Here is a 57,671-nt window from a genome sequence, read left to right on the forward strand (position 1 = left end):
GTTATTATAGGACCGTAAGCTCCTAAATAATCTATGTATTTATTCCCGTCCACGTCGTAAAAGTATGCTCCCTCTCCTTTTTCCATAAATATAGGCGTTCCGCCGCCCACACCTTTAAAAGAGCGTGAAGGACTATTAACTCCTCCAACAATATGTTCACACGCTTCTTTATATAATGCTTCTGAATGAGTTTTTTCCAATTTAAGCTCCTCCTTTGAAAAATCCTTTTTCATTGTACCATTTAAGCATAATTTTGATGGTAGATAAAAGATATATTCAGTTTATTTGTTAAATAGATAAAATGAAGGTACGCTTATATATACATAATAATATAGAAAGGATGAAAAAAATGTCTGTAACAATTGGAAACAAAGCACCTGATTTTACTCTGCAGGCCAGTAATGGGGAGGAAGTTAGTCTTTCTGATTATAGAGGTCAAAACATTGTGCTTTATTTTTATCCAAAAGACATGACTCCTGGCTGCACTACTGAAGCTTGTGACTTTCGGGATTATGTTGAAGAATTTGAGGGGACAAATACAGTTATTCTTGGTGTAAGCCCTGACCCAATCAAAAAACATCAAAAATTTATTGATAAACACGGGTTACCGTTTTTACTGCTTGCTGATGAAGATAAAAAAGTGGCAGCAGCATATGATGTATGGCAGTTAAAGAAAAATTTCGGGAAAGAATACATGGGAATCGTACGATCTACTTTTATTATTGATAAAGGTGGAAAGCTGGTTAAGGAATGGAGGAAAGTCAAAGTAAAGGATCATGTGAAAGAAGCGCTGAATTACATCAAAGAAAATTTATAAAAAAGGGGCAGACTTATAGTGTCCATACTTTCTACTTCAATGCTGACAGCTGATTTACGAAAGGAATTAGAAACTAATTTTACAAAGGAAAGCTTTAAGTTTTGCTCAAGTATAGACGAAGCAAAACCTTACTTAAAAGACGCAGAAATTTTAATTACACTCGGTGAGGATTTAACCGCACAAGACATTGAAGAAGCAAAAACGTTAAAATGGATAATGATTATATCGGCTGGGATGGATTTAATGCCTTTTGAGGCTATTCATGACAAAGGAATTTTAGTAACGAACGCTAAAGGAATTCATAAAAAACCAATGGCTGAATATACCATGTCTATGATCCTTCAGTATGCTAGAAAATCGGATGTTTTAAAAGAACAGGAAAGAATGAAACATTGGAATCGAAAAGTGGAGATGACAGAAATTAATCAGCAATCGATTGGAGTTTTGGGAGCCGGAGCAATCGGACAAGAGATAGCCAGGCTATCAAAAGCTTTCGGCCTCCAAACAATCGGTTTAAATAAGAATGGATTACAGGTTGATTATATTGATAAAACTGTGACGAAAAATAATTTAGACTTTCTACTAAAAAAAGTTGATTACGTCGTTTCTGTCCTTCCTGCTACTCGAGAAACACACCATTTTATTAGCCAAAAGGCATTTAAAACAATGAAAAAAGACGCTGTTTTTATAAATATAGGCAGGGGACAAACACTTAATGAAGAAGCACTTATAAATGCCTTACATAATGGTGAAATTGCTCATGCCATATTAGATGTGTTTGACCAGGAACCATTACCAGAAGATCATCCGTTTTGGGAGATGGATAACGTAACCGTCACTCCTCACATTTCAGGCATTTCAAGTTATTACCTTCCGCGTGCAATGGATATTTTTAAGCAAAATTTAAAGATTTATCGGAAAGGAGACAATCGTTTTATAAATCAGATAGACGTAAAACGCGGCTATTAATATGGGGAAATAAATGCTGTGCAAAAATGCAAAAAAACATGAGGGGGAATCTAAAATGAAGTTAATGGTCTGTATCGTCAACGATTTTTATACGACAGAAGTCGAAAAGCAAATGCAGAAAAAAGGATATCAAATGACGGAGCTATCAAGCAGCGGCGGTTTTTTAAAAAAAGGTAACACCACTTTCTTATTTGGTGTTCATAGTGAGAAAATTGAACAATTAAAGCAAGATTTAAAAGAAGTCTGCATATCATATGAAAAGAAGAAGCGTAAACGATCTGAAACCTCAAACCGGTATACTTCTTTTATCTTAGCTGCTGAAGATGCTATGCTGTTTGCTAAATCATCTTCATAACATTTTAATGGAAACGCCTTTATTGACAACGCTCATTCTAATCAGATAAAATAAATTATAAGAATTATAATGTAAGAATTGTTTTATAAGGAAAGAGAGGTGCATGACGATGGCGAACGAACAATTTCAAGAAGCAGTTGATGCTTTAAAGAAAACAAAGGTTCGCATGACCCCGCAACGTCATGCCATTTTGGAATTTTTATTTGATTCGATGAGCCATCCGACGGCAGATGAAATATATAAGGCCCTCGAAGGGAAATTCCCAAATATGAGCGTTGCAACAGTTTATAATAATCTTCGTGTATTTAAAGAAGTCGGGATTGTAAAAGAACTAACTTATGGAGATTCTTCCAGTCGTTTCGATTGTGTGACGACAGACCACTATCATGTGATTTGTTCTGATTGCGGTAAAATTGTCGACTTTCATTATCCTGGATTAGACGAAGTGGAAACTCTTGCAGAACATGTAACAGGTTTTCAAGTGAACAACCATCGAATGGAAGTGTACGGAAGTTGCCCGGAGTGTAAAAATATTTCAAAGCATTAATTCTAAAATCATCTAACAATATAGAAAAGGCTGTCTCTAAAAATTGTTTTGGAGACAGCCTTTTCTATATTGTTAAAAAGTATAGGGTTTTATCAGTAATCAATAAGGACTCAACGTACAGGATGTATTGTTTGTAGGTCCTTTCCTTTAGGCGAGAAGCCGAGTTTCTAATGTTCTTTAATTTTGCGATTATATTTTTGGTCAAATTCTTTCCCTTCAAGATTCTTATCCATTGTTAACGGTTCATCACAGTACATACAAGCGTCCACTCGTCCTAGTATTTTTGTCACTTTGCCGCAATTAGGACACTCAACTTTCACAGTGTTCGTTGAAATCATGCCAATCCAGAAATATACCGCACTGCTTGAAAGTACAAAAATAAATCCAAGCAGCATAGTTATAGTCATGATTACAGGAGAAGAACGAAAAAAGATGCCAACATACATAACGAAAATTCCAATGAATACCAAAGACAATGCAAATGTTCTTATTCGATTTATTTTGTTGGTTGCTTTTGCAGTCATTTATTACCCTCCTGACTCAAAAGTATAGCAAAAAACTTCTATTTACGCACCATACACTTCGATCAAGAAATGATTTAAAAGAAAAAGGGTTTTTAATAGGTTTGTCGAACATATTTTCCATAAATAGCTATAATAATTTTATTATTCTGTACGCGGCAAAGGCGAGAAATCGATAGAAATGAAAGGGGAGAAAGGAATGGAAGGGCTTTTACGCCATTTGTACCAAGAGCGTGCTAGTGATCCATTAACCAAAGGTGTTTTATTAGTCGAAAAAGTATTTGGCCAAGAACCTTTTACTGATTTTTTTGACGCTGTTATTATAATTATCTGCGAAGAAACGAGTGCTGCGAAAGTTAAACATTATAATTGTTCTGGGATAGAAGCGGCGTTACACGTTGTCACAGAAGATGAACTATTTTACTGGATTCTATCTGGTACGAATAGAAAAATGATAGACTGGCTTTTTAGAGGTAAAATCCTTTTTAATAAAAATGAATATATCACTAATTTGAAATTACGTTTGAGTGAGTTTCCGGCAGAAGATCGTCTGCGAAAAACCGGAAATGAGTTTGCAAAATTAATTCGAAGGTTTGAAGATGGAAAAGCTTTATTTCATCTTCATCATTACTTAGACGCGTTTAATCATATATTACATGCACTTCATCACTTAGCAAGGTTGTCTATTATTGAAGAAGGTTTATATCCAGAAGTCACTCTATGGAGACAAGTAAGAGAAGTAGATCCAGAAACTTATAAACTTTACCATGAACTAATTGTAGGTGACGAAGGAATAGAAAAAAGACTTGAACTTTTAATGATTGCAATAGAATTTGCTATACGTTCAAAAATACATATTGGAAAAGCTCATCTTGCTTCGATCATGGAAAAAAAGAATGATGGAAAGAATGATGGCTGGAGCTATACTGAGTTGGCAAAGTCCCCTGAAGTAAATGACTATGTCATTGACCTTGAAATTTTACTTCAGTATTTAGTGGAAAATGGCCAGGTCAAAAAAGTAAAAGAACCGTCAAAGACATCAGGCGTATTTCATTATAAATATGTTTTATAAAAATTTATTATAAAAAATTAGAATAAAGTGTTGACTGTTTTCTATTTAGGTGATAAATTATTCATTGTCGCTATTCACACAGAGGCAATACACATCAAATTAAAACGTTTTAACAAAATGTTTAAAAAAAGTTATTGACACGATTTGAGAGAGATGTTAAATTATAAAAGTCGCCAATTGAGGCGGACAAAGTTGTCCTTTGAAAATTGAATGAAAGTCAAGCGTCTGTTAATTTCTTTAATTGTTATGTAAGATACAGCTTGTATCAGACGAACCAATTTATTGGAGAGTTTGATCCTGGCTCAGGACGAACGCTGGCGGCGTGCCTAATACATGCAAGTCGAGCGCGGGAAGCAGGCAGATCCCTTCGGGGTGACGCATGTGGAACGAGCGGCGGACGGGTGAGTAACACGTGGGCAACCTGCCTTGCAGACTGGGATAACCCCGGGAAACCGGGGCTAATACCGGATGATCAGCCAAATCGCATGATTTGATTGTAAAAGTAGGGACTTGTTCCTTACACTGCAAGATGGGCCCGCGGCGCATTAGCTAGTTGGTGAGGTAAGAGCTTACCAAGGCAACGATGCGTAGCCGACCTGAGAGGGTGATCGGCCACACTGGGACTGAGACACGGCCCAGACTCCTACGGGAGGCAGCAGTAGGGAATCATCCGCAATGGGCGAAAGCCTGACGGTGCAACGCCGCGTGAGTGAAGAAGGTTTTCGGATCGTAAAGCTCTGTTATCTGGGAAGAACAAGTACCGGTCGAATAGGCCGGTACCTTGACGGTACCCGATCAGAAAGCCCCGGCTAACTACGTGCCAGCAGCCGCGGTAATACGTAGGGGGCAAGCGTTGTCCGGAATTATTGGGCGTAAAGGGCGCGCAGGCGGTTTCCTAAGTCTGATGTGAAAGCCCACGGCTCAACCGTGGAGGGTCATTGGAAACTGGGGAACTTGAGTACAGGAGAGGAGAGCGGAATTCCACGTGTAGCGGTGAAATGCGTAGAGATGTGGAGGAACACCAGTGGCGAAGGCGGCTCTCTGGCCTGTAACTGACGCTGAGGCGCGAAAGCGTGGGGAGCGAACAGGATTAGATACCCTGGTAGTCCACGCCGTAAACGTTGAGTGCTAGGTGTTAGGGGTTTCGACGCCCTTAGTGCCGCAGCAAACGCATTAAGCACTCCGCCTGGGGAGTACGACCGCAAGGTTGAAACTCAAAGGAATTGACGGGGGCCCGCACAAGCGGTGGAGCATGTGGTTTAATTCGACGCAACGCGAAGAACCTTACCAGGTCTTGACATCTTCTGCCACTTCCAGAGATGGAAGGTTCCCCTTCGGGGGACAGAATGACAGGTGGTGCATGGTTGTCGTCAGCTCGTGTCGTGAGATGTTGGGTTAAGTCCCGCAACGAGCGCAACCCTTAACCTTAGTTGCCAGCATTCAGTTGGGCACTCTAGGGTGACTGCCGGTGACAAACCGGAGGAAGGTGGGGATGACGTCAAATCATCATGCCCCTTATGACCTGGGCTACACACGTGCTACAATGGATGGTACAGAGGGACGCGAAGCCGCGAGGTGAAGCGAATCTCAAAAAGCCATTCTCAGTTCGGATTGCAGGCTGCAACTCGCCTGCATGAAGCCGGAATCGCTAGTAATCGCGGATCAGCATGCCGCGGTGAATACGTTCCCGGGCCTTGTACACACCGCCCGTCACACCACGAGAGCTTGCAACACCCGAAGTCGGTGAGGTAACCCTATGGGAGCCAGCCGCCGAAGGTGGGGCAGGTGATTGGGGTGAAGTCGTAACAAGGTATCCCTACCGGAAGGTGGGGATGGATCACCTCCTTTCTACGGAGTATTTTCCGAGTCGAGCTCCGCTGGATCTCATGATCCAGGGAGCGGACGCTGTGACTTTCATTCAATTTTGAGAGGAGAACTCTCAATGAATGATCTTCGGCTAAGTACGTCACGTCCTGTGACAACGCCGAAGGCAGGACATCCTGTCCGTTGTTCCTTGAAAACTGGATAACGAATGCAAGAGCCAAAGAATACACCGGAGTTTCATCAAGGTGGTCAGTACATGACCATGATTGTGAGACTTTCGAGGCGTGTTTTAGAATGATACAACTACCTTTGTAAGGTTAAGCTAGAAAGGGCGCACGGTGAATGCCTTGGCACTAGGAGCCGAAGAAGGACGCGACGAACGGCGAAACGCCCCGTGGAGCTGTAAGTAAGCTTTGATCCGGGGATATCCGAATGGGGAAACCCACCATCCATAATGGGATGGTATCCGCACCTGAATCTATAGGGTGTGAGAAGGCAGACCCGGGGAACTGAAACATCTTAGTACCCGGAGGAAGAGAAAGCAAATGCGATTTCCTGAGTAGCGGCGAGCGAAACGGAATCAGCCCAAACCAGGGTGCTTGCACCCTGGGGTTGTAGGACACTCCATCGGAGTTACCAAGAAACAGCGTAGGCGAAGCGGCCTGGAACGGCCCGCGAGACACGGTAAGAGCCCGGTAGTCGAAACGCTGTTTCCTCCGGAGTGGATCCTGAGTACGGCGGGGCACGGGAAACCCCGCCGGAATCCGGGAGGACCATCTCCCAAGGCTAAATACTCCCTAGTGACCGATAGCGAACCAGTACCGTGAGGGAAAGGTGAAAAGCACCCCGGAAGGGGAGTGAAAGAGATCCTGAAACCGTGTGCCTACAAGTAGTCGAAGCCCGTTTATGGGTGACGGCGTGCCTTTTGTATAATGAACCGGCGAGTTGCGATCGTATGCAAGGTTAAGCGGAAGACGCGGAGCCGAAGCGAAAGCGAGTCTGAACAGGGCGTACAGTATGCGGTCGCAGACCCGAAACCGTGTGATCTACCCATGTCCAGGGTGAAGGCAGGGTAACACCTGCTGGAGGCCCGAACCCACGCAAGTTGAAAATTGCGGGGATGAGGTGTGGGTAGTGGTGAAATGCCAATCGAACTCGGAGATAGCTGGTTCTCCCCGAAATAGCTTTAGGGCTAGCCTCGGATAAAAGAGTCCTGGAGGTAGAGCACTGATTGGACTAGGGGTCCCTACAGGATTACCGAATTCAGTCAAACTCCGAATGCCAGCGACTTGTTATCCGGGAGTCAGACTGCGAGTGCTAAGATCCGTAGTCGAGAGGGAAACAGCCCAGACCACCAGCTAAGGTCCCTAAGTATACGTTAAGTGGAAAAGGATGTGGAGTTGCTTAGACAACTAGGATGTTGGCTTAGAAGCAGCCATCATTGAAAGAGTGCGTAATAGCTCACTAGTCGAGTGACTCTGCGCCGAAAATGTACCGGGGCTAAACGTATCACCGAAGCTGTGGATGCACACCATCGGGTGTGCGTGGTAGGGGAGCGTTCAAAGGGCGGAGAAGCCGGATCGTGAGGACCGGTGGAGCGCTTTGAAGTGAGAATGCCGGTATGAGTAACGAAAAGAAGGGTGAGAATCCCTTCCGTCGAAAACCCAAGGTTTCCTGAGGAAGGTTCGTCCGCTCAGGGTTAGTCGGGCCCTAAGCCGAGGCCGAAAGGCGTAGGCGATGGAAAACAGGTTGAAATTCCTGTACCACCTCCTTCCCGTTTGAGTGACGGGGGGACGCAGGAAGGTAGGGTAAGCGCGCTGCTGGAATAGCGCGTCCAAACCGTAAGGCCGATGAACAGGCAAATCCGTTCATCATTAGGCGAAGCGGTGATGGCGAGGGAAATAATAGTACCGAAGTTCCTGATCCTACACTGCCAAGAAAAGCCTCTAGCAAGGGAAGAGGTGCCCGTACCGCAAACCGACACAGGTAGGTGGGATGAGAATTCTAAGACGCTCGGGAGAACTCTCGTTAAGGAACTCGGCAAAATGACCCCGTAACTTCGGGAGAAGGGGTGCTCTCTAGGGTGAATAGCCTTGGAGAGCCGCAGTGAATAGGCCCAAGCGACTGTTTATCAAAAACACAGGTCTCTGCGAAGCCGCAAGGCGAAGTATAGGGGCTGACACCTGCCCGGTGCTGGAAGGTTAAGAGGAGGGGTTATCCCTTTTGGGAGAAGCTCCGAATTGAAGCCCCAGTAAACGGCGGCCGTAACTATAACGGTCCTAAGGTAGCGAAATTCCTTGTCGGGTAAGTTCCGACCCGCACGAAAGGTGCAACGACTTGGGCACTGTCTCAACGAGAGACCCGGTGAAATTATAATACCTGTGAAGATGCAGGTTACCCGCGACAGGACGGAAAGACCCCATGGAGCTTTACTGCAGCTTGATATTGGATTTTGGTACAGCTTGTACAGGATAGGTAGGAGCCTTGGAAACCGGACCGCCAGGTTCGGTGAAGGCGTCGGTGGGATACTACCCTCGCTGTACGGAAATTCTAACCTCGGACCGTAACCCGGTCCAGGGACAGTGTCAGGTAGGCAGTTTGACTGGGGCGGTCGCCTCCCAAACAGTAACGGAGGCGCCCAAAGGTTCCCTCAGAATGGTTGGAAATCATTCGCAGAGTGCAAAGGCAAAAGGGAGCTTGACTGCGAGACCTACAAGTCGAGCAGGGACGAAAGTCGGGCTTAGTGATCCGGCGGTACCGTATGGAAGGGCCGTCGCTCAACGGATAAAAGCTACCCTGGGGATAACAGGCTTATCTCCCCCAAGAGTCCACATCGACGGGGAGGTTTGGCACCTCGATGTCGGCTCGTCGCATCCTGGGGCTGAAGTAGGTCCCAAGGGTTGGGCTGTTCGCCCATTAAAGCGGCACGCGAGCTGGGTTCAGAACGTCGTGAGACAGTTCGGTCCCTATCCGTCGCGGGCGCAGGAAATTTGAGAGGAGCTGTCCTTAGTACGAGAGGACCGGGATGGACACACCGCTGGTGTACCAGTTGTTCCGCCAGGAGCATGGCTGGGTAGCTACGTGTGGACGGGATAAGTGCTGAAAGCATCTAAGCATGAAGCCCCCCTCAAGATGAGATTTCCCATAGCGCCAAGCTAGTAAGACCCCTTGCAGATGACAAGGTTGATAGGTCTGAGGTGGAAGCGTGGTGACACGTGGAGCTGACAGATACTAATCGGTCGAGGGCTTATCCAAAACAAAGGTAAGCGCCTCGTAGAGCGGCTCATGTATTTCGTTGTGCAGTTTTGAGGGAGCAATTCCCTATCAAGAAAAGGATCGTTGAGATGTTGTCTCCTATGACGATGATCAAACGATTCCATCCAAAGTCTGGTGGCGATAGCGAAGAGGTTCCACCCGTTCCCATGCCGAACACGGAAGTTAAGCTCTTCAGCGCCGATGATAATGAAGGGGCAACCCTTTGTGAAAGTAGGACGCTGCCAGGCAGAAATTTTAAAATAAAAAATACTAGACATTCAACTGAAATCATGGTATATTTATTTAATGTGAGTGAATAAATCATTAAAACATTCCACAGTAGCTCAGTGGTAGAGCTATCGGCTGTTAACCGATCGGTCGCAGGTTCGAATCCTGCCTGTGGAGCCACCCGGAGAGCTGTCCGAGTTGGCCGAAGGAGCACGATTGGAAATCGTGTAGGCGGTGTAGAACCGTCTCGAGGGTTCGAATCCCTCGCTCTCCGCCATAACATATACATAATGAAGAAAGGCCCGTTGGTCAAGTGGTTAAGACACCGCCCTTTCACGGCGGTAACAGGGGTTCGAATCCCCTACGGGTCACCATATACATCGGAGGATTAGCTCAGCTGGGAGAGCACCTGCCTTACAAGCAGGGGGTCGGCAGTTCGATCCTGTCATCCTCCACCACTTAAAATCGGAATATCGCGGGGTAGAGCAGTCTGGTAGCTCGTCGGGCTCATAACCCGGAGGTCGAAGGTTCAAATCCTTCCCCCGCAACCAATTTAATCTAACAGCAATAACTATGTCCTAATATAATGAGAACAGCTGACAAAGAGATTCACCTTTGATCTAATCATCTTTTTGAATAATAATCAAGAAGGTCGAGGAAGCAAAGGAGAGAAGGAAGGAGCGTACAAAAGTACGTAACTGACTGAACGACAGCAGCTGACGAAGAGATTCGCAGATTATTATTCAAAAATGGGCCTGTGGTGTAGCGGTTAACATGCCTGCCTGTCACGCAGGAGATCGCGGGTTCGATTCCCGTCAGGCCCGCCATATAACACACAAAATTTATTGGCTCGATAGCTCAGTCGGTAGAGCAGTGGACTGAAAATCCTCGTGTCGGCGGTTCGATTCCGTCTCGAGCCACCATGCCGGTCTAGCTCAATTGGTAGAGCAACTGACTTGTAATCAGTAGGTTGGGGGTTCAAGTCCTCTGGCCGGCACCATTGGAGGGGTAGCGAAGTTGGCCAAACGCGGCAGACTGTAAATCTGCTCCCTCTGGGTTCGGCGGTTCGAATCCGTCCCCCTCCACCATTTTTAGGGGTATAGTTCAATGGTAGAACAGCGGTCTCCAAAACCGCCAATGTGGGTTCGATTCCTACTACCCCTGCCATTAAAAAATGGCGGTTGTGGCGAAGTGGTTAACGCACCGGATTGTGGCTCCGGCACTCGTGGGTTCAATCCCCACCAATCGCCCCATCTACAATAATGGGCTATAGCCAAGCGGTAAGGCAACGGATTTTGATTCCGTGATGCGCTGGTTCGAATCCAGCTAGCCCAGCCAAAGAGTGCGGAAGTAGTTCAGTGGTAGAACACCACCTTGCCAAGGTGGGGGTCGCGGGTTCGAATCCCGTCTTCCGCTCCAATTATCACTTAATGTGCATGTTCTTCATATGGTATAATATGCACATGGCGGCATAGCCAAGTGGTAAGGCACGGGTCTGCAAAACCCTTATTCCCCGGTTCGAATCCGGGTGCCGCCTCCACACATTTAAATAGTTAACTGCCGGGGTGGTGGAATTGGCAGACACACAGGACTTAAAATCCTGCGGTTGGTGTACAACCGTGCCGGTTCGAGTCCGGCCCTCGGCACCATTTTTGGCGGTGTGGCGGAATTGGCAGACGCGCACGACTCAAAATCGTGTTCCTTTTGGAGTGTCGGTTCGACCCCGACCACCGCTACCAAGTTTAACTCTAACAGCAAGGCTTCTACGGTATACGTAGGAGTTTTTTTTTTGGCTCTATTATATTTGTTGGGGCATGAAAAAAATTTAGACATAAAAAAATACGCAAGCTCCAAAATCCTTTACACTTGAATTGTCCAAGAAACAAGAAAAAGATTGGAGTTGCGTGTAGATGCATTTTAACATGAAGTGGCCTGGATTAGAAGACGTAGTGGTTACCAAAACGGAAGAGAGAGGGGAGGCATTTTATCTCCACGTGGAGATACCTCGTAAATCCCATCGGTGTCCAGCATGCGGGGAAAGAACAAGCCGAGTCCATGATTACCGTATCCAAAAAATCCAGCACCTTAAAGTATTTGAACGAACGTCTTATTTATTTTTCGAAGGCGTCGTTATGTGTGCTCCTGCGGCAAACGCTTTGCGGAACGCAATCCTATCGTCCAGCGGTATCAACGCCACTCCAGGGAATGGAATCAAGCCCTTGGTCTGCGTGTCATTCAAGGAAAAAATTTCAAAGATACGGCAGGTCAATTACGTATATCCTCTGCTACCGTGATTCGGTGTTTTGATTCGATGTCGGCCCCAACGTTAAAGGAAGTGAAGAGCCTGCCGCCGGTGATTGCGATCGATGAATATAAAGGGGATACGAATGAAGGGAAGTATCAAGTAGTCATTGCGGATGGAGACACCAGAGCTCCTCTCGATATTCTTCCTAATAGATCCGTTGAAAAGAAGGACTATGGGTAACTGACGCTTGGGCGGACGGTGCAGACGGTATGGCCGGAGCATTAGACGAGGCTGCGTTAGAGTCGACGACCTTTGGCGACAATTTTAGCGAAGTTATGAACGGAGCTAGTATCGCGCTGCAACCGTTAGGCGAGCTGCTTTACGAACTCGCTTCCGAGCATATGGGCGACCTAAAAGAGGGCACGGCGGACCTATCCGATTACATTCGGGAAAACTTGCCGGAATGGAAAGAGAAATTCCAGGACTTTGCGGAAACAGCCGCAGTGAAAATATCAGAGGTAATCGATAAGGCGAAAGAGTTTGCTGGCGCTATTCGAGACAATTGGCCGCAAATACGGGATACGGCGATACGAGTAGGCGCTGCCTTTATTATATTGCGAGGGGCATTATTAGCCCTGCAAGTCGTAAATACCGTAGCCGCAGCGTTTAGAACGTTTAGGGCGGTGCTTCTCGCAGTACGAGGCACACAAATTGGACTCAACCTCGCTATGATGGCGAATCCTATCGGACTTATTATTGGACTAATCGCGGACTAATTGCGATAGGTATTCTGCTTTGGCAAAACTGGGATACGGTCAAAGAAAAGGCCGGCGAATTATGGAGCTGGTTAAAGGCAGAAGTGGGACGATATATGGGGTAAAATGAAAGAAATATGGGACAGCGTCAAAGAGAAAATAGGAGACGCAATGGATAACGCCAAGACCGCAGTATCCGATTTCTTTTCGCCGTTGCTCGAATTCATTGACAACGCAAAATCGAAATGGGATGACTTCAAGGAAGCGTTATCTAACTTCTCTTTACCGAAAGCAGTCGGAAAAGTGGCCGAAATCGGAGGTAACGTGTGGAACGCGGTAACTGGCGGAGGATCGCATTACCACGGCTTAGAATTCGTTCCCTATGACGGTTATCAGGCGACCTTGCACAAGAATGAGCAGGTATTATCTGCGGAAGAGGCGAAGGCAAGTCCGGCGGCGGTTCAATCAACGTAACCATCAGCGGAAACACGTTCGGAGACGTACGTTCGCGTCCGGACATTAAACGCATAGGTGACGAGCTGGCGAATAGAATCGAAGAGTCACTCGGTCGCGGCTCAAAACGTAAATTTAACGGACTCTGACTTAATCGGCGGGCTTAACGGCCTTGCCGCCTTTTTTTGTATACGAGGAGGTGACGTAGTCGCTGCAAAGTTAGGGCATTTTTTCCCTCGGAAACTTCAGCTATGATGTTTCATTTCAGTGATGAAAATATTTGTGATAACCCCTACAGCTACTACTACTAAAACGTATGATGGCCAATTAAAGATATAGAAACATACTATTATGAGTATGCACATTAATAGAAGCCCTATGTAACGTTTACCTATTTCTTTCATAGCAGTTTTGCTCTCTCCTCTCATTATCTCTTCTTTTCTCCATTTAATTCCTATTGTAACGAAAAATCAATTCAATGTACAAAATTCAAAGAATTCATTAATAATAGATAATGGTAATTTATTACTGACTTTACCAAACAGTGTTTCCATCGTGGGCAAAACCCTCTACACTGAGAAGTATCATTTACCACAAAGGAGAAGAGTCTATGCGACGTCTAGTAGTGAAGATGTTGGTAGCAGTGTTAGCAATCGTAACCATAAGTACAGTCACTCTTGATCGTGCTTCCGCTCAAGAGGAAGTGTTTTGGGCTCACCCATCAACCACAGATGACTATGGAGGGACAACTTTTTCAACAACAACCACTATCTCAAGAGATCAACTAATAGATATTAATAATTACTTTAACACCCGAGATACGAATAAATCAGTCCAATACGGTATCGCAACCACATTAATTTCGACCCCCCTATCATATCATGTATCGATACCGGCCGGGTTGGCTGTGTCACTCCTCACGGGATATTCTGAATCTCAAGGGGATATTGTAAATGATCATTTAATCAATCATGTGAAAAGTAATTACACCGTGACCATTGATTATCGATACAAACAAGTAGGATCCAGCGACGGATATTATTATATTGATTCTATTAGCATCTATTAAATCGGCAATTCTGACGCAATTATCTTTTAACGAGCGCGTAGTTGTCCGGTTCGTTGCAAATTTGCGCAAATAGTTCAGAAACGCTTGTATTATCGTAGCTCTTCGCCTATAATGAACGCATAGGAAGGCGGTAGTATGCTGCTATTCCGTTAAATATGCGCACAAATGGGCGGTATGCATAGCAATAGCCTTACCGAAGGGTTTGTAAGCGACTCAAAATCGTGTTCCTTTTGGAGTGTCGGTTCGACCCCGACCACCGCTACCATACTTAGCGAAATAAACGTTAATATAATGATAGTTTGAAGCGATTTTCCTACTAGGAAATCGCTTTTTCACGTTTTAAAATGAAATGCAGTCGTAAGCATTCATGTGGCTCTATTATATTACACCTTCTCCCTTAAAATTAAATTATCACACACCTTAACGCTCACTAATTTACAAAACATAAGCTAATATTTTTTCTTAGAGCTTTAACAAACAATATAAGGATCTTAATATTCAGAAAAGTAATTGAATTTATAAACATTTTGCTATATCATTACTATAAATTATTACAAATGATCATCAATGATAAAAACGGCCTGTCTCTTCAAAGAGTTTTCTTATTACCTTGATAAGCTGATCACACTATACACTACAAGACTTCTATACTTTGGGTGAGGATACTGTCATATTAAGAAAAGCAATAATGTGATATGGAGTGGAGTTTGAGACAGTTTACCTTTTAACTTCATTAGATTTATACTCTAAAATATTTGAGGGTTTAGGTTAAAAAGAACTACTTACTCAACAAAGTGTGGTCTCTCCATTTTTTATTCGCATATTTTTTAAATGACGGGAGATAGAGGGATGAAAAAGTGGATCCTCATTGTCTCAGGAAGTTTAGTTGTGATCTTTTTTACGATTATACTTTGTGGAGGACATTATCTTTACAGCGAAAGCGTGAAGCGAGGAGTAGAAGTGGAGTTATATAGAGGTGCGGAAACAGTATCGGAACCTGCTGCTGGTGAGAGTACTTTTCAGGATACAGATTGGCTGAATAACCAGAATATGCAAACACTTACGATTAACACTTTTGATAATTTGATATTAAAAGCTGATTTTATTGAAAATACGTCTAACACCGGAAGGGTTGTCTTACTTGCTCATGGTTATAGAAAACAGAAAGAGAGCATTCAAGATATTGCAGGACTGTATCATAGCTTGGGCTATGAAATATTAATGCCTGACGCTCGCGGTCATGGTGAAAGCGAAGGTGATTATATTGGATACGGGTGGCATGACCGTCTTGATTTTCAACAGTGGATAGAACTTTTAATGGAAAAACACGAGGCAAAAGAAATACTTTTACACGGAGAATCTATGGGTGCATCTCTTGTTCTAATGTTAAGTGGGGAAGACCTTCCTGATGAAGTGAAAGGTATCATTGCAGACAGCGGTTACACGACTGTAAAGGAAGAACTTACACATCAATTAAAACATCTTTATGGCCTGCCTTCCTTTCCACTGCTTGATGTGGCTAGTTTCATTACACAGTTCAGGCACGGATACACATTTAAGGAGGCATCCTCTATTGAGCAAGTACAAAAAAATACACGCCCCTTATTCATAATACACGGGGAAGATGATGAACTCGTTCCAACAGAAATGGCTTTACGTATTTATGAAGCTGCCAGCGGTGACAAAGAGCTATGGATTGTACCTGATACTGGTCACATAAAAGCTTATCATACCGAACCGCAGGAATTTAAAGAGCGGCTGAAGGAATTTATTACTGCTGCTGTAGAGGAATAGTCATGTCATTTGGAAAATGAGATTGTTCTTTAAGCGTTAGAAAGAAATAGGATTGTCTTCAACTCCAAAGGGTGGAAGCTTTTTTCTTTACTTATGATTTATTCCCTCAACAAAGTTAAACTTTCCTAAAGTCAAAAATAGTAAAAAAACACTTCTATATTGAAAAGCTAAAGACTGCTCGATACCTTCGTACTTCATATTTACTGATGTATTTTTGTTCGATTATGTATGTAGTGAATATTCAAAACGTGCTATTTAACTCTTAAAGAAAAAGATATAAACTGGAAAAAAACTAAAAATGTAAACGCTGTAAATGGAGGAAGGGAATCAAATGGGGTATCGTTGTCTATATAATTGGTCTTATAATTTTTTCATTGCTATTGCATTTTATCATTAGAAACGCGATTAATCACTCAGAATTAAATCAAACCTTAAAAGAGATCGTGAGCTGTTAAAAGAAAAGCACAACCGTTAAATTAAAAAAACCGACTTCTCCAATGTAAACGAGTCGGTTTTTTTATACTGATTTAAGTTATTTTTGCTTCTTGTTCTGTTTTGCATAAAATATACGTATCTGCTTCTCCGCTATGAAGTTGAGTGAACATTTTTGAAGCTGCTTGCAATAGTTCCCTTGCTTCTCTTTCGTTCATAGAAGACTTTAAATAAAAAATTTGTACAGCATTAATAGTGTTCGTATCTGTTTTTGTACGTAAAGAATCGACAATAGGACTGCCAAATACTCCATCGTTATCTAACGTACAAATCTTCCCATTCATATTATTCTTTCTTCCATTTAACCCTTCGAAGGAATCACCTTCTTTTCCAATACAAATTTTGATATAATCACTTAAGGTATCAAAGTTATAGATTCCTATTGGTATTTCGTATTGCAAGGAAAAAAAGTTATTCAAATCGGCTGCTGAATGTATAAACGGAAGAGTTTTCCCTTTTTCTATCCTTCGAAATAATGCTTCTTGGGAAGGACGGTAACGATTTGGATCTATTCCTGCTGTTTTAAACGTATCGTGCCACTCACGAACGCCTGGATAATCTAACACAGATTGCTGCTTTAGATCTGTACGGATTTTTTCCTGAAAAAATTCTAATCTGCCTTTCAGCATTTTAGGAGATTCATCTACAACTATGTTTTTATAAGTAATAATACCCAACTTGCATGATGGTAACATCGTCAATAAATCTTCAGATAAAATTAGCTGCATTATGCTCACCCTTTACGTTCTCTTGTTATTTGCAGTGTACCATAATTTTATAAGAAATGAGAAAGGAGGGGAATCATGACAGGGGCCCAGCTCAAAGAGAAGATTATGGCATATAGTAAAGATATCGGTATCGATAAGATTGGTTTTGCGTCAGCTGATCCATTTTTGTCATTAAAAGATCGGCTGCATGAACAACAACGATTAAATTATCAATCCGGTTTTGAAGAAAAAGACATTGAAAAAAGAGTTACACCTGCCAAATTACTTCCAGAAGCAAAGACAATAGTTGCTATCGCACTAGCTTATCCTTCAAAGATGAAGAATCCGCCAAAAAGTACAAAGGGAGATAGACGCGGAGTTTTTTGCAGAGCATCCTGGGGGGAAGATTATCACCGAGTACTAAAGGACCGACTCCAAAAATTAGAGGAATACATGTTGGAGCTTGTTCCTGGGGCCAGATGTCAATCAATGGTAGATACAGGGGAATTATCTGATCGTGCTGTTGCTGAAAGGGCTGGTATAGGATGGAGCGGTAAAAATTGTGCCATTATCACTCCAGAGTTTGGTTCTTATGTATACCTAGGGGAAATGGTCACGACTATTTCGCTTCCTCCTGATAACCCAATTACAGAACAGTGCGGTACGTGCAATAAATGTGTGGATGCTTGTCCAACTGGAGCTTTGGTTCAGGGAGGGCAATTAGACTCTAATAAATGTATTGCTTATCTAACACAAACGAAAGATTTTTTACCAGAAAGATACCGAAAAAAGCTAGGTAACCGATTATACGGTTGTGATACATGCCAGCAAGTATGTCCTGAAAATAAAGGAATGGACTTTCATCACCAAGAAGAGTTTGAACCTGATCCAGATACTGTAAAACCGAAATTACTCCCGCTTTTAGAATTAAGTAACAAAGAGTTCAAACAAAAGTATGGACGTCTTGCAGGGTCATGGCGTGGTAAAAAACCGATTCAGCGTAATGCTATTATTGCACTTGGCCACTTTAAAGCTGAAGAGTCGATCGAGACATTAGATCAATTGCTAAACAATGATCCAAGACCTGTAATACGAGGCACTGCAGCTTGGTCACTTGGTCAGATTAATACGAAAAGAACAATAACTTTATTAGAAAAAGCGAAGGGATACGAGACAGAGGGTGAAGTTTTGAAAGAAATTGAGAATGCTCTTAATCAAATAGCGGAAGATCAAATGTTATCCTCTAAATAAAATACAACACGTTTATGGCCATCCACTTTTATAAACTCTCATATCACCACAATGACCTTTTTATGTTGACTTAGGGGAGAAAGGAAAGGTGTTTATGCCGGGAGGAAAGTTTATTTACTATGCTAATTACAGCAGTGCAATCGGCCCATTAACATTAGCTGCAACAGATAACGGAATTTGCTCTTTACAGTTCGGTGAAACAAAAAACATGCTGCCCATTATTAATGCTTGGATACGAAAACAAAATATATGTGGAAAACTCATAGAAGATAAAGCAGCATTAAATGAGGCAATGGTTCAATTGGAAGAGTATTTTACTCATAAAAGGAAAATCTTTGATCTCCATCTAGATTTATATGGCACCCCTTTTCAAAAATTAGTCTGGGAAGCTCTACAGCATATACCGTATGGCGAGACCCGGTCATATAAACAAATAGCAGCAGATATTGGGGCTCCAAAAGCTGTTCGAGCCATTGGTTCGGCTAATAATAAAAATCCACTTCCTATTTTTCTTCCTTGTCATCGGGTTATAGGCAGCAACGGAAACATGGTCGGTTATGGCGGGGGTTTGGACAAAAAAATGTATTTGTTGCAAGTTGAAGGGGCATTAGAAAAAATCTCTTCATAGGGAACTATATGATTGTAATGCGTTGTACTTCTATTCAAAGAGGTGCAGCGTTTTTATTTTTGAAACTTGTACTTAATAAGGATTCTTATTAATAGGATAAAAACAAAGCGGTGTCTAAGGAAAGGAAGGGTGTTTTATGAGAAGAAATTGGGACAAAGCCCTATATTCTCATATACAAGAATGGATAAACTTTCAATTAGGAAACGTACAGACTAGACCCAAAAAACTCGCACCACAAGAGATTGAAATGCTTTATCGCTTTAGACAATCATTACAAACAAGAGGGGCTGCCCTGCTTAAAATGAATGCTTCCGTTCACCCTTACAGGGTTCAAAAGAGTGGTAAACAAGAAAATATAACATATCAGCTTTTCTACACCAGACTATATAAGATTGGCGAGAAGTATCACTTAGAAGAACATTTGCTAAAACGGTTTGCCAAAACACATGATGGTAATATTATTATAGATCAATTGATCCATGAAGAATCTCCAGTCGAACCGGAATGGAACACGACAAATGAAGAAGAAGAAGATAAAAGATCATTTGAGTACGATCGCCGGGCAGCTGTACAATATGCGGAACGTTGGTGGAATGATTATAATCCCGAGTATAAAAAATTCACCAATAATTGTACGAATTTTATTTCGCAATGTTTGCGTGCTGGAAAGGCACCTATGCGCGGGATGCCTAATAGAGGGAGGGGATGGTGGTATGGGAAAAGTAATTGGAGTTATAGCTGGGCTGTTGCTCATTCATTCCGCTGGTATTTGAGCGGATCCACCAGTGGCTTGACAGCTGTAGAAGCAGAGGATATAAAAGATTTAGGACTTGGTGATGTTATCTGCTATGATTTCAATGGGGATGGAAATTGGCAGCACAGTACAATAGTGACAGGATTTGATGGCAATAATGAACCACTGGTTAATGCTCAAACAGAAAACAGCAGAGCAAGGTATTGGAAATATGAAGATTCCACTGCTTGGACACCAAATATAAAATATAAATTTTTTCGTATCGGATAATAAATAATACAAATAACTTAAAATAAAGATTATGGTATAATTACGTGTGATGTTATGAAATAAGACGAGGTGCAGAAATGAGTATTCATGTTGTATTATATCAGCCAGAGATTCCTGCAAATACAGGAAATATTGCTAGAACTTGTGCAGGTACAGGCACACATTTACACTTAATTAGACCGCTTGGCTTTTCTACAGATGATAAAATGTTAAAACGAGCGGGCTGTGATTACTGGCCAAACGTAGAGATTCATTATTATGATTCCCTAGATGAACTCTTTGAGTGCTACATTAAAGGTGAATTTTATTTTATTGAAACTCTTGGGAGAAAACCATATAGTACGTTTTCTTTTGAAGATCCGAAAACGGATTATTTTTTTGTTTTCGGTAAAGAAACGAGTGGCCTGCCAGAAAATATTACATCTAAAAATGTGGATAGATGTCTGCGTATCCCTCAAAATAATCATATACGCTCCCTAAATTTATCTAATACTGCTGCGATTCTTGTATATGAAGCATTACGACAGCAAAATTTCCCAGCGTTGTATTAAGAAAAGTCTTTAGCATTAAAAAGATTGGCCAAAAACGTCTATTCCTGTACAATATCGAACGGACTCAGATTCACGATTCTGCCAAGTACAGGATGTTTCAGTATTTCTGTTCCCGCAGGTCGTAAGTGCATGTGGAAGACGATCTCCGCTCGTGCAGGGGCATTTACAACCGGAGTAAAAGGGATGACAGAGGGGCAGGCAGCCTATTACTATCTGTTTGAATAAACAAAAAGAGCCCTATGTAAGGCTCTTTTTGATGGAAAGATTAATACTTATGAGGTTTATCTTCAAAACCTGCAGTAAGGATGGATACGAGAAAAGCAACACATACTCCAAGGAGCAACACTAGTTTCATTATGTAAAGCCTCCTTTAACGCTTGTCTTCATAAATATATTATACCCTATTTCCCAAGTGCTGTGAATCCTTGGATAACAATATCATTTGGAGGTTCATCTGTTACATTGGTATAATAGATAATGTAACGTATTTAATTTTTAAAGTATGCTATTTTTTTACTTATTATACGGGAGGTGTTCTGTAAATGTATGTAGTAATGAACGAGCTTCACGTACCAAATGAAGCAAAAGAAGCAATGAAAGGTCGTTTTGGCAAAAGTGCTGACAATATGAAAGCCGTTCCGGGATGTTTGGATTTTATGTTTTTAGAACAAGATGAGGAAAACGGAAAACAAGTTGTTTTTACGAAGTGGGAATCAAAGCAGCATTATGAAGATTGGCTTCATAGTGATGCTTTTAAAAAGGCTCACCAGGAAAAAAGAGAGTCCAAAGATAAAGGCCCTGCTTCTGGAAGTGAATTAAAGGCCTTTGAAGTAATACATCATTTATAAAAGGATAAAGCGGAGGGGGACAGCCTTCCGCTGTCTTTTCTTCATGGTAATACCATTGGGAGATCAGGAATTGTAATGAAAAATACATATTTAACAAGTCATTTTCCTTTGTTTTCAATCTTGCTGTTCAGTATTTCACTATCTATCTACATGGAAAATATAATTATTGAATGGCTTTCAGATATTGGTTTATATACCGGGATGCTGGAATTTTTCTCTGAAACCGGTATAAAATTAACGCTGCTGTTTTTATTAACTTTATTTTATTTTATGGTATTTGCTGCGTTAAAGTTAATTGCCGATACTATGATGGAGTTGTCTTTATTGTTTTTTTCTAAAGATGAAGAAGGAAATGAACTTCGTAAAATTCGTGGCGGAACATGGATTTACTTAATAGCGAGTTGTTGTTCTCTTTTATTTATAACCTTTCCCGCTGGAATAGGGGCTAGCTTTTTACTGGCAACCGTTATTTACTTCATTTATTTTGTGTATAATGTATCAGAATCCATGTCTGGTACAGGATTGTTTGGAATGATTTTTTTCCATATTAGTTTTTGGTGTGTTTTTGTGCTGGCTGTAATTTATGCAGCTATAAGGCTTTATAATAGTATTATTAATAGTCTTCTTATATAAAGAAGCGGTCAAGAGCGGCCGCTTCTTTGTTATTGAGGAAGCTGTGATACTATGTCTTTCCACAAGCCTAAATGAGGGCGTGAGGACTGTAAATGCTGCAAAGTTGCAGGGGTATCTTGTCCAATCCATACTCCTGTAGTAAAACGATCGTTATAACCAACAAACCACAAATCAAACGTATTATTGGTAGTACCTGTTTTACCCCCGATGTTATCTCCTGATATGTTTGCATATTGGCCTGTTCCATCGGTGACTGCTTTTTGCAGCATCGTTCTAAGTTTGTCATTTGTTTCTTTCTCCCAAATGGGTTCAGAGTTGTTTTTCCATTCATATAAAATATTTCCATTATTATCTTTAACCTGTTTAATGCCTCTAGCTTTAGTGAAATGGCCATCATTAGAAAAAACAGTGTAGGCCCTTGTTAACTCTAAAGGACTCATTCCATGAGAAAATCCACCTATTGCAGCTGGATGTGAATAATCTTCAGGTTGAATTTGGGAAAAACCAAATTTTTCTAGGTAAGAAAAAGCTGTAGGAATACCTACTTGGTCAAACAGTCTAACAGCAGCGGTGTTGTAAGATTGAGCGAAAGCATTTTTTATTGTCGTACTGCCGTAATAACCACCTTCTGCGTTAGAAGGGCAGTATCCGTTGCGGCAGAACTGGTCTGTACTTATATGTGCTTTCAAGCTTGTTTTGGTTTGATCCATATAAGGGCCGAATACGAGGAGCGGTTTAATTGTGGAACCAGGCTGGCGAAACGCTTGAAAAGCACGGTTGAAATCGTATTTTTGATAGTCTTTGCCTCCGCTCATAGCTGCTATGCTGTTTTTGGCATGATCAATAATTACAGCTGCTCCTTGTACGTTCCATCGTTTTAATTTGTCATTGAGATTAGCTGCAGCCTGTTCTTGAATAACGGGATCCATAGATGTTACTATGTGTACACCTGACTGAAGGATTTCATTTACTCTCTTGTTTAATTCCTTTTGAATAGTTCCTTTTTTCTTCTCATCAGCTGTCTCCATTTTTTGTTGATACCCTTCTTTAGATGCTATCAGTTGTTTTAATTCGTGTTCAATATAGTGCGCATAATCAGAATAATACTCTGATGGTTCAGTAAAATTGATTTCTACATCCTGCAATAAAGCTTTTTCCCTATCTTTTTCTGTAATCGCTTCTGCTTCCACCATTTTATTTAGAATCCATTGCTGCCGCAAATGAGTGTTTTCTTTATTAGTTAAAGGATCATAATGACTGGGGTTTGCTGGTACAGCGGCTAGAAATGATAGCTCAGCAAGGGTCAGTTCCTTACTTGATTTGCCGAAATATGTTTGACTTGCTGTTTCAAACCCGTAAATACTGTTATGAAAATAAATCGTATTAATGTAAAGCTCTAGAATATCATTCTTTGAATACTCTTTTTCAAGCTGGTAGGAGTAAAGCACTTCACTGAGTTTACGATTGTACGTTTGTTCATGAGAAAGATATATGTTTCTGACAACCTGCTGTGTTAAGGTACTCGCTCCTTCTTCTATATTATTAGACTTAGCATTTACAATAAGCGCCCGAACAATGGACGATATATCCACCCCTTTATGTTCGTAGAACTGTTGATCTTCGGTAGATAAAAAGGCTTGGATGACAAGTTCTGGAATGTCCTCGTAATCAATATATTTACGGTTTTCTTCCAATTTAAGTGTAGAAAAACGTTCACCGTTTTTATCATAAATATAACTATTCTGCGGAATTTTGATGCTGTCTATGTGTACTTCGTTTTCTAGCACTGTTTCTACACTCTTAACATTATTTGCTTGATGCATCGTGCTGCTAAGTAAGATTATAAAAACTATCATTAAAAACATTATAAATACGTATCCAGTTGATGTTTTCATATGGTTTCACACTTTCAAGCACAAATTTTACTTTTCTAACTTTAATATCGGCAAAAGAGCAGGGTTATGTTCTCTTTTTTTTTTGCATAGATATGGAGTAATGAACAAGGTATTTAGGAAGCAGCCCAATCTGCTTTCTTCGCATTTTACTCTGTTTTTACGAAGAAAGGGAGGCTCTTAAATTGAGTATTATTGATAAAATACGTCAGTCTCGAGAAGAAGAAGAAAACTTAAAGTGGCGTGGAACTTTTAGGGAATATTTAGAGTTAGTGAAAGAAAATCCTCATATTGCTCAGACTGCTCATTCAAGGGTATATAATATGATAAAGGATGCAGGTGTAACAGAAAGAGACAGCACAAAAATGTACGAGTTTTTTGGAAAAGAAATTTACGGTTTAGAGGATTCCTTAGAAAAATTAGTAGAAGAATATTTTCACTCTGCTGCGCGCAGGCTCGATGTTAGGAAAAGAATTTTACTTTTAATGGGGCCGGTGAGCGGAGGTAAGTCAACGATTGTTACTTTACTAAAGCGAGGGTTAGAACAATACACGAGAACGGATGCAGGTGCTGTTTATGCAATCGAAGGCTGTCCGATGCATGAAGACCCCCTCCATTTAATACCAGGTCATCTTAGAAAAGAATTTTATGATGAATATGGAATTCGCGTAGAAGGCCATCTTTCCCCATTAAATATGATGAGGCTTGAAAAAGAGTATGGTGGAAATATAGAAGACGTCATGGTTGAAAGAATATTTTTCTCAGAAGACAGAAGAGTAGGGATAGGAACATTTAGTCCGTCTGATCCTAAATCACAAGATATTGCAGATTTAACCGGCAGCATTGATTTTTCAACGATCGCTGAATATGGGTCAGAGTCAGATCCTAGGGCTTATAGGTTTGATGGCGAATTAAATAAAGCAAACAGGGGTATGATGGAATTTCAAGAAATGCTTAAGTGTGACGAGAAATTTTTGTGGCACTTGTTATCTTTAACTCAGGAAGGAAATTTTAAAGCTGGACGTTTTGCCCTCATAAGTGCGGATGAACTCATTGTAGCTCATACGAATGAAGCCGAATATAAATCATTTATTTCAAACAAAAAGAATGAAGCACTTCACTCACGGATCATCGTTATGAATATTCCGTATAATTTAAGTGTTACAAATGAAGAACGAATTTATGAAAAAATGATTAGAGAAAGTGATATGGCTCATGTGCATATTGCACCACACGCCTTACGGACAGCAGCGGTATTTTCTGTTTTAACCAGGTTAAAGGATCCAAAAAAACAAAGTGTAGATCTCGTGAAAAAGATGCGTTTATATGACGGGGAAGAACTTGAAGGTTTTAAAGAACAAGACGTGGTAGAATTGAAAAATGAATATCAAGATGAAGGCATGGATGGAATAGATCCGAGGTATGTTATAAATCGTATTTCATCTGCGATTATACGTAAAGATGTTGCTTCTATAAATGCCCTGGATGTTCTTCGTTCATTAAAAGAGGGACTCGATCAGCATGCATCTATATCGAAAGAAGATAAGGAAAGGTATTTAGATTTTATTTCGGTTGCGAGAAAAGAGTACGATGAAGCAGCTAAGAAAGAAGTCCAAAAAGCATTTGTTTATTCTTATGAGGAATCAGCCAAGACATTAATGGATAATTATCTAGATAATGTAGAAGCGTATTGTAATAAAAATAAATTAACAGATCCGTTAACTGGGGAAGAAATGAGCCCTGATGAAAAGCTGATGCGTTCCATTGAAGAACAAATTGGTATCTCTGAGAATGCAAAAAGAGCGTTCCGTGAAGAAATCTTAATTCGAATTTCCGCTTATGCACGAAAAGGGAAAAGGTTTGATTACAACTCTCATGAACGTTTAAGAGAAGCAATACAAAAGAAATTATTTGCAGATCTAAAAGATGTAGTAAAGATAACGACGTCTACAAAAACACCAGATGAATCTCAATTGAAGAAAATTAATGATGTGATTGCCAGACTAATTGATGAGCATGGGTATAATTCAGTATCTGCAAATGAATTGCTGCGCTACGTGGGAAGTCTGTTGAATCGTTAGATCATTAAGTAAATGATGTTTGATTGAGGCCATATCCAAAAGCAAAAGAAACCAACCGTAATTATCTCTCCTTACGGTTGGTTTTCTTCATGTTTAAAGGTGCTTTTGGGACAGTCTTTTTTTGAATAAGATAATCTTAGCATAAAGTTTTGTAACAAGAAACTCAACAATTGCCGTTTATGTATAACAATGATACATTATAATAGAATGAATGGAGGAGAGATGATGAATAATTTAGCACGGGAAATTTGGGATTGGGTTAAGACGTTTGCCGTTGTTATTATTATCGTATTAATTGTACGTACTTTCTTTTTTGCCAATTATATGGTACATGGAGAGTCTATGATGCCGACAATTGAAAACGGTGAACGTTTAATAATTAATAAAATAGGCTATGAATTTTCGGACCCTGACCGTTTTGATCTGGTAGTGTTTCACGCAAATGAAGAAAGTGATTATATAAAACGAATTATCGGACTTCCAGGTGATTACATTGAATATGAAGATGACACCCTCTATGTTAATGGTGAAGAACAAACAGAAGAATACTTGACCCCTTTTAAAAATCAGATGGGAGAGGAAGATTTCACTAATGATTTTACATTAGAAGAAATTACTGGAGAGACGGAAGTACCTGAAGGAAAAGTATTTGTCCTGGGGGACAATAGACAAAACAGTATGGACAGCCGCCAGTTAGGTTTTATTGATATGAATGAAATTGTTGGAAAAGCAAATATCCGTTACTGGCCAATAAATGAATTTACATTTATGCGCTAAGATTTGAAACCTTTGTGGTTATGCCACAAGGGTTTTTTTCATAAAGTAAATAAAGATAGGTTGGTCTTTAGTCAGAATTTTTGCAACTATAGTGATTGAATCGCATAAGATAAGAATAATCCACTTTTAAATGGGTAGTAATGAAAGGGGGCCCATGATGTCAGGAAATGGTAAGCATAATTTCATAGTGTCTCGAGAGAACTGGTCCCTTCATCGAAAAGGTTATCAAGATCAAAGACGTCATCAGGAAAAAGTGCAGGAAGCTGTGAAACAAAATTTACCGGACCTCATTTCAGAGGAAAATATCATTATGTCCAATGGTAAAGATGTAATCCGTATTCCTATTCGCTCTGTGGATGAATATAAAATTCGTTATAATATGGACAATAACAAATATACAGGTCAAGGTGATGGAGACAGTAAAGAAGGAGACGTCATCGCAAGGGAACCTGGAGGAGGAAAAGAGCAAAAAGGAGCTTCAGGGAAAAAGCCAGGTGACAAAGCAGGGGAAGATTATTATGAAGCTGAAGTATCTATTTTAGAATTAGAAGAACTGTTATTCCGTGAAATGACTTTACCTAACTTGCAGCAAAAAGAGAAGGACGAAATAGTAGTAGAAGATATAGAATTTAATGACATACGTAAACAGGGGTTAATGGGCAATATTGATAAACGTCGCACCATTTTATCCGCATTTAAGAGAAATGCATTAAAAGGCAAACCTAATATTAATCCTATTTACAATGAAGATCTTCGTTTTAAAACATGGAATGAAAAAGTAAAACCAGAGTCTAAGGCGGTTGTCCTTGCTATGATGGATACCTCAGGCTCTATGGGACGATGGGAAAAATTTATGGCAAGAAGTTTTTTCTTTTGGATGGTTCGATTTCTAAGAACGAAATATGAGACAGTGGATATCGAATTTATTGCACATCACACTGAAGCAAAAATTGTAAGTGAAGAAGACTTCTTTTCAAAAGGCGAAAGTGGGGGAACTATTTGTTCTTCTGCTTACGAAAAAGCACTTGAAACGATTGATAAAAATTATTCTCCAGTTCTTTATAATATTTATCCTTTTCATTTTTCAGATGGAGACAATTTAACCTCTGACAATCATAAATGTTTACGGTTAATGAATGAATTAATGGAATTGTCCAGCATGGTAGGTTATGCGGAAGTAAATCAATATCAGCGTCACTCCACGTTGATGCAAGCGTACAGAAAAATTAATGATGCTCGCTTCCGTCATTATATTCTCAAGCAAAAAGGCGATGTCTTTCATGCTTTAAAATGGTTTTTTTCTAAAGAAGAGCCAGAATACGTTTAATAATGAAACATTCCCGGCTTTCCTTCGTATATAATAGAAATGAAGTCAGTTAAAAGTGAGGGCCGGATTTTATGATAATTGTTAGTACGGAAAAAGTAGCAGGTAGTGAGGTAAAGGAAGCTTTAGGAGTAGTAAAAGGTAATACGGTAAGAGCTAAACACCTTGGCAAAGATATTGCAGGAAGTTTACGAGGACTGGTTGGCGGAAAGATGAAAGAGTATGAAGAAATGTTTTTAGAAGCAAGAGAATATGCTGAAAAAGAAATGATAGAAGAAGCAAAAAAGCTGGGAGCTGATGCAGTTGTCAGTGTACGTTACTCTTCTTCTTCTATTATGAACGGTACTTCTGAAGTGATGGTTTACGGTACTGCTGTAACGTTAAAAAAATAGGCATTTTATTTAAGCTTGCGTTGTTAGCGCAGGCTTTTTTTTAATCCTGTTAAGCACTAGTTTCAGGTTCTCCCCTGCAGCAGCACTAACGTTTTCAGAGGTTCCTATACATAATGAAAATGAAAGTGTTTCTTAGAGTGTGCATCTAGTTCCAGTTTTAACTGGCGGTTCTACGAGTAAATCCGTAACATGAAGTGATGTACTTAGCCGATATCCATTCGTACATAAGATGCTTTTGTGTTTAATTAGTTAACAGAAAATTATGTCTTTCAGTGAGGGAAACGATTATTATTGACTCATATATCCGTTCAGTGTAAAATAACTACCGACCGTTAGTTAGTTTGCAGTTGAAAGGGTTGAGGATATGACAGTAGATAAAATTAAAAAAACCGCTTTAGAATTATTTGCCGAAAATGGTTATGATGGAACAAGTCTGTCAGATATAGCAAAGCGAGTAGGGATTAAAAAGCCGTCATTATACAATCATTTTGATAACAAAGAAGCACTGTATTTCGCCACGATAGAAGATGTATTTCGCGCCTATGTAGACTATGTTAATGAGTCCTTAGCTGATATAAAAGTAAAGACAGTAAAAACAAAATTAAAACAAGCACTTATATCAACAGCACAATTTTTAAGCTCTGACGATATAGGCATGATGTACATGAGAGTATTGATGTTCCCGCCAATGGACCTTAGAGAAAATATCGTGAAACGCTTTGAATTATGGGAAGGCGAAACGGATGAAATCTATATTCAGTTATTTGAAGAAGGTATTAAAAACAATGAAATTCAATCAGGAGATATACAAATATATTTGCAGGCTTTTTATACATTACTTGATGGAATTTCTACAGACATGTTTATCTATTCAAAAGAAAAAGTGGACGCCAAACTAGAAGCTGGCTGGATGGTGTTTTGGAATGGGATAAGTGTTAGAAAGTAGGTGGGGACAATGCTAGAAGTTATCGGTTGGTATATAAGTATATTTTTAATGGCAGCTACGCCTTGGCTCGAACTATTAGTAGTAATCCCTATCGGAATAGGAGCGGGATTAAATCCTGTGATCGTTGGTGTAATTGCCTTCCTTGGAAATGCTTTACCCGTTTTTTTATTAATTTACGGTATGGATGGCATACGTGAAATGAAATGGATAAAAAAATGGAAAGAACGGGCACGGTTTAGGCATGATGTTCAGCAAAGCGCAGATAAAGAAAAGCTTGCTAAAAAACAAGCGAGGAAAGAAAAAATGCAGCGTGTATTTGATAAGTACGGCGTAGCAGGGCTTGCGCTTGCTGGTCCCGGGATAACAGGTATCCACTTGGCGACCATTTTTGCAATGGCTTTTAATGCAAAGAAAAGAAAGGTTGTATTGTGGATGAATGTCAGCCTTGCCCTATGGACATTAGGAATGACTGCTGCTTCTTTTTACGGTATTGAATGGCTTGCGAATCTGTTTGGATAAAGAAAGCTGTGTTAAAAGAATTTTTTCTTTGACACAGCTTTACTATGTATATTCGAAACTGGTCGGGATGACAGGATTTGAACCTGCGACTCCAGACACCCCATGCCTGTGCTCTGCCAAGCTGAGCTACATCCCGTATCTACAAAAATATTTTAATATATTCATTGCAGACATGCAACGGGCAGCTGGATAATAGAAGCAGTGATTGCTTCTATAACAGCAAAACATCACGTCAAGAATTCCAATACGTCTGGATAAATTCATCTCGTCCAGATTGCTCTCGGTCTTTTTTATAATCTTTTTCATTTTTTTTATAGAAATCCTGATGATATTCCTCAGCTGGGTAAAATACTGCAGCGGGTAAAATTTTTGTGACGATCGGTTTTTGAAAACGGCCGCTGTCTTTTATTTCTTGTCGAGATTTTTCTGCTAAATCTTTCTGCAGCTCATTGTGATAAAAAATGGCTGTTCTATATTGAGGCCCTCGGTCGTGAAACTGACCTTCGTCATCAGTAGGATCAACTTGAGGCCAATACAATTCCAAAAGTTTGTCATAGGGAAACAAGTAGGGATCAAAAGTAATTTGTATAGCTTCATAATGACCGGTCTGGCCTGTTTTTACATCTTCGTACGTTGGGTTTTCAACATTTCCACCTGTGTAACCAGAAATGACACTAACGATTCCTTCCATTTCATCAAACGGTTTAACCATGCACCAGAAACATCCTCCAGCAAAAGTAGCTTTCTGGTATTGTGTATCATCTTTCACGAACAAAACTCCTTTCTGTAAAAAAAGTATACCATGCATCTTTTGACATCTGCTAGCAACCTGTTTGTTCCTTAAATACTTTTATATTGTAAATGGTTGAAATGTTAGCATTGTAAAAGTATAATTCCCAAATACAGCAACGGTGAAGGGAGAGACTAAAAATGGATAAAATGCAGCTATTTGTGAATAAATTTTTTGCATTATTTGTTATTATCGTATCGTTTATCGCTTTCTATTTTCCGGATTATTTTATTTGGATTACAGAATACATAGCTGTTTTGTTAGGGATCGTTATGTTTGGCATGGGATTAACCATGAAAGTCTCCGATTTTGTGATCGTTGTTAAAAAACCCCTTTCTGTGTGTCTAGGAGTATTAGCCCAATTTATTATTATGCCAATTGCAGCCTTTAGTCTAGCTGTTATTTTGCAGCTGCCGCCGGAACTAGCAGCTGGATTAGTGCTTGTAGGGGCTTGTCCGGGCGGAACTGCTTCAAATGTAATGGTTTATCTTGCAAAAGGAGATATTGCGGTGTCTGTAGCAATGACGTCTGTATCTACGATGCTGGCGCCGATTTTAACGCCATTTATATTAATGTTATTAGCTAATGAATGGCTGCCCGTTGAGGCAGGTTCTATGTTTATTTCAATCATTCAAGTTATTATTATTCCAATATCTTTGGGACTATTAGTGAACAGTTTTTTTCCTAGAGCAGTTACGCGCAGTGTAAGATTTTTGCCTGTGATTTCAGTTGCAGCTATTATTGCTATTGTGGGAGCAGTAATCGCGGCGAATAAAGAAAATATTTTATCAACTGGTGTTCTCGTAATGATTGCGGTTATTTTACACAACAGCTTTGGCTTATTACTCGGCTACGCAGCTGCAAAAATATCTGGGTTGGATGAAACAAAGCGAAGAGCTGTGGCGCTTGAAGTAGGTATGCAAAATTCGGCTTTAGGCACACAGCTTGCCACTGCGCATTTTACGCCGCTGGCAGCTCTTCCAAGTGCAGTTTTTTCTGTATGGCACAATATTTCAGGTCCTATTTTAGTAGGGTGGTGGAACAAAAAAGATCAATCATAAAATCAGCCCTCCTTTCAGGTTGAAAGGGGGCTGTACTAATTTCTATAGAGGATAATATAAAGGCAGCTGCCCTTTTGTTTTTACCTTTATAATCTTTTAACGAGAAAAAACAGGGGATTTAGAAACCTTCCATATTTCTGAAGCGTATTCATGAATCGTTCGGTCACTGGAAAATTTCCCTGAATGAGCAATATTTGTAATACTCATTTTCATCCATTTTTGTTGATTGCGATATGTTTGGTCGACAAATTCCTGCATTTCTTCGTAGCTATTGAAATCTTTCAGAACAAAAAATTCATCATTATGAGATAGTAAATTATAGTAAATATCTTTAAAGTCTTTTTCATCATTACCAAAAAAGCCATCGTGCAATTGATTTAAAATGGATTGTAAACGTTCGTCAGTTTGATACAAGTCTTGGGCATTATACCCGCCGTGGTGATAAAAATGAAGGACTTCGTCTGAAGTGAGGCCAAATGTAAATATATTGTTTTCGCCAACCATATCTTTTATTTCAATGTTGGCCCCATCTAGCGTTCCGAGGGTAAGTGCTCCGTTCATCATCATCTTCATGTTGCCTGTGCCAGATGCTTCTTTACTGGCAGTGGAGATCTGCTCACTAACATCAGCAGCAGGAATTATTTTTTCAGCTAGTGTTATATTATAGTTTTCTAAAAATACGACCTTTAGTTTATTTTGAATCGTATCGTCATTATTAATGATATCAGCAGCAGAAAGGATGAAACGAATAACTTGTTTGGCGAAATAATAGCCTGGAGCGGCCTTGGCTCCAAAAATAAACGTACGCGGAATGATATCAAGGTCCGGGTTTTCTTTTAGAGTATTGTACAAGTAAATAATATGAAATATATTTAGCAGCTGACGCTTATAGCCGTGCAATCGTTTAATATGAACATCGAAAATAGACTGGTCATTAACGATTAATCCAGTTTGAGCTTTGATGATACGGGCGAGCCTTTGTTTATTATATGTTTTTACTTCTTTTGCTTTTAACTGAAAGGATGGATCTTCTGCATAGCGTATAAGCTTAATTAAATCTTTAGGACGTTCCTTCCATTGATTTCCGATTGCAGACGTAATTAAACGGGAAAGTTCAGGATTTATTTGCAGCAGCCACCTTCTATGAGTAATACCATTTGTTTTGTTATTAAATTTTGCTGGATACAGTCGATAAAAATGTTTCATTTCTTTATTTTTTAGAATATCAGTATGGATTTTAGCAACACCGTTTACACTGTGGCTCCCAACAATTGCTAAATGAGCCATTTTTATTTGTCCATAACTGATGATGGCAAGTTCAGGGATTTCATTTCTAAATTGTTTGTGGTCAAACCAAATATTTTGGCAAAACCTTTCGTTTATTTCTTCTACAATCATGTAAATTCTTGGCAGCAGGGAAGAAAACAAGTCCACTGGCCAAGTCTCTAGTGCTTCACTAAGGGTGGTGTGGTTCGTATAGGCCACTGTTTGGGTCGTAATAGACCAGGCTTGCTCCCAGCCCATCTCTTCTTCATCCATTAATAATCTCATTAATTCGGGAACTACCAAACTAGGATGAGTGTCATTGATTTGAATAGCCACTTTGCTCGAAAACTCTGATAACGATTTAAAATAATTGGTTTTAAATGAGCGAATAATACTTTGAAGTCCTGCAGATACGAGAAAGTACTGCTGTTTCAATCGAAGTTTTTTTCCTTCAAAATGAGAATCATCAGGATAAAGAAACTCAGATATTTGCTCAATGGAACGTTTATATTCTAGATAATCGTTATATTGTGGAAGTTCATTTTGAGAATAAGCTGCTGCATCAATTGATGATTCGGCGCTCCATAATCTAAGTGTATTAACGGTTTGATTGTTATATCCAGTAATTGGTACATCAAACGGCACAGCCCTAACAGTTTCCGCGTTTTCGTAATAAAACTGCAGCCGTCCGTTTTCTTCTTTCATGTTAATAGTGCCGCCAAACTTCACTTCCACGCTCTCATCTGGTTTTCTATGTTCCCATACATAATCATCTTTTAGCCAATAATCTGGCAATTCAACTTGATTTCGGTTAATCAGCCTTTGTTCAAACAATCCGTATTTATAACGTATACCACATCCATGTCCGGGAATTTGCAAGGAAGCCATAGAATCTAAAAAACAAGCAGCCAGCCTCCCAAGTCCTCCGTTACCAAGTCCGGCATCGTGTTCACAAGCCAGCACCTCATCCAAAGTAAAGCCAAGCTTTTTCACTACTTTTTTTGCCGGCTCTAACATTTGAAGATTTAAGAGGTGTACTTTCATCAATTTTCCGAGTAGAAATTCCATTGAAAAATAATATACTTGTTTTTCGTTATTCTTGTCATAAAATTCCTGCGTTAATTTCCAATCCACATTTATTTTTTCGGTTAATATACAGCTTAGGGCAATAAATATATCTCTGTTTGATGCATCTTTAACAGAAATGCCTAGTTTTGTTTCGAGATGGCTGTTTATGGCTTCTTGTATCTCTTTCTCTTTCATAAATCCACTCCCTTGTTGGTGCATTTAAGAAAATCAAAGCTCTTCATACATGGAAAGGTATTTTTTTGCAGATTGATGCCAGCTGGTAGAGGAGGCGTAAATGTTATTTAAGATGTTATCCCACAGTTCTGGTGTGCGATATATGTTTAATGCATATTGGGTTGCATTAAACATATCGTGGGCATTGAAATTTGTAAATGAAAAACCGTTTCCTTCTTTCGTATATTCATTAAAAGGAACGACAGTGTCCCGCAGTCCTCCTGTTTCACGAACTATTGGCGCTGTTTCATATTGTAAAGCGATTAATTGACCAAGCCCGCACGGTTCAAATCTCGAAGGCATAAGAAAAAAGTCAGCACCAGCATAAATCCTTCGTGCGAGTGCTTCATTAAAAAAATTATAAAAAACAATCTGCTCTTTATGTTTATGTGCGGCCTCTAATAAAGTATCTTCAATAGATCCATCGCCAGTACCTAAAATAATAAGCTGCACATCTTCTTGCAATATTTCATCAAGCATACAGGTGACAAGAGAAAGCCCCTTTTGTTCAACTAGCCTTGAAATAATCCCTATAACAGGAGTTTCTGAAGAAACAGGCAGATTAGCTTCTTTCTGCAAAGCTTTTTTATTTTCTTTTTTGTCCTCTGAAGAATGGTAATAGTTTTTATGCAGGTTTGTATCTGTTTTGGGATTAAATTCAGAAGTATCTATTCCATTTACTACTCCATACAGTTTTTCATGGTGTTCACGCAGGAGAGGATCAAGACCCTCTCCATAATAACTGTATTGTATTTCTTTGGCATAAGAAGGACTCACTGTAGTTAAAAGGTCTGCGTGATAAATTCCAGCTTTCATGCAATTTAGCAATCCATCCCATTCCATTCCAAACATATGCTCAGAACCGATATTTAGCAGCTCATTGAACATATTAGCAGGCATAATACCCTGGTATTGAATATTATGGATAGTAAACACAGATTTAACGCCAGCAATAGGCTGCAAGATTTTCACAAATGCAGGAATTAAACCGGTCTGCCAGTCGTGACTATGAATAATATCTGGGGTAAAAGAAAGAAACGGCAGTGATTCGATAACTGCTCGACTAAAAAAAACAAACCGTTCCCCGTCATCGAAATACCCATAGGTACCTTTTCTGCCGAAGTAGTAGGAATTTTTAATAAAATAATAAGTAATGTTGTTATGACAAAGTTTATACAGAGAAGCTTCTTGATTACGCCAGCCAACAGGAACATTAAACGATGAAACAAGGTCTGTTTCTGATTGGTTAAGTTTTATATCTTCATAGAAAGGCAGTATAACATTGATATTACAATGTTGTTCATTTTGCAGTGCAGCAGGTAAAGAACCGATCACATCGGCCAGCCCTCCGGTTTTTATAAAGGGAGTGCATTCAGAGGCAGTAAATAAGATGTTCAACATAGCTCGCTCCTCTTAAATGATTAAATAGATGATCTCTTAGCAATAGCATAAGGTTGTTCTTTTGCACCAATAAGTGTCCGGGTTTTTGAAACTCTTACGTCTTTATCGATAATGACATCTTCGAGCACTGCTCCTTCTTCAATATGACAGCGCTGCATAATAATTGAATTTTTTATGGAAGCTCCGCTATCTACTTTTACTCCTCGAAATAAAATGCTGTTTTCTACCTCTCCTTTTATCACACATCCATTAGCAATTAAGGAGTTTTTGACTTCGATATGGCTGTTGTATTTAGCCGGAGGTTCATCTTTTACTTTGGTGTATATCAATTGATCGGTAAAAAACAGTTTTCGATAGTTTTCGGAATCTAAAAGTCTCATGTTATGTTTGTAGTAGCTTTCTAATGAATTAATAACCGATGAATAACCAGTATGATGATATGTCTGCACGTGCAGTTTTGAGAGATTGTCTTTAATGCCATCTTGAAAAAGGCTTGTTTTTCCTCGTGAAATGCATTCTTCTACTAAGTCTAAAAATAATTTTTTTCCAATTATATACACACCTGAATATACAGTAGGATTGGTTTTGTCATTCGTAAAAGCACTTACCCAGCCTTGCTCATCGTATTCTACTTTTAAGCAGTGGTTATGTTCATTTTCTAATACAGGAAATGTTTTTGTAATTAAGGTCACATCGGCTTCTGTTTGCAAATGATGGCGAAAAGCTTCACGAACGGAAATATTACTTATGAATTGGCTTCCGCTAATGCAAATATACTGAGGGTTGCCACGTGAAAAGAAATCCCGGTTGTTATGATAATGTTGAAGATCACCCTTAGATACATCACTAGGATCGTTCCAGTCTGGGGGTAAAATAAATAATCCGCCCCTTTTTCGATCAAGGTCCCATTCCGCTCCAGTCCCCAAATGGTCCATAAGCGAACGATATTTATTTCTTGTGAAAACAGCTATTTCTCGAATTCCTGCATTGGACATGTTAGAAAGTGTAAAGTCAATTAATCGGTAGCGTCCTGCAAAGGGCACTGCGGCACCGCATCTAAAATAAGTTAATTCTTGTAAAAAATCATATTCGGCATCAAGATTGACTACTCCCATCATTCCAGTCATATTTGTCCCCTTCCTAAATTAAAGCTGTTTAACATAAGTAAAATTTTCAAAGGAAGTTTCGTTATCTATTACAATTAATTTTTCATCGGCTTCTGGCTTTATTACACATCCATCCGGTAAGATTGTATTTTCTTTTACAATGGCTCGCTCTAATATAACATCCTTACCTACTTTCACTTTTGGCATAATAACAGAATCCGTTATGCATGATCCCATTTTTGTTTCCACACCGTAAAATAAAATGGAACGCTTAATATTCCCGAACACCTGGCATCCTTCATTAATGAGAGAACCTCTTACCGTTGCTTCAGGCCCAATATAATGAGGAGGTTGATTTGGATTTACTGAGTATATGCGCCAATGAGGATCATCAAGGCGAAGACAAGAGTCATCGTCTAACAAATCCATATTAGCTTCCCAATAGCTTTGAATGGTACCGACGTCTTTCCAATAGCCGTGGTATGGAAAAGCGAAAAGGTTACGATTGTCCTCGAGCATCGCAGGGATAATATCCTTTCCAAAATCGTGACTTGAAGCAGGGTTAGATGCATCCTGGACTAAGTATTGTCGTAGAACAGACCAGTTAAAGATGTAAATTCCCATCGAAGCTAAGTTGTTTTTGGCATTGGCTGGTTTTTCTTCGAAGTCCGTAATAGCTAAATGATTATTTGTGTTCATAATGCCAAAACGCGAAGTTTCTTTCCATGGTACTTCTATAACGGAAATAGAAGCTTCGGCTCCTGTTTCTTTGTGAAAATCAAGCATAGCCGAATAGTTCATTTTATAGATGTGATCACCTGAAATAACGAGCACAAATTCTGGATTATACTGATCTAGGAAATGTAAATTTTGAAATATAGCATCTGCGGTACCAGAATACCAGTCTCCGCCATCCTTTACTCGGTATGGAGGTAAAATACTAGTACCCCCATCGGTTCGGTCCATATCCCATGGCTGTCCTATACCCAGATGCCGATTAAGAGCAAGAGGGGCATACTGCGTTAAGACGCCCACTGTATCAATTCCAGAATTCGCACAATTACTTAAGGTGAAATCAATAATCCGGTATTTGCCGCCAAAGTAGACGCCAGGCTTTGCCATATCTTTTGTCAATAGGCCAAGTCTTTTTCCTTCTCCACCGGCTAAAAGCATGCCAACACATTCTTTTTTCATGTATGCGCCTCCTCTATATTTCATTCTTTTTTCACTTTTCTTAAAATACTAATAGCAAAAGGTGGAATTTTTAGTTGTATCGATTGGGCCTGATGGTGCCATGGAATTGGTGTAGAAAACAACACCTCCTCATTTATCTGTCCTGACCCTCCAAATTTACTATAGTCCGAGTTGAAAATTTCCACATAGGATCCGGGTTCCATCACCCCAACCTTAAAATTATACCGAACGACAGGAGTGAAATTGCATATTACAATAAGGAAATCTTCCTTTTTCAACCCGTGACGCATAAAAGCAAGTATACTTTGGTCATTGTTGTCAGCATCAATCCAAGTAAAACCTTCAGGGTCATAATCTTTTTTATATAAACAAGGATATTCTTTATAAAAGTGATTTAATACTTTTACATAGTACTGCATTTGCTCGTGAAGGGGGAATTGAAGAAGTACCCAATCAAGTTCTTCTTTGTCCTTCCATTCATCATATTGGGCTATTTCGCTGCCCATAAACATAAGTTTTTTTCCGGGATGTGTCATCATGTATCCAAATAATAAACGTAGCTGTGCAAACTGCTGCCATTGGTCTCCCGGCATTTTCTGTAAAAGAGACTTTTTCCCATGGACGACCTCATCATGAGAAAAAGGGAGAAGATAATTTTCTGAGTAAGTATACATTAATGAAAAGGTAAGTAATTCGTGGTGATGCTTGCGGTAAATTGGATCTATTTCCATGTATTTGAGGATATCGTTCATCCACCCCATGTTCCATTTAAAATTAAATCCTAAACCGCCATTGTGGACTGGTGCGCTCACAAACGGCCATTCTGAACTTTCTTCTGCCATCATGAGAGCGTGAGGGTAGTAATAAAAAACAGTTTCATTTAACTTTTTAAATAACGCAATTGCTTCAAGGTTTTCCTCTCCGCCGTAAGAATTAAAGACGGGTTCTTCATTATTATGCTTATCAAAATTTAAATACAGCATACTGGCTACAGCATCTATGCGCAGTCCGTCTACATGAAATTCTTCAAACCAAAAGATTGCGTTGGAAATTAAAAAACTTTGGACTTCTGGCCGGCCGAAATCAAATGTCAATGTTCCCCATGAGGTTTTTTCTGCTTTTCGCTGATCATAGTATTCGTATAAAGGTTTTCCATCAAATAACCTTAGGCCATGGTCATCTTTGCAAAAATGACCGGGAACCCAATCCATAATTACTCCTATGTTATTTTGGTGGCAAGTATTGACAAAATATTTAAAATCATCTGGAGTACCATATCTGCTGGTGATAGAAAAATAACCTGTGATTTGATAACCCCAAGAACCATCAAAAGGATGCTCTGAAAGCGGGAGAAGTTCAATATGGGTATAACCAAGTTCCTTTACATAAGGCACCAAAAGATCGGCTAACTCTTTATAGGAATAAAAGGTACCATCTTCCTTTTTTTTCCATGTGCCTGCGTGAAGTTCATAAATAAGAAGAGGGGAATGATAAGGATTATAATGTTTTTGGTTTTTCTGCCAATTATCATCTGTCCATTGATAATCGTTGTGGCTGTAAGTAATAGATGCGGTAGCAGGACGGACTTCTGCTTGAAAGCCATAAGGATCTGATTTAAGAATTTTTGATCCTCCAGCTGTTAAAATTTCATATTTGTAAGCAGTTCCATTTTTTATGTCAGGAATAAAACCTGCCCACAATCCTTCGTCGCTTACTTTTTTTAAAGGATGTTCAGATCCATTCCAGTAGTTAAATTCCCCTGCAACACTCACATTTTCAGCATGTGGAGCCCACACTGTAAAACGGTAGCCATACTTCCCGTCCAGCTTGAATGGATGAGCTCCAAGAAGATGATGACTATGAAACAGCGTGCCTTGGTGAAATAAATAAATATCATCTTCAAAAAATTGGTAAATTCCCATTATCCGCCCCCAAAAAAAGAAATAAATTAAGATATTATAATTGTTGACAGTGATAAATTTCTCCAAAGAAAAAAGAAACCCTTCAATTTTTTAAAAAATAATGGAAATTAATTAAACTAAGACTTTTACGCTAAATTCATAGAAACATTTCATAATTTATGGGCAACTAGTTTCAAAGTACAATTAAGACTGCAAATTTTTTAGGCGAAAAATAAAATCAAAGGAGAAAATTGTATTTAGGTTACGGGAAATTATCTCATTGGAGATATGTGGGAAAAGAATTGAAGCGCGATCTCCTTAGAGTTAAAGCCCCTTTATGATGCATATTTCAGTAGAAGGCGCCTGAAAAAAGGGAAAATAATTGCTTTCTCCTGAAAACGAAAAGGCGTGGCAGAACTCCTAATATTTTATTATACTTGATACAAAATAGGAAACTGCTATGAAGCTTGTTTTTCTATTTTAGTAAGACACGGGTGAGGAAAACGATTAAAGGAGTGGTGCTGATGGAATGGAGAAAACACTGGGAACGTTGGAAAAAGAATATTTGGCTTGATCAAGAATTAAAAAAGCAGCTCGAACAGATAAGTATGGATGAAAAACAGCTTGAGGACAGCTTTTATAAATATTTAGAATTTGGTACAGGTGGAATGCGCGGGGAAATTGGACCAGGCACTAATCGTATGAATAAATTTACGATTAGAAGAGCGGCAGAAGGACTCGCAAGGTTTATAGAAGAGCATGGAGAACAAGCAAAATCTCGTGGGGTGGTTATTGCATTTGATTCAAGGTATCATTCGAAAGAGTTTGCTTTAGAAACAGCTTTTACCCTTGGGGCTCACAAGATACAAACATACATATTTCAAGAACTGCGCCCAACGCCTGAACTTTCTTATGCAGTACGAAAATTAAAGGCGTTTGCAGGCGTAGTAATAACTGCCAGCCATAATCCCCCTGAATATAATGGTTTTAAAATTTACGGCGATGATGGCGGCCAATTCCCGCCTGAACCTGCAAAAGCAATTATAGAGAAAGTAGAGCAAGTAGAAGATGAGTTGTTAGTAGAAGCGGCTGAAGAAAATGAAATGAAGGCGTCAAGACTTCTCAAAGTAATAGGGGAAGAAATAGATGAAGCTTATAATGATGAACTGCAAACCATAAGTGTTAATCCTGAACTGATCCAAGAAAAAGGAGAACAGGTTTCTATTGTTTTTACTCCTCTTCACGGTACTGCCAACATTCCTGTATCTAGAGTGTTAGAAACGAGCGGCTTTAGCAATGTTCATATTGTGAAAGAACAAGCGCTTCCTGACCCAGAATTTTCTACCATTAAAAGTCCCAACCCAGAAGAAAAGGCTGCGTTTGAACTAGCTATTAATGAAGGAATCAAGCACGATGCAGATGTGTTAATTGCAACAGATCCAGATGCAGACCGGGTTGGGGTTGCAGTAAAAGGTGCAGATACTCATTATCAGCTGCTTACCGGAAATCAAACAGGTGCATTGTTGTTAGAATACTTACTTTCAGAACGTAAAAAGAAGGGTTTTATTCCGGATAATGGAGTGATGCTGAAAACAATTGTGACTTCGGAAATTGGCCGTGTTATTGCAGAAAATTATGGTTTGAAAGTTATGGACACTCTGACTGGATTCAAATTTATTGGAGAAAAAATTAAACAATTTGAAAAAGATGGAACATATGATTTTCAGTTTGGATATGAAGAATCCTATGGATACTTAATTGGCGACTTTGTACGCGATAAAGATGCTGTACAAGCAGCATTATTAGCTGCAGAAATGACGCTATGGTACAAAGACCAGGGTAAAACTCTTTATGACGGACTCATCGATATCTATGAAAAATACGGATACTATCTTGAAGATTTAGACTCTTTAACGTTAAAAGGAAAAGAGGGTGCCGAAAAAATTTATCGTCTGCTAAAAGACTTCCGCTTAAATCCCCCGACTTCTATAAGTGGTAAATCCATTACAATAATAGAAGATTACCAAACTTCTGAGCGTTCATTTATAAAAGGCGGTAAAAAAGAAAAGATCGAATTACCGGTGTCCAACGTGTTAAAATACATTAGAGAAGATGGAGCTTGGTTTTGTATCCGCCCATCAGGAACAGAGCCCAAAGTAAAATTTTATTTTGGGGTGACAGAAAAGAATATGGAGAGTGCTGAAGAGCATTTACTTCAATTAAAAATGGACGTCATGGCAAAAGTGAACCAGTATATTTAAAAATATGGGATGCGCTCCGGCGAACTTTTCGTCCGGAGCGTTGATATTCTTTGAGTAATAATAAGATTTTTTATTTAAAGGGGTTTGAAATATGAACACCTGGATAAGCGACTACTTGCAGACGCTAAAACTTAAACAAGAAACTCCTTCACGAAAGTATTTAAAAAAAATTATACGAGCGCATGTTCGGACATTTCCCTTCGAAAATGTTAGTAAACTGTTAATGCATCAGCAATATAAAGGTTCAGCTCCTATACCTTCCATTGAAAAATTTTTAGAAGATCATTGGAAATATCATACAGGAGGTACCTGTTTTGCCTTAAACTCATGTTTATTTGACTTATTAAAGTCCCTTGGTTTTAAAGGACATCTCATTAGACCAGGAGAAGAACACATGGCTATTATTCTTCACGACCCTGAAACTAATGGGAGACTTTTATATGTAGATGTAGGAACGACTGCACCATTATTTGATCCGATACCGTTTCATGGAAGAAAGCATTCAATACCTCCATTTGCAGGTGAGAAACTGTTGTTTTTACCTGGTGAAGAATTTGGAGAATATACTTACATAAGAGTTAGAGGAGATCAAATCACGGATAAGAAATGGACTTTCTCCGTTTTTGATCAAATGAAGCTGGAAGATTTTGAACCTTGGGTAACATTAACGTTTAAAAAAGAAGCTCTGTTCATGAATGTTTTGCGCTGTCAGCTGTGGCAGCCAGAAAAAAGAAGAGGTCTTTCGCTTGTTAATAGAAAATTTACAATCCGTAACGGTAATGGGGGAGTACTAACTAAAATACTTCCGAATCGGAATACCCTTCAACAAGTATTGATGGATGAATTCAAAATGCCTAAACTGCCTGTGACAGAAGCGCTTGATATTCTCTCAGATAAAGGTGTAGATATATTTTCAGAGAATCCATAAAACGGAAGGAAGCATTTTGTTATACTGTTAAGAATAAGAATAATTGGTAATAAGCAAAACGGCGGCGTTCAACGTTCAGAACGTTTGAATGCCGCCGTTTCCCTAGGATTTTCCGTTTATAGGCACATGAAGGCAAAGCAAGTCCGCCATTTGAACGAGGTGACCAGCGAAGTTTTTATAATAAAGTGTTTTTAATACTTCACTTCAAAGGTTCCTTTATGTTGGACAGCATCTATTTCGCTTATGTCTAAATTTTGAACTTTCGAAAATTTGCTGCCCTCTGCTATAGAATCCAAGAAATGTCCCATTTTTTTTTCAGTACCCTCTGCTTCTATCTCCACTGTACCATTTGCTTTATTTCTCACCCACCCTTTAATTCCTAATTTACGCGCTTCGGCTAGGGTAAAATTTCTAAAGCCGACACCTTGAACTTTACCATGGACAACAATATGTTGTTTAATCATCTTTTATCCACCTCCATTACAGTTTATTCCTTCTTTAAATATACAACAAACTAAGAGTCTATCTCTATCAAAAGGAATGTACTAATTGTTCATTGTTGCCTTCTCTTTTCATATAGTAAAGGTAAGAAGAGTGGAGGAGGGAATATTGTGAATACTCATGAAGAAAAGGAGTTAAAAAGGTCGATCGATGAAATAACTGAAATAGCCGAAGGCTTTGGTTTAGATTTTTATCCCATGCGCTATGAAATTTGTCCAGCTGATATTATTTATACATTTGGAGCGTACGGTATGCCAACCCGATATTCTCATTGGAGTTTTGGAAAACAGTTCCACAAAATGAAGCTGCATTACGACTTAGGTTTAAGCAAGATATATGAGTTAGTAATTAATTCAAACCCATGTTATGCGTTTTTATTAGACAGTAATTCCTTAATTCAGAACAAGTTAATTGTGGCGCACGTGCTTGCTCATTGTGACTTTTTTAAAAATAATGTCCGGTTTTCAAACACAAGAAAAGATATGGTGGAAAGTATGGCAGCAGCTGCAGAGAGAATATCACACTACGAAATGGTCCATGGAAAAGATGAAGTAGAACAGTTTTTAGATGCCGTTCTTGCTGTACAAGAACACATTGATCCTAGTCTTGTTCGTCCAAAGCTCGATTGGACCATTGAAACCGAAGAGGAAGAAGAACCATCCTTCAATGAGAAGCCAGGTCCGTATGAAGATTTATGGAGATTAGACGAAAAGGACAAAGCAGTCCCGAAAAAAAGAAAAAAGAAAGCTTTCCCGCCTCGGCCGGAAAAAGATTTATTATTGTTTATTGAAGAATACAGCAGAGATCTGGAAAGCTGGCAGAGGGATATTTTAACTATGATGCGTGAAGAGATGTTATATTTTTGGCCGCAGTTAGAAACTAAAATTATGAATGAGGGATGGGCGTCTTATTGGCACGCGAGAATATTAAGAGAAATGAATCTTAGCACAGAAGAAAGTGTAGAATTTGCAAAGTTAAATGCTAGCGTCATACAACCTTCTAAAACGACAATTAATCCTTACCATTTAGGGCTTAAAATATTTGAAGATATTGAAGAACGCTACAATCATCCAGGTGAAAGGCTTCAAGAACTTGGTGTTGAACCTGGCAGCGGCAGAGAAAAACTGTTTGAAGTACGAGAGCTTGAGTCCGACACGTCTTTCATTAGGAATTACGTAACTAAAGAGTTAGTTCAGAAAGAAGATATGTATTTATTTCAGAAACAAGGCAGAGATTATACCATTGTGGATAAAGAATGGCAAAACGTCCGGGATCAAATTATTCGTTCAAGAGTAAATGGCGGATTTCCTTATTTAACAGTTACAGACGGAGACTATGCAAAAGCTGGAGAGCTTTATATTACACATCATTTCGAAGAAGAAGAATTAGATATAAAGTACTTGGAAAAGACCCTTCCTTATCTGTACCGGCTTTGGGGAAGAACGGTGCATCTAGAAACAGTAGTGGATGGGAAAAAAGTAAAATTCAGCTACAATGGCAGTAAAGTTAATCGTAAGACATTGTAAGAGGAATGCTAGAAAAATATAAACCAATTTTCATTAATATCTCAAAATTTCCAATTTAGAAATTTTTGTGTTATACTTTTCCAAATACTCCCGGCATTATTCATGAATGCCGGGTTCTATATAATAAAAGGGGGATTTGTCATGAAAAAATTTTTTATGTTTTCTCTCCTTGCTATGTTTTTGTTTATCATAGCAGCTTGCGGAGCTGAAAATAATCTGGAGGAAGAGACCGCTGGAGAAGAGGAAGCTGCCGAAGAGACAGAAAACGGGGCTGGAAATGAAGAAGAGGCTGAAGAAGCTGCGGAGGATGAAGAGAAGCCTACATATTCTGTAGCAACAGATAATAACTATGTGCCTTTTGAGTTCATTGATCAAGAAACCGATAAACTAATTGGATTTGATATTGATTTAATAAATGCAATAGCTGATGAAGCAGGGTTTGATATAGAAATTGAACAAATGGAGTTTTCTGGAATAGTTTCTGCTATTCCTTCCGGCCGTTTTGATATAGGAATTGCTGGAATGACGATTACAGAAGAGCGCGAAGAAAATATTGACTTTTCTCAGCCTTACTATGACGCTGGTTTAATTTTAGCCGTACTAGATGGTAATGAGGAGATTTCTTCGATAGACGATGTGGACGGCATGACAGTCGCAACACGTGTCGGCTCAACCAGTGAAGATTATCTCCAAGAAAATACTGACGCAAATGTTGAAGCGTTCCCTGAAATTACAGAAGCATATCGAAGTGTACTTACCGAACGGACAGATGCAGTGTTGTATGATAAACCAAATGTTGAATATTATGCAGAGACAGAAGCAGGAGGAGAGCTTGTTACTGTTGGTGACCTATTACAAGGTGAACAATATGGCATAGCCTTCCCGAAAGACTCTGAACTTCGCGATGAAGTAGACGAAGCTATTGACTCGTTAAAGGAAAGCGGAAAATTTGATGAAATTTATACAAAGTGGTTTGGCGAGGCTCCAGATGATAGTGAGGAAGAATAAAAAATTGGAAAAAAAGCGTGACATTTTGATATTGTCACGCTTTAACTTTGCACTGTTAGGAGAATTTTTAGGCTCTATAGTAAATGTTGTGGTGTCTCCTTTGAAATCAGAGAAAACGCGGCGCATGGACAAATGGTGAAATTACTGCAAAATAGGGGGCATGCGGACATCGGCAATTTACTGCAAAGCGAACAATATCCACCGCTTAGACACGTAATAGCAGAATTCATGTCTATTAAACCTTCTATATCCCTGTTTTACAAGATACAGCCGAACAAATGTCCGACCTATGCTGCACGACCACTGATCAACTTTTGGGACAAACCTTTATCAGGAATAATTCTTCCACATCATTTAACAGAGGGCCAAATTTATCGGGAACAGGTTGTTCGTGAACTTAACAGAAGTTCCTTAGATCTGTCGCCAAAAACACCACACCCTGTGGTTCTGGTGATATTAGCACGTCCTACTGTGGTTTTTAGCGTTTTTCTAATGTTTATTGCAGGGGGAGAGGAAACAAATGTATGTATTTACAACTAATCATTATATAGAAATTTTGCCAAATTTATGGTCCGGATTCCTGTTTACCCTTTTAATAACGATAACTGGTGTAGCCATTGGTTTTGTTCTTGGAGCTATATTTGGTTTAATGAGGCTATCTAAAGTTAAAATAGTTTATGGTATTGCAACGATTTACGTTGAACTAGTACGGGGAACACCGCTTTTAGTTCAAATATTTTTTATATATTTTGGGCTTTCAGATTTTATGAACATAAACCTGGATAAATTAACGGCATCCATTATAGCAATTGCTGCTAATGCTGGAGCTTATATAGCTGAAATTGTCAGAGGAGCCGTTCAATCCGTTGATAAAGGTCAAACAGAAGCAGGTAGATCACTTGGGTTATCATCGCGCCAAACTATGCTTTATATTATTTGGCCGCAAGCATTAAGACGAATGATTCCGCCGCTTGGAAATCAATTTATTATTAGTCTTAAAGATACTTCATTATTTTCAGCAATTGCAGTTACAGATCTAATGTATGAGGGACGCCAATATGCAAGCTCTACATTTGCTGATTTTGAGTCTTACATAATGGTAGCTATTTTTTATTTAGTAATTACCATACCTTCTATGCTCATTTTGCGTCAGTACGAACGGAGGTTTGAAAGAGAATGATACAAGTAAAAGATCTGCATAAGTCTTTTGGAGAGACAGAAGTACTGAAAGGTTTAACTACAGAAATCAAAGAAAAAGAAGTGGTGTGTGTTATTGGTCCTTCTGGCTCTGGGAAGAGTACTTTTTTACGCTGTTTAAATATGTTAGAAGAAATTACAGACGGGCATGTTGTAATTGATGGCAGTGATTTAACGGACCCAGCTACTGACATCAATAAGGTACGTTCTGAGGTAGGTATGGTTTTTCAGCATTTTAACTTATTTCCCCATTTAACTGTAGTAGAAAATATTATTTTAGCACCACTAAAAGTAAAAAAGATTACTAAAACGGAAGCAGAAGAAACTGCTTTACCGTTATTAGATAAAGTAGGTTTAAAAGATAAGGCTCATGTTTACCCTAACAGCTTATCTGGTGGACAAAAACAGCGAGTGGCTATTGCTAGGGCACTAGCAATGAACCCTAAAGTGATGCTGTTTGATGAGCCAACTTCGGCTTTGGACCCAGAGTTAGTTGGAGATGTACTGGCTGTTATGAAGGATTTAGCTGAAGAAGGAATGACAATGGTAGTAGTTACACATGAAATGGGGTTCGCTAAAGAAGCAGGGGATCGTGTATTCTTCATTGATGAAGGCGTATTTATGGAAGAAGGACCGCCGTCACAGCTATTTGATAACCCGCAAAACCCAAGAACCCAATCTTTTTTAAGTAAAGTATTATAATTAACCAGCCCCTGGAGTCCAATTCTTCAGGGGCTGCAGTTTATATTAGCGTTCTTTTTTCGCCGATTGGTAACGGTAGGCTGTATGGTTGACAGGTCCAATATATTGATTAAGAGGGAAGGAATCTGTAATAGCAGCAGTGATAAACTGTTTAGCGGTTTCAATTGCTTCTCTTACTGGTTTTCCATGAGCTAATTCTGCAGTAATCGCAGCCGAATAGGTACAACCTGCACCGTGAGTGTATTCTGTATGAATTTTTGGTGACTCAATATACTCAAAACTTTTTCCGTCATACAAAACATCGATGGATTGATCCTCGCCTGTTTCGCCTCCCCCTTTTATAATAACAAAAGAAGGTCCTTGCTCATAAATGGTTACTGCTGCTTTTTTCATTTCTTCTACGCTTTGGACAGCATCCATGTCAGCAATCTGAGAAGCTTCAAAAAGGTTAGGGGTTACTACTAAAGCTTTTGGTACAAGGACTTCTCGTAAATGTTGATCCACTTCAGGATTAAGGGCTTCATCAGCTCCTTTACAGACCATTACAGGATCCACAACTAGTTTTTCAATATGATATTGATCCACCTTATTGGCTACCAATTCTATTGTTTCTATTGACCCAAGCATACCGGTTTTAGCAGCATCCACTCCGACACCAGCTAAAACGGTTTCTAGTTGTGCTTCAATAACAGAACGTTCTTGGGGAAAGACAGCATGATGCCAATCTTGATGAGGATCTTGTGCAACAATGGTGGTCAAAGAGGTCATGCCATAAACCCCGAGTTCTTGAAAAGTTTTTAAATCAGCTTGAATTCCAGCTCCCCCGCTAGTATCAGACCCAGCAATAGTAAGGACTTTTTTTAAAGACATGAACATTCACCTCGCTTTAATATCAATGATTTCGTATAATTTATATTCCACAAATATTTAGTCACAAACATTCTTTATGGAAGGTGTAAAACATTAAATAACCCACTCTCCGTTTCTCATCAACGGTTCTGTTTCTCCATTAGAAAGCCTTCCGTCAATATCCATTTCTCCACTGCCTACCATAAAATCAACGTGAGTGATGCTCGTGTTTATGCCATTTGCTTCTTTTTCTTCTTTTGACATCTCGGTGCCATTTTTAATACAAAAGGCATAGGCACTTCCTATAGCGAGGTGGTTTGAAGCATTTTCGTCAAAAAGAGTGTTATAAAATAATGTGCCGGATTGGGAAATGGGAGAACTGTGGGGGACAAGTGCAACCTCTCCTAAATAATGGGAGCCTTCGTCGGTATCTATTAAGTTTTTTAACGTTTCTTCCCCTTCTTTTGCTTCAAATTCTGTAATTTTTCCATCCTTAAAATGAATAGTAAAATCATCAATGACATTTCCGCTGTAATTAAGAGGTTTTGTGTTTCTTACATAACCGTTGACTCCTGTTTTATGAGGAACAGTAAACACTTCTTCTGTAGGCATATTTGCAATGAAATGAACACCGTCTTTGTTATCACTGCCGCCGCCAGCCCATATATGGCCGTTAGGAAGGTCAATCGTTAAATCTGTACCTGGTGCTTTATAGTGCAGCTGCTTGAACGCTTTTTCATTTAAAAATGCAGCTTTTTCTTGTAATGTTTTATTATGTTCATCCCATTTTTCCACTGGGTTTTCCTGATCTGCTCGAACGGCTTTAAAAATTGCATCCCACAGATTTTTCTCTGCTTCTTCTTCTGATACATCAGGAAAAACTTTTTTAGCCCAGCCAGTAGAAGGGGTTGCTATAACAAGCCAGCTTACCATGTCTGATTGGATATAAGAGCGAAATGTATCCATTGCTTCGCCAGCGGTTTTATTTGCATTTGCTATCCGGCTTTGATCTATTCCTTTTAAAAGGTCGGGATCAGTCGATTTTACCGTTATAAATGCTGCCCCATTTTCAGCTAATTCTTCTCTTCCTTTGGCAATCCAGCTAGGGAATTCTTTAAAAGCTTCATCTGGGGCTTTTTCATATTTAACACGAGAAAGTTCTTCATCTATCCAATCTACATGTACGTTTTTAGCACCCGCATCATATGCTTTTTTTGCTAATAGACGAACAAAACCTGCTGAAGTTATCGGAGCGTTAATAAAGAGAGGTTGATTTGGTTGAATGTTCACCCCTTTTTTGATTGCAAGTTCAGCGTAATTTTCCAACTTTCTTTCGAAATTCTCCATCAGAATTCTCCTTTTTCATTGGGAATATAAAAAATTTGAAAAATCATACTACATTTATCTAGCAAGTATTGTAACATATATACGGATCCTGCAATTTAAGGATGTTTTTGAAAACATGTAATACACTTATTATATAAAGTCTATATACTATTTAAGCCATAAAATTTAATAGGAGGGAACAAATGAAATCATTAACAGTGTTTTGCGGCTCTCGAAAAGGCAATAATTCAATATATATAAAAGAAGCAGAGAATTTAGGAAAGTCAGCTGCTAAAAATAATATAGAAATTGTTTATGGCGGATCAAGTTCTGGCTTAATGGGAGCAGTTGCTGATGGGGCTCTCAGTCAAGGAGGAAAGGTCACTGGTATAATACCAGAAGATCTTAAACCAAAAGAAATAGCTCATCAGCATGTAACTAATCTTATAACGGTGAATAGTATGCACGAAAGAAAAGCGTTAATGTATGAAAAAGGGGAAGCTTTTGTTGCAATGCCAGGCGGAATTGGCACGCTCGAAGAATTTATGGAAGTGCTGACGTGGGGGGCTATTGGCCATCATCAAAAAAGATGTGCTTTATTGAATGTGCGTGACTATTACGCTCCTTTGCATCATCTTTTGGAGCACATGGTAAAGGAAGGGTTTTTATCACATACTATCCAAAAAAATATAGTTATAGAAGATAATGCAGAAAAACTACTGCATAGCTTAAATATTTAAACGAATCTGTAGAAAAATCGCCCTTCGATGCATGAAAGGCGATTTTTCTATGAAGACATCTTTATATTAGAATTTTGGTTGTCTAAAAGGGTAATGGTCTCTCTTTTATGGAAATTGTGTATGTTGGCTACGAAACTGGTTGGGGGAGACTGAATTTTAGTATTATATTTTACTACAGTATTGTTATAAATCTTTGCTGCTTTTTTTATTTTTAGGTCTGTTTCTTTTAAATGTTTCTCCACATAAGTAAATTCCTCATCTTTCCTTAATTCCGAAACTTCTTCTAAGGCGAAAACTTGAAATAATGTTTCAGAGAGCTCCTCATTTATATTCATTTGGTGGTTCCTATCGTTGTTTGGGGAAGCTAACTGACTCCTTAATTCCACAAGTTTTTCTAAAGTATGCTGTTCATTTTTAATATGCTGCTGAACGACATCAATTAAACGAGGTATTAAATTAAATCGGTGGTTTAATTGTGTGTCAATTTGTGCCCATGCATCTTCCACCCAATTAAGATATTTGATCAGAGCATTATACCCCACGATCCAGCTGACTAAAGCAATAATGATTACTATTCCTAGGATAGCGCCAAAAAAGGTCAAATCGATGGAACCTCCTTTACGGCTTAATTACCAAATGTACATAGAACGATTATAACTGGAATCATCTACAAATAGTATAGCACGTTTATCTGCTTTCTATCATTGTTTTATTTGGAATTGGTTATGAAACGCGTTTTTCCGTTTCATGTTAGAGGAGCCACATAACTAGAAATTAGTTCAGGCAATTGTTCCTACACTTGTTCGGACGGCTGCCGGATCAGACGTAGCTGCAAACGCAGGGAGCATTGTTTTGGTCGATGTTCATGCTCTGTTACTTCTTTCCTTTTTACTGCTCTTTGATAAGGAAAGGCAAACAAATCTATAAAATATATCCATAAATGCTAGGTTACGGTGATTTTTAAAAGATGGGGAGCTGTACCGTGGCTTGTGCACCTTAATACCACCAGCGGTAGATAAGGATGATAATGATTAGAAAACCGACATAAATGGATAGGCCAGTAACAAATGCATGGAGGGAAGAAAACAGCTGATTTCCAAGATAAGCAAAGGCAATCATTCCGGGAATTTGGCCGATGGCCGTGGCAGCGAAATAGGTTGAAAACAGCATGGTACTCAACCCCGAGTAAATATTGATAAAAGTGGGAGGTATGATAGGGAGCATTCGGCTGAAAAGAACGGCAGTAAATGCATTTCGGCTTATCATGCTATCAAATTTTTTCACCTTGTCAAATCGGTTTATATAGCGTTGGAACTGATGGATAAAAAAGAAACGGGTAACAATGAAAAAAACGACAGCAGCTCCGACAGCTCCTGTCCAGTTTATGGCGGAGCCGATCCACAAACCATATTTCATTCCCATCATACCGGCAAACACAGTGAAAGGGACAACAGGAATGGTGCCAAGAAGGACCGCAAGAAAAAACATCAACGGTAGTTCAGTTAACGTACTTTGGTTGAGCCAAGCTAACAGTGGCCCTCGGTATAGAAAAGCAATATATATAATGATTCCATAACTGATTGCTATAATCATTGCCTTTTTCATGATTATATCTCCCTGCAGTTGGCATTAATTATTTAAGAGGGCTCTGCCAAGTCATTTGCAAAGCCCCCCTTTAAAATAAAATATAAGTCTCAAAAAGAAAGCTTACCAAAGGCTTTGATTAATAATCCTTCTGATCCCCTTCTTTTGCTGATGCACGTGGAGCAATGTCTTCCTCTTCTACCTTCTGAAAACCTTTATCTAACTGTCCGGAATTTTCAATGTCACCGGAAGCCTTGTATCCACTGATTTCCATATTGGAAGTATTTGAGTACAGTCCCATTCCGCCTAGTTTCACATTTATTTTTTCATCCTTGTGTTCATTTTTCTGATCCATTTTTTCACCCCTTCATTGTAATATAACCAAAGGAACGCATATTAACTAAGGTGGTGACAAAAATGTCAAAGAAGCAAAAAATGACTTAGGAAAGACGACCTCAATACGGCTATTGCAGACGAGGAAATCAAGCAGATACTTTTCTTAAAACATCTTAAAATAAAATAGAGCTTCCCTCAGTCCCGATGATATTGTGGCAAAAGAATGGTTGTACTTGTAGGTAATATTTCTTGTTAATCATATTATATAAAAGTAATAATTGATCGTATTGTCTTAATCAAATGTATTTTCTAAAAACCCTATTGTATAATGACTGAAAACCAGAAACAGGAAGTGACGGTTTTTGGATTGGTACGAGAAATAATGGAGGAATTGAAGAACGAGTAGTCATTATCTCACACGCAAATTCGGATCAATGCTAAGAAGTTTATTCAGACTTTGTACTATGAATCCAAACGGTTGTTGTCCGAGCAGTAACATTCATTCCCCATTGACCAAAAAAATCAATGGGGAATGATGGATTTAGATTACACATTCATGCTATATTCAAGGTCCTTATCTTCATTACTTTCATGGTGCTTTTCAGTACGATCAACAAAGACGGCACCGGCGGCATCACCTACAACGTTGACGGAGGTACGGAACATATCAAGAATACGATCGATCCCGGCAATCAAAGCAATCCCTTCTAGAGGCAGTCCGATATTGGTCAGCACGAAAGTAAGCATGATTAAACCGGCACCCGGCACCCCTGCCGTTCCGATCGAGGCCAACGTAGCAATCAAAATAACAGACAACATCTGCATGATGCTCAATTCAATGCCATAGAACTGAGCAATAAATAGAACGGCCACCCCTTGATATATGGCTGTTCCATCCATATTGATGGTCGCTCCGAGCGGCAGTACAAAACTGCTTGTTTTCTGGGATACGCCTAAATTTTCCTGTGAATTCTTCATTGTTAATGGTAATGTGCCTGCACTACTTGCCGAACTGAAAGCAAACAGGCCTGCAGGAGCGATTCCTTTGAAAAAAACTAGTGGACTCATTTTACCGCCTAATTTAACCACTATGGAATAGGTAATAACGATATGAAGCAAACAAGCAGCAAATACTCCCAAAATCACCTTTAACAGTGGAAGAAGCACAGACATACCGTATTCACCAACTACCGGTGCAATCAGCCCAAACACCCCGATGGGCGCCAGCAGAATAACGATCCCAGTGATTTTATACATCACTTCGGCTAAACCTTCAAAAAAGCGATAGACCGGTTGGGCTTTCTCCCCAACCAGGGAAATGGCAATCCCAATAAAAAGGGCAAAAAAGATAATCTGCAGGATCTCGCCTTCCACCATGGCTTCAAACGGATTGAGCGGGATAATATTCAACAGTGTATCTACCACATTCTGCTCCTCGGCTGCCGGCTCTGCTCCTACCGCTTCGGTAGGTATATCTACCCCGGCTCCGGGTTGAAAAGCTAAGCCAATGGCAAGCCCGATAGTAATGGCTACAGCTGATGTGCCTAAGTAATATGCAATGGTTTTCCCACCCATACGACCCAGTTTTCTGACGTTGCCGGTACCAGCTACACCAACTATTAGTGTGGACAGGATTAAAGGAACTATGATGAATTGAATAAGACGAAGGAAGAAGTCACCCAGGGGCTGGACCACTTCCACACTCGGCCCTGCAATTACCCCTAAAATGATGGCAGCAATAAAAGCGATCAGGATCTGAGTCAATAGATTCGGATTTTTCACTTTGTAACCTCCTTTTCAACTTGATTATCTATATAATATTTAGGAAAACTACAAAATAAAACTTAAATACCAATAATATACAATATGTTTATTTTCATGAAGGAAAAGCCACCTCCGCTCCTGTTAATGTCAAAAGTACCGCTGCGGAGGTGTTTTTTTGTTTACACGTAATCTTTGCTGCTAGAGAGGCTAAGTACTTTGGTAATTCGTAGAAATCATCTCCATCTAGATCATCAATTGAATCATCTGACATATGCTCGGCAATACCGAATAATCCATTCTTTACAATTTGTGTCAGCATGCCTTTCTGCTTCTGTCCCCAGCTGTGCTGTTGTCTGCGTATTTCAAAAAGGGCTGTTTCAGTACTATTGAGGGCAAAAGAGGATCTGGCCTGACCTGGAAGATCATTCGGATGGGTGATAATAGCGGTTCACCCTGCCCCAGAAAGGAGAAATTTCTGCATTTCCCATACCAGAGAACTCTTCCATACCTAATGCAGCGGCAAGTGCATAGCGTCTTGATTTAACCCGATCCAGCAGAGGATACTCGGATGTATATTTCGTGCTGTCAACTGGTCCCAATGGGGGATAGTCTAGTGCAACCTGTACGTACTGATCATCTTCCTCACTGTTATTGCAAGGCCCCATGTAATGTAGATCGACATAGGATTCTACTTCATCAAACATAGTGACATTTTCACTTATTTTCTCCACTACTGGACCCAAGTGTCTTCAACATCTGAAGAAGAGCTTCCGTACCAGTTTTTTCGTTTCCATGGATTTTGCTAGTGACCAACAGTACCCGATCCCCGGTACCTACACGAGCTGCAAAGATTTCCCGCTCAAGCTGGGAATAGCCGACGACATCCACTCCAACCCTACCGTTACTCGTACCATCAATCTGACCAAGCCTGTCTTTCAACTGTTCGTGGTCCACCCACCCGTCATAAGATGGATCATCCGAAAGCGGGCGGCATTCAGCGTTACCATTCGGAGCCATGGCTCCGATTGGAAATTGCGTTATCAGCAGGGCCATGGTAAGGAACAAAAAACAGATCTTACGCATAGATAACTTAACCTCCTTGGAATATTTTGGTTACAGTTTTCATACTATCTGGAACCTACAAAAGAAAACGTAAAAATAACAAATAATCAAATAATTAAAAATATTAAATGTAGTATAATGGAAAATTTGTTTAAGGATTGATAATTTTGTCATCTGATCAGAAATATCCTCCTGGCTATTTCCAGACTTTCTGCCATTATCTTTGGAAGACATACAAACATACAACATACAAGGACATGCTCCAAAAATTTAATCAGAAAATGTAGAAAAAGATTTCAAAATAAGTAATTGACGTCTTTCTGAATTTTTACTTATAATTGAATTAATATTGAAAACGCTTACAAAATTCAATACAAGGCAGAAATTCCTTTTTGGTCTGATTCTGAACAGTTGCTCAGTTTTAAAATGCCGGTATTAAAGGGATGGAGGAGAGGAAATGAATTTTGAATTAACAAGTGAGCAGCGCATGACGAGGGATATGGTACGAGAGTTTGCAGAACAGGAGATTGCTCCTAAAGCACAAGAAGTCGATAAAGAAGCAAGATTTCCTGAAGAAACGTTTAAAAAAATGGGGGAGCTAGGGCTTTTAGGGATCCCCTTTCCAGAAAAATATGGTGGTTCCGGCGGGGACACGATAGCTTATGCGCTTGCTGTAGAAGAAGTGGGTAAAGCTTGTGGAAGTACAGGGCTGAGTTATGCTGCTGCTGTTTCATTAGGAGCGAGTCCTCTATATTATTTTGGAACGGAACAACAAAAACAAGATTATTTAGTGCCGCTTGCATCCGGCAAAGCTTTAGGTTCCTTTGGATTAACTGAGCCAAATGCCGGTTCTGATGCAGGAGGAACGAGAACAAAAGCAGAATTAATTGGTAAAGAGTACGTTATTAATGGAGAAAAATGCTGGATTACAAATGCTCAATATGCAAAAACGGTAATTGTCACAGCGGTGACTGCTAAAAATGATCAGGGAAAAAATATTATCTCAGCTTTTATTGTGCCCGCTAATACAGAAGGATTTACGATTACCAGTCCTTATGAAAAGATGGGAGTTCGCGGATCTAATACTTCTGAGCTTGTACTTGAGGACGTAAAAGTACCAAAAGACAATTTGCTTGGGGATCCAGCAAAGGGTTTCAATCAATTTCTTTATACCCTTGATGGAGGAAGAATCTCTATTGCAGCGCTTGCAGTAGGAATCGCACGCGGAGCATTTGAGAAAGCACTTGCTTATGCAAAGGAACGTAAGCAATTTGGTCAAACTATTTCTTCTTTTCAAGGAATTCAATTTAAATTAGCAGATATGGCAATGGAAATAGAAATCGCTCAAAACGTGGTTTTAAAGGCAGCATGGTTAAAAGACCAAGGCAAACCTTTTAAAAAAGAGGCTTCATATGCAAAACTGTTTGCTTCAGAAATGGCTACCAGAACATGCAATCAAGCATTACAAATCCACGGGGGTTACGGATACATGCGAGAATATGAAATAGAAAGAATGCTGCGGGACACTAAACTGATGGAAATTGGGGAAGGAACTTCTGAAATACAGAGAATGGTTATTGCTCGGGAGCTTGGCTGCTAATTGTATTTATTAATCATTTTTTGGGAAGGAGAGAACCAATGACAGGGACATTGGATATTTCCGTTGGTAAACTGCTTGAACAAACAGCATGTTTATATGGTGAAAAAGAGGCGGTAGTCTATCCGGATCGCGGACTTCGTTACACTTACTTAGAATTTGAAGAAATTTGCAAAAAAGCAGCAAAGGGATTCATCAATCTTGGAGTGGAGAAAGGAGATCATATAGCTATTTGGGCTGCTAATAAGCCAGAATGGTTAATATCTCAGTTTTCCACCGCCAAAACAGGTGCCATATTAG

52 protein-coding genes, 17 tRNA genes, 3 rRNA genes and 1 pseudogene (2 of these 73 running past the window's edge) are annotated in these 57,671 nt (G+C 39.5%); 52 read left to right on the forward strand and 21 right to left on the reverse strand.

The window, feature by feature from the left end:
* Positions 1 to 200: the 5' end (the start) of a glutamate-1-semialdehyde 2,1-aminomutase gene (locus tag CEF16_RS00595; RefSeq protein WP_091586224.1), read on the reverse strand. 1,099 nt of this gene lie to the left of the window's left edge; 200 of the gene's 1,299 nt are visible here — the first part of the coding sequence; its start codon is at positions 198 to 200; its stop codon lies off the left edge, out of view.
* 149 nt (positions 201 to 349) lie between these two features.
* Here CEF16_RS00595 and bcp point away from each other — a divergent pair, with 149 nt between their 5' ends.
* The 4 genes from bcp to perR all read left to right on the forward strand — a co-directional run bounded on the left by bcp (position 350) and on the right by perR (position 2,688).
* Positions 350 to 817 carry a thioredoxin-dependent thiol peroxidase gene (gene bcp, locus CEF16_RS00600; protein ID WP_091586227.1) on the forward strand — a complete coding sequence of 156 codons (468 nt, stop codon included), beginning with the start codon at positions 350 to 352 and terminating at the stop codon, positions 815 to 817.
* Positions 818 to 835: 18 nt separating this feature from the next.
* A complete protein-coding gene (locus CEF16_RS00605) occupies positions 836 to 1,786 on the forward strand; it encodes a D-2-hydroxyacid dehydrogenase (protein ID WP_091586230.1) in 951 nt (316 codons plus the stop codon).
* A gap of 55 nt (positions 1,787 to 1,841) precedes the next feature.
* A complete protein-coding gene (locus CEF16_RS00610; protein ID WP_091586233.1) occupies positions 1,842 to 2,141 on the forward strand; it encodes a cyclic-di-AMP receptor in 300 nt (99 codons plus the stop codon).
* A 109-nt stretch (positions 2,142 to 2,250) separates the two neighbouring features.
* Positions 2,251 to 2,688, forward strand: coding sequence for a peroxide-responsive transcriptional repressor PerR (perR, locus tag CEF16_RS00615; RefSeq protein WP_091586236.1), 438 nt, complete (start codon positions 2,251 to 2,253; stop codon positions 2,686 to 2,688).
* Between the two features lie 167 nt (positions 2,689 to 2,855).
* On the opposite strand, the gene CEF16_RS00620 is transcribed toward perR, so the two are convergent.
* Positions 2,856 to 3,212, reverse strand: coding sequence for a YgzB family protein (locus tag CEF16_RS00620; protein WP_091586239.1), 357 nt, complete (start codon positions 3,210 to 3,212; stop codon positions 2,856 to 2,858).
* A 196-nt stretch (positions 3,213 to 3,408) separates the two neighbouring features.
* Here CEF16_RS00620 and CEF16_RS00625 point away from each other — a divergent pair, with 196 nt between their 5' ends.
* The 25 genes and pseudogenes from CEF16_RS00625 (at position 3,409) to CEF16_RS00750 (ending at position 15,904) form a co-directional block, all read left to right on the forward strand.
* Positions 3,409 to 4,281, forward strand: coding sequence for a nucleotidyltransferase-like protein (locus CEF16_RS00625; RefSeq protein ID WP_091586241.1), 873 nt, complete (start codon positions 3,409 to 3,411; stop codon positions 4,279 to 4,281).
* A 279-nt stretch (positions 4,282 to 4,560) separates the two neighbouring features.
* A 16S ribosomal RNA gene (locus CEF16_RS00630) occupies positions 4,561 to 6,129 on the forward strand.
* Positions 6,130 to 6,420: 291 nt separating this feature from the next.
* Positions 6,421 to 9,360, forward strand: a 23S ribosomal RNA gene (locus CEF16_RS00635).
* Between the two features lie 131 nt (positions 9,361 to 9,491).
* Positions 9,492 to 9,608: ribosomal RNA gene (gene rrf / locus CEF16_RS00640) — 5S ribosomal RNA — on the forward strand.
* The 16S, 23S and 5S rRNA genes sit together here with 16 tRNA genes alongside, the layout of an rRNA operon.
* A gap of 85 nt (positions 9,609 to 9,693) precedes the next feature.
* Positions 9,694 to 9,768: transfer RNA gene (locus CEF16_RS00645), tRNA-Asn, on the forward strand.
* A 3-nt stretch (positions 9,769 to 9,771) separates the two neighbouring features.
* Positions 9,772 to 9,865: transfer RNA gene (locus CEF16_RS00650), tRNA-Ser, on the forward strand.
* A 22-nt stretch (positions 9,866 to 9,887) separates the two neighbouring features.
* Positions 9,888 to 9,962, forward strand: a tRNA-Glu gene (locus CEF16_RS00655).
* A gap of 8 nt (positions 9,963 to 9,970) precedes the next feature.
* Positions 9,971 to 10,046, forward strand: a tRNA-Val gene (locus CEF16_RS00660).
* A gap of 16 nt (positions 10,047 to 10,062) precedes the next feature.
* Positions 10,063 to 10,139 (forward strand) — tRNA-Met (locus CEF16_RS00665).
* 200 nt (positions 10,140 to 10,339) lie between these two features.
* Positions 10,340 to 10,415, forward strand: a tRNA-Asp gene (locus CEF16_RS00670).
* Between the two features lie 20 nt (positions 10,416 to 10,435).
* Positions 10,436 to 10,511: transfer RNA gene (locus tag CEF16_RS00675), tRNA-Phe, on the forward strand.
* 1 nt (position 10,512) lies between these two features.
* Positions 10,513 to 10,588 (forward strand) — tRNA-Thr (locus CEF16_RS00680).
* Between the two features lie 2 nt (positions 10,589 to 10,590).
* Positions 10,591 to 10,676: transfer RNA gene (locus CEF16_RS00685), tRNA-Tyr, on the forward strand.
* A gap of 5 nt (positions 10,677 to 10,681) precedes the next feature.
* Positions 10,682 to 10,755: transfer RNA gene (locus tag CEF16_RS00690), tRNA-Trp, on the forward strand.
* 10 nt (positions 10,756 to 10,765) lie between these two features.
* Positions 10,766 to 10,841 (forward strand) — tRNA-His (locus CEF16_RS00695).
* Between the two features lie 10 nt (positions 10,842 to 10,851).
* A tRNA-Gln gene (locus CEF16_RS00700) sits at positions 10,852 to 10,926 on the forward strand.
* A gap of 6 nt (positions 10,927 to 10,932) precedes the next feature.
* Positions 10,933 to 11,007: transfer RNA gene (locus CEF16_RS00705), tRNA-Gly, on the forward strand.
* A gap of 46 nt (positions 11,008 to 11,053) precedes the next feature.
* Positions 11,054 to 11,128 (forward strand) — tRNA-Cys (locus tag CEF16_RS00710).
* A gap of 19 nt (positions 11,129 to 11,147) precedes the next feature.
* A tRNA-Leu gene (locus CEF16_RS00715) sits at positions 11,148 to 11,237 on the forward strand.
* Positions 11,238 to 11,242: 5 nt separating this feature from the next.
* A tRNA-Leu gene (locus tag CEF16_RS00720) sits at positions 11,243 to 11,327 on the forward strand.
* 171 nt (positions 11,328 to 11,498) lie between these two features.
* A pseudogene (locus CEF16_RS00725) lies at positions 11,499 to 12,067 on the forward strand (transposase family protein); the annotation flags it as partial.
* A gap of 167 nt (positions 12,068 to 12,234) precedes the next feature.
* Positions 12,235 to 12,609 carry a YtxH domain-containing protein gene (locus CEF16_RS00730; RefSeq protein ID WP_139185993.1) on the forward strand — a complete coding sequence of 125 codons (375 nt, stop codon included), beginning with the start codon at positions 12,235 to 12,237 and terminating at the stop codon, positions 12,607 to 12,609.
* Positions 12,610 to 12,714: 105 nt separating this feature from the next.
* Positions 12,715 to 13,062 carry a hypothetical protein gene (locus CEF16_RS00735; RefSeq protein ID WP_091586860.1) on the forward strand — a complete coding sequence of 116 codons (348 nt, stop codon included), beginning with the start codon at positions 12,715 to 12,717 and terminating at the stop codon, positions 13,060 to 13,062.
* 589 nt (positions 13,063 to 13,651) lie between these two features.
* Positions 13,652 to 14,110, forward strand: coding sequence for a hypothetical protein (locus CEF16_RS00745; RefSeq protein ID WP_091586862.1), 459 nt, complete (start codon positions 13,652 to 13,654; stop codon positions 14,108 to 14,110).
* 849 nt (positions 14,111 to 14,959) lie between these two features.
* A complete protein-coding gene (locus CEF16_RS00750) occupies positions 14,960 to 15,904 on the forward strand; it encodes an alpha/beta hydrolase (protein WP_091586863.1) in 945 nt (314 codons plus the stop codon).
* A 527-nt stretch (positions 15,905 to 16,431) separates the two neighbouring features.
* Here CEF16_RS00750 and CEF16_RS00755 read toward each other — a convergent pair.
* Complete coding sequence (locus CEF16_RS00755; protein ID WP_091586864.1) at positions 16,432 to 17,124, reverse strand: B3/B4 domain-containing protein; 693 nt, start codon at positions 17,122 to 17,124, stop codon at positions 16,432 to 16,434.
* A gap of 75 nt (positions 17,125 to 17,199) precedes the next feature.
* Here CEF16_RS00755 and queG point away from each other — a divergent pair, with 75 nt between their 5' ends.
* The 6 genes from queG (at position 17,200) to CEF16_RS00785 (ending at position 22,038) form a co-directional block, all read left to right on the forward strand.
* Complete coding sequence (gene queG / locus CEF16_RS00760; protein WP_091586865.1) at positions 17,200 to 18,354, forward strand: tRNA epoxyqueuosine(34) reductase QueG; 1,155 nt, start codon at positions 17,200 to 17,202, stop codon at positions 18,352 to 18,354.
* Positions 18,355 to 18,448: 94 nt separating this feature from the next.
* Entirely contained in the window at positions 18,449 to 18,982 is a 534-nt protein-coding gene (locus tag CEF16_RS00765) for a methylated-DNA--[protein]-cysteine S-methyltransferase (protein WP_091586997.1), read from the forward strand.
* A 136-nt stretch (positions 18,983 to 19,118) separates the two neighbouring features.
* Complete coding sequence (locus tag CEF16_RS00770) at positions 19,119 to 20,006, forward strand: amidase domain-containing protein (protein ID WP_245917729.1); 888 nt, start codon at positions 19,119 to 19,121, stop codon at positions 20,004 to 20,006.
* A 77-nt stretch (positions 20,007 to 20,083) separates the two neighbouring features.
* On the forward strand, positions 20,084 to 20,557 hold the full coding sequence (gene trmL, locus CEF16_RS00775; RefSeq protein ID WP_091586866.1) for a tRNA (uridine(34)/cytosine(34)/5-carboxymethylaminomethyluridine(34)-2'-O)-methyltransferase TrmL: 474 nt from the start codon (positions 20,084 to 20,086) through the stop codon (positions 20,555 to 20,557).
* A gap of 542 nt (positions 20,558 to 21,099) precedes the next feature.
* Positions 21,100 to 21,405: an antibiotic biosynthesis monooxygenase family protein gene (locus CEF16_RS00780; protein WP_091586867.1), complete on the forward strand. Its 306-nt coding sequence runs from the start codon at positions 21,100 to 21,102 to the stop codon at positions 21,403 to 21,405.
* A 75-nt stretch (positions 21,406 to 21,480) separates the two neighbouring features.
* Entirely contained in the window at positions 21,481 to 22,038 is a 558-nt protein-coding gene (locus tag CEF16_RS00785; RefSeq protein ID WP_091586868.1) for a DUF5366 family protein, read from the forward strand.
* 29 nt (positions 22,039 to 22,067) lie between these two features.
* Here CEF16_RS00785 and CEF16_RS00790 read toward each other — a convergent pair whose 3' ends face one another.
* Entirely contained in the window at positions 22,068 to 23,933 is a 1,866-nt protein-coding gene (locus tag CEF16_RS00790; protein WP_091586869.1) for a transglycosylase domain-containing protein, read from the reverse strand.
* 182 nt (positions 23,934 to 24,115) lie between these two features.
* Between CEF16_RS00790 and CEF16_RS00795 the strand changes: the two genes are divergently transcribed.
* The 6 genes from CEF16_RS00795 (at position 24,116) to CEF16_RS00820 (ending at position 29,969) form a co-directional block, all read left to right on the forward strand.
* Positions 24,116 to 26,011, forward strand: a complete 1,896-nt coding sequence (locus CEF16_RS00795; RefSeq protein WP_091586870.1) for a PrkA family serine protein kinase — start codon at positions 24,116 to 24,118, stop codon at positions 26,009 to 26,011.
* 222 nt (positions 26,012 to 26,233) lie between these two features.
* A complete protein-coding gene (gene lepB / locus CEF16_RS00800; protein WP_091586871.1) occupies positions 26,234 to 26,788 on the forward strand; it encodes a signal peptidase I in 555 nt (184 codons plus the stop codon).
* A 157-nt stretch (positions 26,789 to 26,945) separates the two neighbouring features.
* Complete coding sequence (gene yhbH, locus CEF16_RS00805; protein ID WP_425428012.1) at positions 26,946 to 28,115, forward strand: sporulation protein YhbH; 1,170 nt, start codon at positions 26,946 to 26,948, stop codon at positions 28,113 to 28,115.
* Positions 28,116 to 28,186: 71 nt separating this feature from the next.
* Positions 28,187 to 28,504 (forward strand): YbjQ family protein, encoded by a 318-nt coding sequence (locus CEF16_RS00810; RefSeq protein ID WP_091586873.1) that lies wholly within the window; start codon positions 28,187 to 28,189, stop codon positions 28,502 to 28,504.
* Between the two features lie 364 nt (positions 28,505 to 28,868).
* Positions 28,869 to 29,450, forward strand: coding sequence for a TetR/AcrR family transcriptional regulator (locus CEF16_RS00815; RefSeq protein ID WP_091586874.1), 582 nt, complete (start codon positions 28,869 to 28,871; stop codon positions 29,448 to 29,450).
* A gap of 9 nt (positions 29,451 to 29,459) precedes the next feature.
* Positions 29,460 to 29,969 (forward strand): small multi-drug export protein, encoded by a 510-nt coding sequence (locus tag CEF16_RS00820; protein WP_091586875.1) that lies wholly within the window; start codon positions 29,460 to 29,462, stop codon positions 29,967 to 29,969.
* Positions 29,970 to 30,028: 59 nt separating this feature from the next.
* On the opposite strand, the gene CEF16_RS00825 is transcribed toward CEF16_RS00820, so the two are convergent.
* Together CEF16_RS00825 and msrA are read right to left on the reverse strand one after the other, a co-directional pair.
* A tRNA-Pro gene (locus tag CEF16_RS00825) sits at positions 30,029 to 30,105 on the reverse strand.
* Positions 30,106 to 30,201: 96 nt separating this feature from the next.
* Complete coding sequence (gene msrA / locus CEF16_RS00830) at positions 30,202 to 30,777, reverse strand: peptide-methionine (S)-S-oxide reductase MsrA (RefSeq protein WP_091586876.1); 576 nt, start codon at positions 30,775 to 30,777, stop codon at positions 30,202 to 30,204.
* 122 nt (positions 30,778 to 30,899) lie between these two features.
* Between msrA and CEF16_RS00835 the strand changes: the two genes are divergently transcribed.
* Positions 30,900 to 31,820 carry a bile acid:sodium symporter family protein gene (locus CEF16_RS00835; protein WP_091586877.1) on the forward strand — a complete coding sequence of 307 codons (921 nt, stop codon included), beginning with the start codon at positions 30,900 to 30,902 and terminating at the stop codon, positions 31,818 to 31,820.
* A 96-nt stretch (positions 31,821 to 31,916) separates the two neighbouring features.
* Here CEF16_RS00835 and CEF16_RS00840 read toward each other — a convergent pair whose 3' ends face one another.
* The 5 genes from CEF16_RS00840 to glgB are packed head-to-tail and all read right to left on the reverse strand — an operon-like array spanning position 31,917 to position 40,011.
* Complete coding sequence (locus CEF16_RS00840) at positions 31,917 to 34,349, reverse strand: glycogen/starch/alpha-glucan phosphorylase (RefSeq protein ID WP_245917730.1); 2,433 nt, start codon at positions 34,347 to 34,349, stop codon at positions 31,917 to 31,919.
* A gap of 33 nt (positions 34,350 to 34,382) precedes the next feature.
* Positions 34,383 to 35,789, reverse strand: a complete 1,407-nt coding sequence (locus CEF16_RS00845; RefSeq protein WP_091586879.1) for a glycogen synthase — start codon at positions 35,787 to 35,789, stop codon at positions 34,383 to 34,385.
* Between the two features lie 20 nt (positions 35,790 to 35,809).
* Positions 35,810 to 36,916, reverse strand: a complete 1,107-nt coding sequence (gene glgD / locus CEF16_RS00850; RefSeq protein ID WP_091586880.1) for a glucose-1-phosphate adenylyltransferase subunit GlgD — start codon at positions 36,914 to 36,916, stop codon at positions 35,810 to 35,812.
* An 18-nt stretch (positions 36,917 to 36,934) separates the two neighbouring features.
* The gene (locus tag CEF16_RS00855) at positions 36,935 to 38,089 is read right to left on the reverse strand and encodes a glucose-1-phosphate adenylyltransferase (RefSeq protein ID WP_091586881.1); all 1,155 of its coding nucleotides are present in this window, start codon (positions 38,087 to 38,089) and stop codon (positions 36,935 to 36,937) included.
* Positions 38,090 to 38,109: 20 nt separating this feature from the next.
* Positions 38,110 to 40,011 (reverse strand): 1,4-alpha-glucan branching protein GlgB, encoded by a 1,902-nt coding sequence (glgB, locus tag CEF16_RS00860; protein WP_091586882.1) that lies wholly within the window; start codon positions 40,009 to 40,011, stop codon positions 38,110 to 38,112.
* Positions 40,012 to 40,514: 503 nt separating this feature from the next.
* On the opposite strand from glgB, the gene CEF16_RS00865 reads away from it, so the two are divergent.
* Together CEF16_RS00865 and CEF16_RS00870 are read left to right on the forward strand one after the other, a co-directional pair.
* Entirely contained in the window at positions 40,515 to 42,251 is a 1,737-nt protein-coding gene (locus tag CEF16_RS00865; RefSeq protein WP_091586883.1) for a phospho-sugar mutase, read from the forward strand.
* 91 nt (positions 42,252 to 42,342) lie between these two features.
* Positions 42,343 to 43,179, forward strand: coding sequence for an arylamine N-acetyltransferase (locus CEF16_RS00870; protein WP_091586884.1), 837 nt, complete (start codon positions 42,343 to 42,345; stop codon positions 43,177 to 43,179).
* A gap of 191 nt (positions 43,180 to 43,370) precedes the next feature.
* On the opposite strand, the gene CEF16_RS00875 is transcribed toward CEF16_RS00870, so the two are convergent.
* A complete protein-coding gene (locus tag CEF16_RS00875) occupies positions 43,371 to 43,643 on the reverse strand; it encodes an acylphosphatase (RefSeq protein ID WP_091586885.1) in 273 nt (90 codons plus the stop codon).
* Between the two features lie 147 nt (positions 43,644 to 43,790).
* On the opposite strand from CEF16_RS00875, the gene CEF16_RS00880 reads away from it, so the two are divergent.
* From CEF16_RS00880 to CEF16_RS00900, 5 genes are all read left to right on the forward strand, one after another.
* Positions 43,791 to 45,206: a SpoVR family protein gene (locus CEF16_RS00880; protein WP_091586886.1), complete on the forward strand. Its 1,416-nt coding sequence runs from the start codon at positions 43,791 to 43,793 to the stop codon at positions 45,204 to 45,206.
* A gap of 141 nt (positions 45,207 to 45,347) precedes the next feature.
* The gene (locus CEF16_RS00885; RefSeq protein WP_091586887.1) at positions 45,348 to 46,214 is read left to right on the forward strand and encodes a transporter substrate-binding domain-containing protein; all 867 of its coding nucleotides are present in this window, start codon (positions 45,348 to 45,350) and stop codon (positions 46,212 to 46,214) included.
* 132 nt (positions 46,215 to 46,346) lie between these two features.
* Positions 46,347 to 46,754 carry a hypothetical protein gene (locus CEF16_RS00890; protein ID WP_091586888.1) on the forward strand — a complete coding sequence of 136 codons (408 nt, stop codon included), beginning with the start codon at positions 46,347 to 46,349 and terminating at the stop codon, positions 46,752 to 46,754.
* Complete coding sequence (locus CEF16_RS00895) at positions 46,735 to 47,394, forward strand: amino acid ABC transporter permease (RefSeq protein ID WP_091586889.1); 660 nt, start codon at positions 46,735 to 46,737, stop codon at positions 47,392 to 47,394. Before CEF16_RS00890 ends, CEF16_RS00895 begins: the two co-directional genes overlap by 20 nt.
* Positions 47,391 to 48,113, forward strand: a complete 723-nt coding sequence (locus CEF16_RS00900; protein ID WP_091586890.1) for an amino acid ABC transporter ATP-binding protein — start codon at positions 47,391 to 47,393, stop codon at positions 48,111 to 48,113. Before CEF16_RS00895 ends, CEF16_RS00900 begins: the two co-directional genes overlap by 4 nt.
* 45 nt (positions 48,114 to 48,158) lie before the next feature.
* Here the strand turns inward: CEF16_RS00900 and pdxK are convergent, their stop codons facing one another.
* Positions 48,159 to 48,983: a pyridoxine/pyridoxal/pyridoxamine kinase gene (gene pdxK, locus CEF16_RS00905; protein WP_091586891.1), complete on the reverse strand. Its 825-nt coding sequence runs from the start codon at positions 48,981 to 48,983 to the stop codon at positions 48,159 to 48,161.
* Between the two features lie 93 nt (positions 48,984 to 49,076).
* The gene (locus tag CEF16_RS00910) at positions 49,077 to 50,309 is read right to left on the reverse strand and encodes an aminopeptidase (RefSeq protein WP_091586892.1); all 1,233 of its coding nucleotides are present in this window, start codon (positions 50,307 to 50,309) and stop codon (positions 49,077 to 49,079) included.
* A gap of 182 nt (positions 50,310 to 50,491) precedes the next feature.
* Between CEF16_RS00910 and CEF16_RS00915 the strand changes: the two genes are divergently transcribed.
* Positions 50,492 to 51,028 (forward strand): LOG family protein, encoded by a 537-nt coding sequence (locus CEF16_RS00915; protein ID WP_091586893.1) that lies wholly within the window; start codon positions 50,492 to 50,494, stop codon positions 51,026 to 51,028.
* A gap of 47 nt (positions 51,029 to 51,075) precedes the next feature.
* On the opposite strand, the gene CEF16_RS00920 is transcribed toward CEF16_RS00915, so the two are convergent.
* The 7 genes from CEF16_RS00920 to CEF16_RS24040 all read right to left on the reverse strand — a co-directional run bounded on the left by CEF16_RS00920 (position 51,076) and on the right by CEF16_RS24040 (position 55,729).
* A complete protein-coding gene (locus tag CEF16_RS00920; RefSeq protein ID WP_170031459.1) occupies positions 51,076 to 51,630 on the reverse strand; it encodes a LemA family protein in 555 nt (184 codons plus the stop codon).
* 394 nt (positions 51,631 to 52,024) lie between these two features.
* Entirely contained in the window at positions 52,025 to 52,633 is a 609-nt protein-coding gene (locus CEF16_RS00925; protein WP_091586895.1) for a TVP38/TMEM64 family protein, read from the reverse strand.
* Positions 52,634 to 52,751: 118 nt separating this feature from the next.
* Entirely contained in the window at positions 52,752 to 52,967 is a 216-nt protein-coding gene (locus CEF16_RS00930; RefSeq protein ID WP_091586896.1) for a hypothetical protein, read from the reverse strand.
* 527 nt (positions 52,968 to 53,494) lie between these two features.
* Positions 53,495 to 54,730: a dicarboxylate/amino acid:cation symporter gene (locus tag CEF16_RS00935; RefSeq protein ID WP_091586897.1), complete on the reverse strand. Its 1,236-nt coding sequence runs from the start codon at positions 54,728 to 54,730 to the stop codon at positions 53,495 to 53,497.
* A gap of 94 nt (positions 54,731 to 54,824) precedes the next feature.
* Positions 54,825 to 55,031, reverse strand: coding sequence for a hypothetical protein (locus CEF16_RS24030; RefSeq protein WP_175488372.1), 207 nt, complete (start codon positions 55,029 to 55,031; stop codon positions 54,825 to 54,827).
* A 103-nt stretch (positions 55,032 to 55,134) separates the two neighbouring features.
* Complete coding sequence (locus CEF16_RS24035; protein WP_211295839.1) at positions 55,135 to 55,443, reverse strand: hypothetical protein; 309 nt, start codon at positions 55,441 to 55,443, stop codon at positions 55,135 to 55,137.
* Entirely contained in the window at positions 55,427 to 55,729 is a 303-nt protein-coding gene (locus tag CEF16_RS24040; protein ID WP_175488374.1) for a M14 family metallopeptidase, read from the reverse strand. Before CEF16_RS24040 ends, CEF16_RS24035 begins: the two co-directional genes overlap by 17 nt.
* Positions 55,730 to 56,231: 502 nt before the next feature.
* Here CEF16_RS24040 and CEF16_RS00945 point away from each other — a divergent pair.
* Together CEF16_RS00945 and CEF16_RS00950 are read left to right on the forward strand one after the other, a co-directional pair.
* Entirely contained in the window at positions 56,232 to 57,374 is a 1,143-nt protein-coding gene (locus tag CEF16_RS00945) for an acyl-CoA dehydrogenase family protein (protein ID WP_091586898.1), read from the forward strand.
* A 38-nt stretch (positions 57,375 to 57,412) separates the two neighbouring features.
* Positions 57,413 to 57,671: the 5' portion of an AMP-binding protein gene (locus tag CEF16_RS00950; RefSeq protein WP_091586899.1), read on the forward strand. It continues 1,382 nt past the right edge of the window; the window shows 259 of its 1,641 coding nt (coding positions 1–259); its start codon is at positions 57,413 to 57,415; the stop codon falls past the right edge of the window.

The sequence above is a fragment of the Alteribacillus bidgolensis genome (assembly GCF_002886255.1).
In the GTDB taxonomy this organism is placed as follows: Bacteria; Bacillota; Bacilli; order Bacillales; family Marinococcaceae; genus Alteribacillus; species Alteribacillus bidgolensis.

Excerpts from the sequence above, each read along its gene's own strand:
- CEF16_RS24030 (WP_175488372.1), bottom strand. The coding sequence starts at position 55,031 with ATGCTGACACAAATTGTAAAGAATGGATTATTCGGTATTGCCGAGCAT.
- CEF16_RS00925 (WP_091586895.1), bottom strand. The coding sequence starts at position 52,633 with ATGAAAAAGGCAATGATTATAGCAATCAGTTATGGAATCATTATATAT.
- CEF16_RS00890 (WP_091586888.1), top strand. The coding sequence starts at position 46,347 with ATGGTGAAATTACTGCAAAATAGGGGGCATGCGGACATCGGCAATTTA.
- CEF16_RS00755 (WP_091586864.1), bottom strand. The coding sequence starts at position 17,124 with ATGCAGCTAATTTTATCTGAAGATTTATTGACGATGTTACCATCATGC.
- CEF16_RS00870 (WP_091586884.1), top strand. The coding sequence starts at position 42,343 with ATGAACACCTGGATAAGCGACTACTTGCAGACGCTAAAACTTAAACAA.
- CEF16_RS00790 (WP_091586869.1), bottom strand. The coding sequence starts at position 23,933 with ATGAAAACATCAACTGGATACGTATTTATAATGTTTTTAATGATAGTT.
- queG (WP_091586865.1), top strand. The coding sequence starts at position 17,200 with ATGACAGGGGCCCAGCTCAAAGAGAAGATTATGGCATATAGTAAAGAT.
- CEF16_RS00820 (WP_091586875.1), top strand. The coding sequence starts at position 29,460 with ATGCTAGAAGTTATCGGTTGGTATATAAGTATATTTTTAATGGCAGCT.
- CEF16_RS00910 (WP_091586892.1), bottom strand. The coding sequence starts at position 50,309 with ATGGAGAATTTCGAAAGAAAGTTGGAAAATTACGCTGAACTTGCAATC.
- CEF16_RS00845 (WP_091586879.1), bottom strand. The coding sequence starts at position 35,789 with ATGTTGAACATCTTATTTACTGCCTCTGAATGCACTCCCTTTATAAAA.
- CEF16_RS00840 (WP_245917730.1), bottom strand. The coding sequence starts at position 34,349 with ATGAAAGAGAAAGAGATACAAGAAGCCATAAACAGCCATCTCGAAACA.
- CEF16_RS00750 (WP_091586863.1), top strand. The coding sequence starts at position 14,960 with ATGAAAAAGTGGATCCTCATTGTCTCAGGAAGTTTAGTTGTGATCTTT.
- CEF16_RS00945 (WP_091586898.1), top strand. The coding sequence starts at position 56,232 with ATGAATTTTGAATTAACAAGTGAGCAGCGCATGACGAGGGATATGGTA.
- pdxK (WP_091586891.1), bottom strand. The coding sequence starts at position 48,983 with ATGTCTTTAAAAAAAGTCCTTACTATTGCTGGGTCTGATACTAGCGGG.
- CEF16_RS00770 (WP_245917729.1), top strand. The coding sequence starts at position 19,119 with ATGAGAAGAAATTGGGACAAAGCCCTATATTCTCATATACAAGAATGG.
- CEF16_RS00900 (WP_091586890.1), top strand. The coding sequence starts at position 47,391 with ATGATACAAGTAAAAGATCTGCATAAGTCTTTTGGAGAGACAGAAGTA.
- CEF16_RS00895 (WP_091586889.1), top strand. The coding sequence starts at position 46,735 with ATGTATGTATTTACAACTAATCATTATATAGAAATTTTGCCAAATTTA.
- glgD (WP_091586880.1), bottom strand. The coding sequence starts at position 36,916 with ATGACTGGAATGATGGGAGTAGTCAATCTTGATGCCGAATATGATTTT.
- CEF16_RS00855 (WP_091586881.1), bottom strand. The coding sequence starts at position 38,089 with ATGAAAAAAGAATGTGTTGGCATGCTTTTAGCCGGTGGAGAAGGAAAA.
- CEF16_RS00915 (WP_091586893.1), top strand. The coding sequence starts at position 50,492 with ATGAAATCATTAACAGTGTTTTGCGGCTCTCGAAAAGGCAATAATTCA.
- CEF16_RS00735 (WP_091586860.1), top strand. The coding sequence starts at position 12,715 with ATGAAAGAAATATGGGACAGCGTCAAAGAGAAAATAGGAGACGCAATG.
- CEF16_RS00780 (WP_091586867.1), top strand. The coding sequence starts at position 21,100 with ATGTATGTAGTAATGAACGAGCTTCACGTACCAAATGAAGCAAAAGAA.
- CEF16_RS00835 (WP_091586877.1), top strand. The coding sequence starts at position 30,900 with ATGGATAAAATGCAGCTATTTGTGAATAAATTTTTTGCATTATTTGTT.
- lepB (WP_091586871.1), top strand. The coding sequence starts at position 26,234 with ATGATGAATAATTTAGCACGGGAAATTTGGGATTGGGTTAAGACGTTT.
- msrA (WP_091586876.1), bottom strand. The coding sequence starts at position 30,777 with ATGCATGGTATACTTTTTTTACAGAAAGGAGTTTTGTTCGTGAAAGAT.
- CEF16_RS24040 (WP_175488374.1), bottom strand. The coding sequence starts at position 55,729 with ATGGCTCCGAATGGTAACGCTGAATGCCGCCCGCTTTCGGATGATCCA.
- CEF16_RS00885 (WP_091586887.1), top strand. The coding sequence starts at position 45,348 with ATGAAAAAATTTTTTATGTTTTCTCTCCTTGCTATGTTTTTGTTTATC.
- CEF16_RS00620 (WP_091586239.1), bottom strand. The coding sequence starts at position 3,212 with ATGACTGCAAAAGCAACCAACAAAATAAATCGAATAAGAACATTTGCA.
- glgB (WP_091586882.1), bottom strand. The coding sequence starts at position 40,011 with ATGGGAATTTACCAATTTTTTGAAGATGATATTTATTTATTTCACCAA.
- perR (WP_091586236.1), top strand. The coding sequence starts at position 2,251 with ATGGCGAACGAACAATTTCAAGAAGCAGTTGATGCTTTAAAGAAAACA.
- CEF16_RS00815 (WP_091586874.1), top strand. The coding sequence starts at position 28,869 with ATGACAGTAGATAAAATTAAAAAAACCGCTTTAGAATTATTTGCCGAA.
- CEF16_RS00785 (WP_091586868.1), top strand. The coding sequence starts at position 21,481 with ATGAAAAATACATATTTAACAAGTCATTTTCCTTTGTTTTCAATCTTG.
- CEF16_RS00930 (WP_091586896.1), bottom strand. The coding sequence starts at position 52,967 with ATGGATCAGAAAAATGAACACAAGGATGAAAAAATAAATGTGAAACTA.
- CEF16_RS00610 (WP_091586233.1), top strand. The coding sequence starts at position 1,842 with ATGAAGTTAATGGTCTGTATCGTCAACGATTTTTATACGACAGAAGTC.
- bcp (WP_091586227.1), top strand. The coding sequence starts at position 350 with ATGTCTGTAACAATTGGAAACAAAGCACCTGATTTTACTCTGCAGGCC.
- yhbH (WP_425428012.1), top strand. The coding sequence starts at position 26,946 with ATGTCAGGAAATGGTAAGCATAATTTCATAGTGTCTCGAGAGAACTGG.
- CEF16_RS00745 (WP_091586862.1), top strand. The coding sequence starts at position 13,652 with ATGCGACGTCTAGTAGTGAAGATGTTGGTAGCAGTGTTAGCAATCGTA.
- CEF16_RS00730 (WP_139185993.1), top strand. The coding sequence starts at position 12,235 with ATGGGCGACCTAAAAGAGGGCACGGCGGACCTATCCGATTACATTCGG.
- CEF16_RS00810 (WP_091586873.1), top strand. The coding sequence starts at position 28,187 with ATGATAATTGTTAGTACGGAAAAAGTAGCAGGTAGTGAGGTAAAGGAA.
- CEF16_RS00625 (WP_091586241.1), top strand. The coding sequence starts at position 3,409 with ATGGAAGGGCTTTTACGCCATTTGTACCAAGAGCGTGCTAGTGATCCA.
- CEF16_RS00865 (WP_091586883.1), top strand. The coding sequence starts at position 40,515 with ATGGAATGGAGAAAACACTGGGAACGTTGGAAAAAGAATATTTGGCTT.
- CEF16_RS00765 (WP_091586997.1), top strand. The coding sequence starts at position 18,449 with ATGCCGGGAGGAAAGTTTATTTACTATGCTAATTACAGCAGTGCAATC.
- trmL (WP_091586866.1), top strand. The coding sequence starts at position 20,084 with ATGAGTATTCATGTTGTATTATATCAGCCAGAGATTCCTGCAAATACA.
- CEF16_RS00875 (WP_091586885.1), bottom strand. The coding sequence starts at position 43,643 with ATGATTAAACAACATATTGTTGTCCATGGTAAAGTTCAAGGTGTCGGC.